53 protein-coding genes (1 of these 53 only partly in view) are annotated in these 56,919 nt (G+C 59.1%); 35 read left to right on the top strand and 18 right to left on the bottom strand.

Annotation, left to right across the window (positions count from 1 at the left end):
* From B5F28_RS14910 to B5F28_RS10465, 7 genes are all read left to right on the top strand, one after another.
* Positions 1 to 431 (top strand): hypothetical protein (locus B5F28_RS14910; RefSeq protein WP_206423077.1); only part of this gene is annotated, 431 nt, incomplete at its 5' end.
* A gap of 25 nt (positions 432 to 456) precedes the next feature.
* Positions 457 to 1,299, top strand: coding sequence for a PHP domain-containing protein (locus B5F28_RS10440; protein WP_087295838.1), 843 nt, complete (start codon positions 457 to 459; stop codon positions 1,297 to 1,299).
* Positions 1,300 to 1,456: 157 nt separating this feature from the next.
* Positions 1,457 to 1,717 carry a TIGR03905 family TSCPD domain-containing protein gene (locus tag B5F28_RS10445; RefSeq protein WP_087185050.1) on the top strand — a complete coding sequence of 87 codons (261 nt, stop codon included), beginning with the start codon at positions 1,457 to 1,459 and terminating at the stop codon, positions 1,715 to 1,717.
* 158 nt (positions 1,718 to 1,875) lie between these two features.
* Entirely contained in the window at positions 1,876 to 2,493 is a 618-nt protein-coding gene (locus B5F28_RS10450; RefSeq protein WP_087295839.1) for a TetR/AcrR family transcriptional regulator, read from the top strand.
* Positions 2,490 to 3,386 (top strand): ABC transporter ATP-binding protein, encoded by an 897-nt coding sequence (locus B5F28_RS10455; RefSeq protein ID WP_087295840.1) that lies wholly within the window; start codon positions 2,490 to 2,492, stop codon positions 3,384 to 3,386. Before B5F28_RS10450 ends, B5F28_RS10455 begins: the two co-directional genes overlap by 4 nt.
* A complete protein-coding gene (locus tag B5F28_RS10460) occupies positions 3,383 to 4,174 on the top strand; it encodes an ABC transporter permease subunit (RefSeq protein WP_143424729.1) in 792 nt (263 codons plus the stop codon). The genes B5F28_RS10455 and B5F28_RS10460 overlap by 4 nt, the downstream gene beginning before the upstream one ends.
* 137 nt (positions 4,175 to 4,311) lie before the next feature.
* On the top strand, positions 4,312 to 6,609 hold the full coding sequence (locus tag B5F28_RS10465) for an ATP-dependent Clp protease ATP-binding subunit (RefSeq protein WP_247643470.1): 2,298 nt from the start codon (positions 4,312 to 4,314) through the stop codon (positions 6,607 to 6,609).
* 49 nt (positions 6,610 to 6,658) lie between these two features.
* On the opposite strand, the gene B5F28_RS10470 is transcribed toward B5F28_RS10465, so the two are convergent.
* The 4 genes from B5F28_RS10470 to B5F28_RS10485 all read right to left on the bottom strand — a co-directional run bounded on the left by B5F28_RS10470 (position 6,659) and on the right by B5F28_RS10485 (position 10,944).
* Entirely contained in the window at positions 6,659 to 7,414 is a 756-nt protein-coding gene (locus B5F28_RS10470) for a GntR family transcriptional regulator (RefSeq protein ID WP_087295843.1), read from the bottom strand.
* 137 nt (positions 7,415 to 7,551) lie between these two features.
* On the bottom strand, positions 7,552 to 8,904 hold the full coding sequence (locus B5F28_RS10475; protein WP_087295844.1) for an MATE family efflux transporter: 1,353 nt from the start codon (positions 8,902 to 8,904) through the stop codon (positions 7,552 to 7,554).
* Between the two features lie 153 nt (positions 8,905 to 9,057).
* Positions 9,058 to 10,032 carry an ATP-binding protein gene (locus B5F28_RS10480; RefSeq protein WP_087295845.1) on the bottom strand — a complete coding sequence of 325 codons (975 nt, stop codon included), beginning with the start codon at positions 10,030 to 10,032 and terminating at the stop codon, positions 9,058 to 9,060.
* Between the two features lie 3 nt (positions 10,033 to 10,035).
* On the bottom strand, positions 10,036 to 10,944 hold the full coding sequence (locus B5F28_RS10485; protein WP_158097579.1) for a DnaD domain-containing protein: 909 nt from the start codon (positions 10,942 to 10,944) through the stop codon (positions 10,036 to 10,038).
* A gap of 246 nt (positions 10,945 to 11,190) precedes the next feature.
* Between B5F28_RS10485 and B5F28_RS10490 the strand changes: the two genes are divergently transcribed.
* Positions 11,191 to 12,042 (top strand): DegV family protein, encoded by an 852-nt coding sequence (locus tag B5F28_RS10490; RefSeq protein WP_087295847.1) that lies wholly within the window; start codon positions 11,191 to 11,193, stop codon positions 12,040 to 12,042.
* 79 nt (positions 12,043 to 12,121) lie between these two features.
* On the opposite strand, the gene sigG is transcribed toward B5F28_RS10490, so the two are convergent.
* Positions 12,122 to 12,898: an RNA polymerase sporulation sigma factor SigG gene (gene sigG / locus B5F28_RS10495; protein ID WP_087295848.1), complete on the bottom strand. Its 777-nt coding sequence runs from the start codon at positions 12,896 to 12,898 to the stop codon at positions 12,122 to 12,124.
* 187 nt (positions 12,899 to 13,085) lie between these two features.
* Here sigG and B5F28_RS10500 point away from each other — a divergent pair, with 187 nt between their 5' ends.
* On the top strand, positions 13,086 to 13,598 hold the full coding sequence (locus tag B5F28_RS10500) for a hypothetical protein (protein WP_087295849.1): 513 nt from the start codon (positions 13,086 to 13,088) through the stop codon (positions 13,596 to 13,598).
* 54 nt (positions 13,599 to 13,652) lie between these two features.
* Here B5F28_RS10500 and sigE read toward each other — a convergent pair whose 3' ends face one another.
* The 3 genes from sigE to B5F28_RS10515 form a co-directional block, all read right to left on the bottom strand.
* Complete coding sequence (gene sigE, locus B5F28_RS10505) at positions 13,653 to 14,363, bottom strand: RNA polymerase sporulation sigma factor SigE (protein ID WP_087295850.1); 711 nt, start codon at positions 14,361 to 14,363, stop codon at positions 13,653 to 13,655.
* Positions 14,360 to 15,289 carry a sigma-E processing peptidase SpoIIGA gene (locus B5F28_RS10510; protein ID WP_158097580.1) on the bottom strand — a complete coding sequence of 310 codons (930 nt, stop codon included), beginning with the start codon at positions 15,287 to 15,289 and terminating at the stop codon, positions 14,360 to 14,362. Before B5F28_RS10510 ends, sigE begins: the two co-directional genes overlap by 4 nt.
* Before the next feature lie 157 nt (positions 15,290 to 15,446).
* A complete protein-coding gene (locus B5F28_RS10515; protein WP_087295852.1) occupies positions 15,447 to 16,073 on the bottom strand; it encodes an HAD family hydrolase in 627 nt (208 codons plus the stop codon).
* Between the two features lie 166 nt (positions 16,074 to 16,239).
* Here B5F28_RS10515 and B5F28_RS10520 point away from each other — a divergent pair, with 166 nt between their 5' ends.
* The 5 genes from B5F28_RS10520 (at position 16,240) to B5F28_RS10540 (ending at position 21,596) form a co-directional block, all read left to right on the top strand.
* Positions 16,240 to 16,539: a YlmC/YmxH family sporulation protein gene (locus B5F28_RS10520; RefSeq protein ID WP_087295853.1), complete on the top strand. Its 300-nt coding sequence runs from the start codon at positions 16,240 to 16,242 to the stop codon at positions 16,537 to 16,539.
* A gap of 212 nt (positions 16,540 to 16,751) precedes the next feature.
* A complete protein-coding gene (locus B5F28_RS10525; RefSeq protein WP_247643471.1) occupies positions 16,752 to 18,662 on the top strand; it encodes an LTA synthase family protein in 1,911 nt (636 codons plus the stop codon).
* A gap of 219 nt (positions 18,663 to 18,881) precedes the next feature.
* A complete protein-coding gene (gene rpsB, locus B5F28_RS10530) occupies positions 18,882 to 19,607 on the top strand; it encodes a 30S ribosomal protein S2 (protein ID WP_058967216.1) in 726 nt (241 codons plus the stop codon).
* 42 nt (positions 19,608 to 19,649) lie between these two features.
* Complete coding sequence (tsf, locus tag B5F28_RS10535; protein WP_087295854.1) at positions 19,650 to 20,564, top strand: translation elongation factor Ts; 915 nt, start codon at positions 19,650 to 19,652, stop codon at positions 20,562 to 20,564.
* 705 nt (positions 20,565 to 21,269) lie between these two features.
* Complete coding sequence (locus B5F28_RS10540) at positions 21,270 to 21,596, top strand: YerC/YecD family TrpR-related protein (RefSeq protein ID WP_087180633.1); 327 nt, start codon at positions 21,270 to 21,272, stop codon at positions 21,594 to 21,596.
* A 108-nt stretch (positions 21,597 to 21,704) separates the two neighbouring features.
* Here the strand turns inward: B5F28_RS10540 and B5F28_RS10545 are convergent, their stop codons facing one another.
* The gene (locus B5F28_RS10545; RefSeq protein WP_087295855.1) at positions 21,705 to 22,289 is read right to left on the bottom strand and encodes a xanthine phosphoribosyltransferase; all 585 of its coding nucleotides are present in this window, start codon (positions 22,287 to 22,289) and stop codon (positions 21,705 to 21,707) included.
* Between the two features lie 377 nt (positions 22,290 to 22,666).
* Here B5F28_RS10545 and B5F28_RS10550 point away from each other — a divergent pair, with 377 nt between their 5' ends.
* The 7 genes from B5F28_RS10550 (at position 22,667) to B5F28_RS10580 (ending at position 29,602) form a co-directional block, all read left to right on the top strand.
* On the top strand, positions 22,667 to 23,824 hold the full coding sequence (locus B5F28_RS10550; RefSeq protein ID WP_087295856.1) for an ABC transporter substrate-binding protein: 1,158 nt from the start codon (positions 22,667 to 22,669) through the stop codon (positions 23,822 to 23,824).
* Positions 23,825 to 24,043: 219 nt separating this feature from the next.
* Positions 24,044 to 24,925, top strand: a complete 882-nt coding sequence (locus B5F28_RS10555) for a branched-chain amino acid ABC transporter permease (RefSeq protein WP_087295857.1) — start codon at positions 24,044 to 24,046, stop codon at positions 24,923 to 24,925.
* Positions 24,926 to 24,935: 10 nt separating this feature from the next.
* Positions 24,936 to 26,030: a branched-chain amino acid ABC transporter permease gene (locus tag B5F28_RS10560; protein WP_087295858.1), complete on the top strand. Its 1,095-nt coding sequence runs from the start codon at positions 24,936 to 24,938 to the stop codon at positions 26,028 to 26,030.
* A gap of 3 nt (positions 26,031 to 26,033) precedes the next feature.
* Positions 26,034 to 26,795, top strand: a complete 762-nt coding sequence (locus B5F28_RS10565; RefSeq protein WP_087295859.1) for an ABC transporter ATP-binding protein — start codon at positions 26,034 to 26,036, stop codon at positions 26,793 to 26,795.
* 2 nt (positions 26,796 to 26,797) lie between these two features.
* Complete coding sequence (locus B5F28_RS10570) at positions 26,798 to 27,514, top strand: ABC transporter ATP-binding protein (RefSeq protein ID WP_087295860.1); 717 nt, start codon at positions 26,798 to 26,800, stop codon at positions 27,512 to 27,514.
* 196 nt (positions 27,515 to 27,710) lie between these two features.
* Complete coding sequence (locus tag B5F28_RS10575; protein ID WP_087295861.1) at positions 27,711 to 29,078, top strand: MATE family efflux transporter; 1,368 nt, start codon at positions 27,711 to 27,713, stop codon at positions 29,076 to 29,078.
* Complete coding sequence (locus B5F28_RS10580) at positions 29,075 to 29,602, top strand: cob(I)yrinic acid a,c-diamide adenosyltransferase (protein WP_087295862.1); 528 nt, start codon at positions 29,075 to 29,077, stop codon at positions 29,600 to 29,602. The genes B5F28_RS10575 and B5F28_RS10580 overlap by 4 nt, the downstream gene beginning before the upstream one ends.
* 103 nt (positions 29,603 to 29,705) lie before the next feature.
* On the opposite strand, the gene B5F28_RS10585 is transcribed toward B5F28_RS10580, so the two are convergent.
* The gene (locus B5F28_RS10585) at positions 29,706 to 31,064 is read right to left on the bottom strand and encodes a hemolysin family protein (protein ID WP_087295863.1); all 1,359 of its coding nucleotides are present in this window, start codon (positions 31,062 to 31,064) and stop codon (positions 29,706 to 29,708) included.
* A gap of 477 nt (positions 31,065 to 31,541) precedes the next feature.
* Here B5F28_RS10585 and guaA point away from each other — a divergent pair, with 477 nt between their 5' ends.
* On the top strand, positions 31,542 to 33,083 hold the full coding sequence (guaA, locus tag B5F28_RS10590) for a glutamine-hydrolyzing GMP synthase (RefSeq protein ID WP_087295864.1): 1,542 nt from the start codon (positions 31,542 to 31,544) through the stop codon (positions 33,081 to 33,083).
* 264 nt (positions 33,084 to 33,347) lie between these two features.
* Here guaA and B5F28_RS10595 read toward each other — a convergent pair whose 3' ends face one another.
* The 5 genes from B5F28_RS10595 to ilvA form a co-directional block, all read right to left on the bottom strand.
* Positions 33,348 to 34,529, bottom strand: coding sequence for an ATP-binding protein (locus B5F28_RS10595; protein ID WP_087295865.1), 1,182 nt, complete (start codon positions 34,527 to 34,529; stop codon positions 33,348 to 33,350).
* Positions 34,530 to 34,664: 135 nt separating this feature from the next.
* Positions 34,665 to 35,681: a ketol-acid reductoisomerase gene (gene ilvC / locus B5F28_RS10600; RefSeq protein WP_087295866.1), complete on the bottom strand. Its 1,017-nt coding sequence runs from the start codon at positions 35,679 to 35,681 to the stop codon at positions 34,665 to 34,667.
* Between the two features lie 91 nt (positions 35,682 to 35,772).
* Positions 35,773 to 36,279 (bottom strand): acetolactate synthase small subunit, encoded by a 507-nt coding sequence (ilvN, locus tag B5F28_RS10605; protein ID WP_087295867.1) that lies wholly within the window; start codon positions 36,277 to 36,279, stop codon positions 35,773 to 35,775.
* 2 nt (positions 36,280 to 36,281) lie between these two features.
* Positions 36,282 to 37,949, bottom strand: a complete 1,668-nt coding sequence (gene ilvB / locus B5F28_RS10610; RefSeq protein ID WP_087295868.1) for a biosynthetic-type acetolactate synthase large subunit — start codon at positions 37,947 to 37,949, stop codon at positions 36,282 to 36,284.
* Positions 37,950 to 37,996: 47 nt separating this feature from the next.
* A complete protein-coding gene (ilvA, locus tag B5F28_RS10615; protein WP_087295869.1) occupies positions 37,997 to 39,187 on the bottom strand; it encodes a threonine ammonia-lyase in 1,191 nt (396 codons plus the stop codon).
* 837 nt (positions 39,188 to 40,024) lie between these two features.
* Here ilvA and B5F28_RS10620 point away from each other — a divergent pair.
* From B5F28_RS10620 to B5F28_RS10650, 7 genes are all read left to right on the top strand, one after another.
* Entirely contained in the window at positions 40,025 to 40,456 is a 432-nt protein-coding gene (locus B5F28_RS10620; protein ID WP_087295870.1) for a hypothetical protein, read from the top strand.
* 26 nt (positions 40,457 to 40,482) lie between these two features.
* The gene (locus tag B5F28_RS10625; protein ID WP_087295871.1) at positions 40,483 to 41,148 is read left to right on the top strand and encodes a hypothetical protein; all 666 of its coding nucleotides are present in this window, start codon (positions 40,483 to 40,485) and stop codon (positions 41,146 to 41,148) included.
* Positions 41,149 to 41,282: 134 nt separating this feature from the next.
* Entirely contained in the window at positions 41,283 to 41,834 is a 552-nt protein-coding gene (locus tag B5F28_RS10630; RefSeq protein WP_087295872.1) for a PadR family transcriptional regulator, read from the top strand.
* Positions 41,831 to 43,189, top strand: coding sequence for an NAD(P)H-dependent oxidoreductase (locus B5F28_RS10635; RefSeq protein WP_087295873.1), 1,359 nt, complete (start codon positions 41,831 to 41,833; stop codon positions 43,187 to 43,189). Before B5F28_RS10630 ends, B5F28_RS10635 begins: the two co-directional genes overlap by 4 nt.
* Complete coding sequence (catA, locus tag B5F28_RS10640) at positions 43,186 to 43,809, top strand: type A chloramphenicol O-acetyltransferase (RefSeq protein ID WP_087295874.1); 624 nt, start codon at positions 43,186 to 43,188, stop codon at positions 43,807 to 43,809. Before B5F28_RS10635 ends, catA begins: the two co-directional genes overlap by 4 nt.
* A 4-nt stretch (positions 43,810 to 43,813) precedes the next feature.
* Positions 43,814 to 44,329, top strand: coding sequence for a P-loop NTPase family protein (locus B5F28_RS10645; protein ID WP_087295875.1), 516 nt, complete (start codon positions 43,814 to 43,816; stop codon positions 44,327 to 44,329).
* A complete protein-coding gene (locus B5F28_RS10650) occupies positions 44,326 to 45,051 on the top strand; it encodes an alpha/beta fold hydrolase (RefSeq protein ID WP_087295876.1) in 726 nt (241 codons plus the stop codon). The genes B5F28_RS10645 and B5F28_RS10650 overlap by 4 nt, the downstream gene beginning before the upstream one ends.
* 125 nt (positions 45,052 to 45,176) lie before the next feature.
* On the opposite strand, the gene nifU is transcribed toward B5F28_RS10650, so the two are convergent.
* The 3 genes from nifU to B5F28_RS10665 all read right to left on the bottom strand — a co-directional run bounded on the left by nifU (position 45,177) and on the right by B5F28_RS10665 (position 47,416).
* Positions 45,177 to 45,632 carry a Fe-S cluster assembly scaffold protein NifU gene (gene nifU, locus B5F28_RS10655; RefSeq protein ID WP_058965252.1) on the bottom strand — a complete coding sequence of 152 codons (456 nt, stop codon included), beginning with the start codon at positions 45,630 to 45,632 and terminating at the stop codon, positions 45,177 to 45,179.
* Positions 45,619 to 46,812, bottom strand: a complete 1,194-nt coding sequence (locus B5F28_RS10660) for a cysteine desulfurase family protein (protein ID WP_087295877.1) — start codon at positions 46,810 to 46,812, stop codon at positions 45,619 to 45,621. The genes nifU and B5F28_RS10660 overlap by 14 nt, the downstream gene beginning before the upstream one ends.
* Positions 46,813 to 46,996: 184 nt before the next feature.
* A complete protein-coding gene (locus tag B5F28_RS10665; protein WP_087295878.1) occupies positions 46,997 to 47,416 on the bottom strand; it encodes an RrF2 family transcriptional regulator in 420 nt (139 codons plus the stop codon).
* 383 nt (positions 47,417 to 47,799) lie between these two features.
* Between B5F28_RS10665 and B5F28_RS10670 the strand changes: the two genes are divergently transcribed.
* The 6 genes from B5F28_RS10670 to B5F28_RS10695 form a co-directional block, all read left to right on the top strand.
* Positions 47,800 to 51,804, top strand: a complete 4,005-nt coding sequence (locus B5F28_RS10670; RefSeq protein WP_087295879.1) for an efflux RND transporter permease subunit — start codon at positions 47,800 to 47,802, stop codon at positions 51,802 to 51,804.
* Positions 51,801 to 52,391, top strand: coding sequence for a TetR/AcrR family transcriptional regulator (locus B5F28_RS10675; RefSeq protein ID WP_087295880.1), 591 nt, complete (start codon positions 51,801 to 51,803; stop codon positions 52,389 to 52,391). Before B5F28_RS10670 ends, B5F28_RS10675 begins: the two co-directional genes overlap by 4 nt.
* Before the next feature lie 189 nt (positions 52,392 to 52,580).
* Positions 52,581 to 53,504 carry a calcium/sodium antiporter gene (locus B5F28_RS10680; RefSeq protein WP_087295881.1) on the top strand — a complete coding sequence of 308 codons (924 nt, stop codon included), beginning with the start codon at positions 52,581 to 52,583 and terminating at the stop codon, positions 53,502 to 53,504.
* Between the two features lie 180 nt (positions 53,505 to 53,684).
* Positions 53,685 to 54,398 carry a LytR/AlgR family response regulator transcription factor gene (locus B5F28_RS10685; protein WP_343212758.1) on the top strand — a complete coding sequence of 238 codons (714 nt, stop codon included), beginning with the start codon at positions 53,685 to 53,687 and terminating at the stop codon, positions 54,396 to 54,398.
* Positions 54,395 to 55,735, top strand: a complete 1,341-nt coding sequence (locus B5F28_RS10690; protein WP_087295882.1) for a sensor histidine kinase — start codon at positions 54,395 to 54,397, stop codon at positions 55,733 to 55,735. Before B5F28_RS10685 ends, B5F28_RS10690 begins: the two co-directional genes overlap by 4 nt.
* Positions 55,736 to 56,156: 421 nt before the next feature.
* Positions 56,157 to 56,919 carry the 5' end (the start) of a beta-glucosidase gene (locus B5F28_RS10695; RefSeq protein ID WP_087295883.1) on the top strand. 2,180 nt of this gene lie beyond the right edge of the window, so the window shows 763 of its 2,943 coding nt (coding positions 1–763); it begins with the start codon at positions 56,157 to 56,159; its stop codon lies off the right edge, out of view.

Here is a 56,919-nt window from a genome sequence, read left to right on the forward strand (position 1 = left end):
CTAAGACGTGGCTTGCCACACCTCTATTTTCCCTGATAAAAGGCCGCTTTCTGGTTCGATTCCCATCATCTGCTCCACGTCGGAATGGACTGCGCTCCATTCAAAAAGTCCGGCCATTTGGCCGGGCTTTTCTCATACCGCTCCGTCATTTCTCCTTTTCCCCACAAAATTTTGCTGTGCAAACTTTTGCGGGGGCCCCGCCCTGCGGGCCAAGAAGGATTTTTACTTATTCACTGTTCACTCTTCACTGGTTCACACAAAAGCCCTGGTCAAACGACCGGGGCTTTCTTCATCTCTGCGGAGCTGCTCCTTTTCCGGGAACCGCAAGAAGTCTTTGCGCAGCGCAAAAAGTGTGCTATAATAAAAAGAAATCGCAAAATAATACTTTTTTCACGGCTCCAGCCTGCTCCGGCATGGCCCGGCCGGTTTGATGATCTGCCAAAGGAGGGAGCTGCCATGCCCGGCGATCTGCATACTCACACCACATTTTCCGACGGTTCGCTGAAGGCGGACTGGCTGCCCCGGCTGGCCGCCCGCGCAGGGCTGAGCCATCTGGCCATTTCGGATCACGATTCCATGCATTCGGTGCGCTACGGCTACGCCAATCCCCTGCGGGAGAACGTGCGGCTGATTCCCGCCACCGAGCTTACCGCCTTCGATTTTGAACGGGGGCGGCGGGTGCATATTCTGTGCTACTGGCCGGACGAGACTTGCCCGGATCTGATCGCCCATTGCCGGCTGATGGCGGACCGGCGCAATGCAGTCTGCCGCCAGAGCGGCCGGGAACTGGAAGAAATTTACCCCCAGTTCCGGCTGGAGGATGCCCTGGCCCTGGCGCAGGACGGTGGGGTACTGTATAAATCCACCCTGATGCAGGTGCTGTGCGACTACGGCCTGGCGGACGGTATTTACAAAGAGACCTACAAACCTCTCTTCGGCAAGGGCGGCAAGGTGCTGCACGACCCGGAATACCAGACCGTGGACCAGGTGCTGGACGTGATCCGCAAGGCACGGGGCGTGGCGGTGTTTGCTCATCCCAGCGTGTACAAGAGCATGGCGCTGGTCACCGAGCTGGCGCTGGCGGGCCGCATCGACGGCATCGAGATCGAGCATCCCCGCAACACCCCCGAGGACAAAGAGGTGCTGTATCAGCTGGCGGCCCAGTGCAACCTACTGGTCACCGGCGGCAGTGACTTCCACGGCCGCAATACCGGCAGCCCCCGGGCGCTGGGCATGTGCCGCACCGGCGACGATGCGCTGGCCCGGTTGGAGCAGCTGGCCCAGAACCGCAAGGGCTGAACCACACAGCGCGCATGAAGCAGGGCAGCGCTGCCCATCATCAATCCAGACCCGGCGGGGCTGCATCTGCGGCTCTTTGCCGGTTGGAACGGGCGGGGAGTTTTCTCCGTGTCCGCTTAATAAAATCAGTGAGCCAAAATCAAAGGAGAAACCCAATATGACCCATACCTACCAGAATAAAGGCGTGTGCTCCCGCAGCACCACCGTGACCCTGAGCGAGAACGGCATCATCCAAGAAGTGAGCGTTGTGGGCGGCTGCAACGGCAACCTGAAGGGCATCTGCCAGCTGCTGCAGGGCATGCCCGCCGCCGAGGCCATCCGCCGCATGGAGGGCACCACCTGCGGTCCCCGTGCCACCTCCTGCCCGGACCAGATCGCCAAGGCCCTGAAGGCCGCTCTGCAGGAAGAGGGCCTGTAACCCGGAAATGTTCCCCAAAAACCGCTTTTCCCCAGGAAGGGAAAGGCGTTTTTTTTTGCGCCATGGGGGGTCTTGTAAAATCGGGTCAATGGGGTACAATGGACCCAGAAACCCTGACCGGCGGGTCAAGGTAAAACAGAGGGAAAGGGGATGGCAGGATGGACCGGCTGCGCCAGCTGTCCAAGGAAAAGCGCAAGGCGGTGATGCACGCCGCCATGGAGGTGTTTGCCCAGAGCGACTACAAGCGGGCCAGCACCGAGGAGATCGCCCGAAAGGCGGGCATTTCCAAAGGGCTGTTGTTTTATTACTTCAAAAACAAACAGACGCTTTATCTGTATCTGGCCCGCTATCTGCAAAGTTTCATCGAGCAGAACATGAAGATGGAGCAGCTGGCGGGCATCACCGACTTTTTCGACCTGCTGGACTACGGCATGGAGGAAAAGCTGGCCATTCTGCGCAAGCTGCCCTGGGCGCTGGAATTTTCGGTGCGGATGTACTACACCGCCGAGCGGGAAATCGGCCCGGCGCTGCAGAAGTATCAGGTGCGGGTGCTGGAGGAGCTGTGGGAGCGGTATTTCACCGGGGTGGATCTGGAAAAATTCCGCCCCGGGGTGCAGCCGCGGCAGGTGCTGGACATGCTGGTCTATCTGACCGACGGTTACATCCACCGCCACCGCATGGAGCAAAAACCCCTGGAGCTGGAAGAGCTGGTGAGGGAATACATGGTGTGGCGGGGCATTTTGCGCAGCTACGCCTATAAGGAGGAGTATCAATGAGAGAAACAGCGATCGAGGTCAGCGGCCTGACCAAGGATTACGGCGGCGGCCGGGGCGTGTTCGGGCTGAGCTTTGCGGTACAGCCGGGCGAGGCCTTTGTTATTCTGGGGCCCAACGGCGCAGGCAAGACCACTACGATTCGCCAGCTGATGGGCTTTGTACGCCCCGGAGCAGGCAGCGCGCGCATCTTCGGGCAGGATTGCTTTGCAGGTGCTGCCCAGGTGCAGAGTCAGGTGGGCTACCTGCCCGGTGAGCTGGCCCTGATGGACGATATGACCGGCGCGGCCTTCATCCGGCTGATGGCCGGGCTGCGGGGCCAGAAGGACCTGAGCTACGCCTGGCAGCTGTGCCAGCGGTTTGGGCTGGACGCAGGGCAGAAGATCCGCAAGATGTCCAAGGGAACCAAGCAGAAGGTGGGTCTGGTGTGCGCGCTGATGCACCGCCCCCGGCTGCTGATTCTGGACGAGCCCACCAGTGGCCTGGACCCGTTGATGCAGAACCAGCTGTGGGAAATTCTGCTGGCGGAAAAGCAGCGGGGCGTGACGATTTTGCTCTCCAGCCATATCTTTGAAGAGGTGGAGCGGCTGTGTGACCGGGCGGCTCTGCTGCGCGGCGGACGCATCGCGGCGGTGGAGCAGCTGGGCGAGCTGCGGGCCAAGGCAAGCCGGGTGTATCAGCTGCGGTTTGCGGGTGAGAAAGAGGCGGCAGCCTTTGCGGCGGCCTGGCCCGGCGCGGCGGCAAAGGGCGATTGGGTGCAGCTGCAGTTGAGCCGGGGCGAGCCGGTGGCCCGCCTGCTGGCGATGGTTGCCCAGAGCGGTGTGCAGGACCTGCAGACCCGGCAGGAATCGCTGGAGGACATGTTTTTGCGGATGTATGGGGGGCGAAACGAATGAGCGGAGCATTGCTGAAAAAGGAGCTGCGGGCCAACGGCCTGTTGGCGGTGATCTTTCTGGGGGTGGTCACCCTGTACGGGTCCATGATCACCAACATGTTCGACCCGAAGCTGGGCGACAGCCTGAACGCCATGATGGAGACCATGCCGGAGCTGTTCGCCGCCTTCGGCATGAGCAATCCGGGGGCCAGCCTGACTCAGTTTCTGGCCAACTATCTTTACGGCTTTCTGCTCATTGCCCTGCCGCTGGTGATGATCCTGCTTCTGGTGCAGCGGCTGTTGATCCGCTACACCGACCGGGGCGCCATGGCCTGGCTGCTGGCCAGCCCCACGCCCCGCTGGAAGCTGGTCCTCACTCAGGCCTTTGTGCTGGTGGCGGCGGTGGTGCTGCTGGTGGGCTACATGACCGGTCTGTGCAGCGTGCTGGCAGAGGTACTGTTCCCCGGCGAGCTGGAGCTGGACCGTTTTGCACTGGTGAACTTGGGTGATCTGGGGCTTTTGCTCTTCTTTGCGGGGCTGTGCTTTTGCTCGGCCTGCCTGTTCCAGAGCAGCGGCCCGGCCCTGTGGGTAGGCGGCGGTCTGAGCGTGGCCTTCCTGCTGCTGGATATGCTGGCCGGTGTGGGCGAGCAGGCGGAGTTCCTGCGCTGGTTCACCCCGGTGACCCTGTACGACCCGGTGGTGCTGGCCAACGGCGAAAACGTTCTGCCGCTGGTGGGGCTGTATCTGGGGGCAGTTGTCCTCTTTGCCGCCGGAATGGTGGTGTTCACCCGGCGGGACATCTGCGTGTAATCCTTTTTCAATAAAAGAAAGCCGCCTTTCGGTATGGAAATGCCGGAGGGCGGTTTTTTGTGCTCTTTCGGTTTAAATGCTGCCCCTGCCGGGCCATACTCTTGCCGGAACCAACAAACGAAGGGGGAACGATGGCAATGAGCTACCGGTTCAAAGGCTTTTCCCGCAGTGCGGCGAAGATGCTGAATCTGGCCCTGTCGCTGGCAGGGCAGCGGGGGCAGCGGCAGGTGAGCACCGGACACATCCTGCTGGCGATCCTGACCCAGGGAGGCAGCCCGGCAGCGAACCTGCTGGAGGCCCGCACCGTGACCCGGGCGAAGATTCTGGGTAAGGTGGAGCAGCAGCCGGGCGGTGCGCCCTGCCGCCCCGGCCCCAAGGATATGGTGGCGGAAAGCTGCAAGGCCCTGGATTTCGCGGTGCTGGGGGCCCACGCCGCCCGCATGAAGGAGGCTCAGTGCGAGCATGTGCTCTGCGCCATTCTGGAAGACCCGGCCTGCACCGCCAGCCGCTGGCTGGCCGAGCTGGGGGTGGATGTGAGCGCCGCCGCCAAGGAGTGCCGTCAGCTTTCCGGCCAGCTGGTGCTGCCGCTGCAGCCCAAATTCAGCGCACCGCCTCCCAGCCGGGGCAGCCGTGCCAGCGACAAATACGGCAAGGACCTGACCCGCATCGCGGCGGAGGGCGGGCTGGACCCGGTGTTCTGCCGGGAGAGTGAGCTGGAGCGAATGATCGAGATTCTGTGCCGCCGTCAGAAGAACAACCCCTGCCTGGTGGGGGAGCCGGGGGTGGGCAAAACCGCCCTGGCCGAGGCACTGGCCCAGCGCATTGCCGCGGGCCGGGTGCCGGGCAGCCTGCAGGGCCGCCGACTGCTCTGCCTGGATATGGCCAGCCTGGTGGCGGGCACCAAATACCGGGGCGATTTTGAGGAGCGGCTGAAAAATTTGCTGGAGGAGATCTGCCGGGAGGGCAATACCATCCTGTTTGTGGATGAATTGCATACCGTGGTGGGCGCGGGCGCGGCGGAGGGTGCCATCGACGCGGCCAATATCTTAAAGCCGCTGCTGGCCCGGGGCGAGCTGCGCATGATCGGCGCCACCACTCAGCAGGAATACCGCCGCTGCATGCAGAAGGACCCGGCGCTGGAACGGCGGTTCGGCCGGGTGCTGGTGGAGGAGCCGGACCCGCAGCAGGCGGTGCGCATCCTTCATGGCCTTGCTCCCCGATATGAGCGTTTCCATCAGGTTACGCTGCCCCCGCGCACGCTGGAGGCGGCGGTGGAGCTTTCGGTTCGGTATCTGCCGGGGCGCTTTCTGCCGGATAAGGCCATTGACCTGATCGACGAGGCCGCCGCTGCGCTGCACATCCAGAGCCAGGACCAGCCGGGTACGCCCACCCTGGAGCCGGAACAGCTGGCCCAGGTGGTGGCGCGGGCCAGCGGTGTGCCCGCTCAGCGTATCACCGAGCACCAGCGCCGCAAGCTGGATCTGCTGGAGCAGCGGTTGGCCGGGGCGGTGGTGGGCCAGCCCCAGGCGGTGGCCGCGGTGGCGGGAGCAATCCGCCGGGCCTGTACCGGCCTGCGGGATTCCACTCGTCCCATGGGGGCGTTTCTCTTCCTGGGGCCCACCGGTGTGGGCAAGACCCATCTGGCCCGGGCGCTGGCCAGCCAGTGGTTCGGCAGCGAAAAGGCACTGCTTCGCTTTGATATGAGCGAGTATATGGAGGCCCACGCCGCCGCCAAGCTCATCGGTGCGCCTCCGGGCTATGTGGGTCATGGCGAGGGCGGTCAGCTCACCGAGGCGGTGCGCCGCCGCCCCTACAGCGTGGTGCTCTTTGACGAGATCGAAAAGGCTCACCCGGACGTGCAGAATCTGCTGCTGCAGATTCTGGAGGAGGGCCAGCTCACCGACAGCGAGGGCCGCAAGACCGGTTTTTCCCACTGCATCGTGCTGCTCACCAGCAATCTGGGGGCGCGGCATCTGTGTGGCCAGTCGGAGGCACTGGGCTTTGCGGCCGGGCAGGCAGCACAGCTGGCCCGCCGAAAGGAACTGGCTCTGGAGGAGGCCAAGCGATTTTTCCGGCCGGAGCTCCTGGGGCGTCTTGATGAGGCAGTGGTTTTCTCGCCGCTGGAGGGACCGGCGCTGGAGCAGATCACCGAGCAGCTGTTGGACGAGCTGGAGCAGCGGGCAAACCGCAGCGGCTACCGGCTTTGCCATACCCATGAGCTGACGCGGGAGCTGGCCCGGCGAGGCAAAAGCGCCTACGGGGCCCGGGAGCTGCGCCGGCAGGTGAGCCGGGCAGTGGAGCAGGCTTTGGCGGACAGCATTGCCAGCGGGCAGGCCCAGCCGGGCCAGAGCTTCACCGCCTGTGTGCAGCAGGGGCAGGTGTGCCTTTTGCCCGGTCAGCCGGAGGCAGGCGCACCTCAGCCGGTGCAGGTATAACAAAAAAGGCAGGTCGCGTTGACCTGCCTTTTTGCGTTGTTTTGTGGTTTTACACCTTCTTGCGCAGCAGCGAGAAGGAGAAGAAGTTGGTGTAGTAGGAAAGGGAATACATCACCGGCCGTGTCAGCTTGGAGAAGCTGATCTCATCCATCAGAAGCAGAGCCTCGTGATCCGGAACCTCCAGCGTTTTGCGAATGGCCGCATCGCCCAGCACGGCACTGGTATGGGTGACAGTGCTGGTCACCGAAACGCCGCACACCTCTTCCAGAATATCGAAGATGGGGCGGGCAAAATCCTGCCGCTGGGCACTCTCGTGGTCCAGCAGCTTGGCGGGCAGATAGTCCACCGAGTAGATCACCGGCATTTCTCCTGCCAGCACCCGCTTGCGCACCATCAGCACCGGGTCGCCCACCTCCAGCTCCAGCTGGTGGGCCAGGTGGCTGTCCGCATTCAGCTGCTGCACCGAGATGCTGTCCGCATGGGGAATGTAACCGGCGGCACGGATCATGGCGCTGTATTCAAATTTCTGGTCCAGGCGGTTGTCCAGCGCCACGATGCGCCGGTTCACCACGGTGCCGATGCCCCGCACACGCTCCACGTAGCCTTCCCGTTCCAGCTCGGCCAGTGCGTCCCGGATCACGGTGCGGCTGACACCCAGGCGGGCCGCAAGCTCCACCTCGGCGGGCAGCCGCTCACAGCTCTCGTAAGGGCCGGTGCGCATCTCGCGCAGCAGCTGGGCCGCGATCTGCTGGCTGATCACCGCGCCGCCCAGCGGTCCCGCTTCACCGGTTTTTGCTCTTGCCATATCCAATTGCCTCCTGCACACGAATAAATCATACTTTAGAAAAAGTATAGCACAGCCCGGGCCATTTGCGCAACAAAAAAGCCCGAAGCGGCTCCAAACAGGAACCGCTTCGGGCAAGGCAGTATGGCGAAACGACGTTAAACGCCGCCCAGATGCTTGATCTTGGTGTTGTAGCTGCGCCGGAACAGGGTGAGCGCAAAGCACAGCGAAACCGCTTCTGCAATCAGGAAGGAGTACCATACCAGATTTACATTGCCGGAAAGCGACAGCAGCCAGGCAATGGGCAGAATCAGCACCAGCTGGCGGAAGGCACTCATCAGAAGGCTGTGCAGGCCCTCGCCCAGCGCCTGGAACAGACTGCTCAGCACGATGGCGATGCCCGCGAACACAAAGCTCAGCGAGATGATGCGCAGGGCAGGCTCGCCGATGCGGGCCAGATCGCCGCCGTCGTTGAACAGGGCCAGCAGCTGACCGGGGAACAGCTGGAACAGCGCGGTGCCGAAGATCATGATCACTGAGATGGAGAGCATGGCGATTTTGGTGCAGGCCAGGATGCGCTGCTTTTTAGCCGCGCCGTAGTTGTAGCCCACAATGGGCACCAGAGCGCTGGTGAGGCCGAAGCCGGGCATGAATACGAAGTTCTGCAGCTTGAAGTAGATGCCCAGCACCGAAACGGCAGTCTCGGAGAAACCGGCCAGAATGAAATTCATGCCGAAGGTCATCACGCTGGAGATACTCTGCATGATGATGCTGGGCAGGCCCACCGAATAGATGCTCTTCACGGTGGGCAAGTCGAAGCGCAGGGCGCTGATGCGCAGCTTGACCTCGTTGTTGTGGCGCAGATTCAGCCACAGGCAGACGCAGCAGCCGATCCACTGGCCGATCACGGTGGCCGCGGCCGCGCCTGCCACGCCCATCTTGGGCAGGCCGAACATGCCGAAAATCAGAATGGGGTCCAGAATAATATTGATCACCGCGCCGGTGAGCTGGCTGGCCATCTGGTAAACGGTCTTGCCGGTCACCTGGATCAGCCGCTCCAGGCAGATCTGCAAAAACATGCCCAGACTGAACACCAGGCAGATGCGCAGGTAGGCGGCACCGCCCTGAGCAACCTCCGGTTTTTTGGTGAAGAAGCTGAAGAACAGCTCCGAGAAGAACAGCCCGAACACCGCGAACACTGCCCAGCTGGCCACCATGAGCAGAAGGCCGTTATGGGCCACCCGGTCGGCGGCCTTGCGGTCGCCCTCGCCCAGGCGTCGGCTGAGCAGGGCGTTCACACCGATGCTGGTACCCACCGATACCGAGATGGTGAGCATCTGCACCGGATAGGCAAAGCTCACGGCGGTGAGAGCCGCGTCACTGAGGCGGGCCACAAAGATGCTGTCCACCACGTTATACAGCGCCTGCACCAGCATGCTGATCATGATGGGGAAGGCCATGCCCAGCAGCAGCGGGGCCATCGGCTTGGTTCCCATGATGTTTTCCTTCATTTACACAATCCTCCATTTTCACACACAGTCAAAAGCCCCGTTTTGGGGCAAAACAAAGGAAACGGGGCGGAGCGCCGGTTCCCCATTTTTGGGGAAAGGCGCTTGTCACGTTTCCTTTTTGACGTTTGTTGGGCGGGGCAGCCCCGCGCTTGGTCACATCCGGTTTTTCAGGCCCCGGATGTCTTTTCCCAGAAAGAGCACCGGCTCGCAGCTGCCGCCCAGGCGGCTGGCAACCTTCTCGGTGTAACGGACCTCAAAGGCCTTACCGTCCACAATGTTGGTGGTGTAGATAGTGGGCCGGTTTTCCAGGATGCGGGTGTTCAGAATATTGTAAAAGCAGCTGGACATATAGGGGTTTACATACTCGGTGCCCAGATCGTCCAGAATGAGCAGATCCGCCTCCATTACTGCCTCCAGCAGAGGGCAGCTGTCCGCAAAGCGCTCCCGCTCCAGCTGGCTGAACAGGTTCTGGGCGCAGATGTACACCACGTTGAAGCCCTTTTCCAGCACCGTTTTGGCAATGGCCAGGGCGGCGTGGGTCTTGCCCAGGCCTGCGTTGCCGTAAATCAGCAGATTGGCGTTGCGCATATCGAATTCCCGGGCATAGGCCTGCAGGTAATTCAGATTGTCCTGCATCAGGGCGCGGATGTTCTCGCCGGTGGCCGGGTCGATAGCGTCCGGGTAAAGCGAAAGGTCCATGCTCTCAAAGCTGCACAGGCTCAGCGGGGTCTCCTCGCTGATCTCCTCCCAGCGCAGCTGCCTTGCCAGCTTGCCCACGCAGGGGCACAGGCGGCCGTTCACCATGCCGGTGTCCTGGCAGTCCGGGCAGGTGTAGCGGGGCTCCAGGCTCTGGGGACCGTAACCGTTTTCGGCCAGCAGTTGCCGGAGCTCCTCCTGGGTCTGGCGGCGCTGCTCGGCCACCGCCTGGCGCTCGGCCTGGGGTGCGCCCTTGGCGGCCAGCTCCATGGTGCGCAGCCCCAGCGACTGCACCTGAGCCTCCAGCTCACCCAGCCAAGGCAAAGTAGCCAGCGCCCGTGCCCGGCGCTCCTGGGCCTGGGTCACCGCCCGCTGGCGGCGGCTGGCCACCTGGCGCAGGGCTTCCCGGTAAAGTTCGTTTTTGGTACGCATGGCTTATTCCTCCTGTTTCAGGCGCAGCGGACGGCGTGCGGGCCGCTGCAGAATGTCGTTGCCGCTGGGGGCCTGCCGGTCCACCCGCGTGTTTGCGCCGGTCAGCGAGCCGCCGCCCCGGGCATCGGCAGGGGTGCGCCAGCCCTTGGCGTACCAGCTTTTCAAGATGCCGTTGATGTATTTGGGGTCCTTACTGCCGTTGCCGTGCAGCACCGCCTCCTCCACCATGGCGTCCGAGTAGCCGAACTCTTCATACCAGCGGCGGATGCACCGCTTGTCCGCCAGAGTGAGCGCGCCCACGGGCATGCCCAGAATGGCGGCAGCCTTTTCCTCCCGCTGGCTGCGTTCCTTCAAGCGCTGCAGATAGGCCTCGGCCTCCTGACCGGTGGTCACACCCTCCTGAGCCCAGCGGTCCAGCTCCCGCTCCAGCTGCGTCACCGAATGACGCCCCTGGCTGGAAATGTGCGCCGCGCACAGCAGGATCAGATCCACCGGAATGCTCTCGTTCACATACAGCGACACCAGCCGCTGGATGTCCTTCTGGCCCAGGCTCTGGCCCAGATAGGCCTGGGCCTCGGTGGCCAGAGTGCTCACCATGGGGTCCCGCATGGCGGCCATGCGCAGCTCCTCGGCGGTGAGGGGCGGCTGTTTGACGGGCAGGGGAGCAGGAGGCGCAGCGTCCCGTTCCAGCTCCAGAAGACCTACCCCGTGCCAGAAATCCAGCGCCTTCTGGGCGGCCTGCACGTTTTTCAGTGCCAGCGCGTGGGCGATGTCCTTGGCATCGGTGCTGTGGGTGGCCAGAATGTAAAGCGCCACCCGCATGTGGTCGCCGGTGGCGCGGGTGAGATTGGTGAAGATCAGCTGAGGCACGGCGATGGAATCGCCGGTCTGGCTGCGCAGGCGGTAGGTCATAGGGCAAGGGCTCCTTTTTCGTTCAAACAGGCATACAATGCAGCGCGGGCCCCGGCAAAACCGCCGGCAGCCCATAAAATTACATCTTAAAGCATACCACAAAATCCCCGGTCTGACCAGTGCCCCGCCGCAAAAAGACCGGGGCGGCTTTGCCGCGAATTGACAAACCTGCATGAGGCGTGTACCATTGATTAAGAGAACAGGAAAACCAGCGCCCGCGCCAGGGCGGAGAGGCGGATTGAGAAGATGAAGATCGCAATTGTGACCGACACCAACAGCGGCATTTCGGAAAAAGAGGCAAAAAAGCTGGGGGTATACTGCCTGCCCATGCCCTTTTCGGTGGACGGAGAGTGGATGCTGGAGGGCGTGGACCTGACGGCGGAGGAGTTCTACCGGCGGCAGGCGGCCGGGGCCAACATCACCAGCAGCCAGCCCAGCCCGGAGACCGTGACCAATTTGTGGGATAAGCTTCTGGCCGAGTATGAGGCGGTGGTGCACATTCCCATGAGCAGCGGCCTGAGCGGAACCACCGCCACCGCGCTGGCTCTGGCGGCGGAATACGGCGGCCGGGTCCAGGTGGTGGACAACAAGCGCATCTCGCTGCCCCAGCGCCAGTCTGTGCTGGATGCACAGGTGCTGGCAAAGCGGGGGCTGACTGCTGCCCAGATCAAGCAGAATCTGGAGGAGAACGCCCTGAAGGCCAGCGTGTATCTGACGGTGGATACTCTGAAATATCTGAAAAAAGGTGGCCGGGTCACCCCGGCGGCAGCTGCCATTGGTACCGTGCTGAACATCAAGCCCCTTTTGCAGATCCAGGGCGGCGGCATCGATGCCTTCGGCAAGGTGCGGGGCCTGGCCCAGGCGCAGGACAAGCTGATGGATGCCATCTGTGCCGATCTGACCGGCCGTTTTGCCGGGATGCCCATGCACATCGGCGTGGCTTACTCCGGTGCGCCGGAGGTGGGCAAAAAATGGCAGAAGTATGTGCAGGAGCGGTTCCCTCGCTGTAAGGTGCAGTGCAGTGCGCTGGGTCTGAGCATCGCCTGCCACACCGGCCCGGGTGCGCTGGGCGTGGGCTGCTATTATTATGAAGAGTAAGAATTAAGAACGAAAAAGAGTGTTCCCCTCAAAAAGGAAGGGAACACTCTTTTTTGCTTGACCGGGCGGAACGGCTGCTTCACAGCTGCTCCCGGATACGCCCCAGGGCGTTTTTCTCCAGGCGGCTCACCTGGGCCTGACTGATGCCGATTTCCCGGGCCACCTCCATCTGGGTTTTGCCCGCCAGATAACGCAGAGCCATGATCTTTTTCTCCCGCTCGCTGAGCTGATGCACCGTATCTTTAAAAAGAATCTCGCTGATCCAGCTGTCCTCTCCGTCGCTTTCGCCCACCTGATCCATCACATACATGGCATCGCCGGCGTCATTGTACACCGGTTCGTACAGACTCACCGGCTCCACCACGCTTTCCAGCGCCAGGGTCACCGCACGCTCCGGCATGTCCAGCCGGGCGGCGATCTCCTTCGCCTTCGGTTCCCGGCCCAGCTCCTTCTGCAGCTGCTCTCGGGCCTGCATGGCCCGGTAGGCGGTGTCTCGCATGGAGCGGCTCACCCGCAGGGGATTGTTATCCCGCAGAAAGCGACGGATCTCCCCCACGATCATGGGCACGCCGTAGGTGGAAAAGCGAACATTCAGCTGGGGATCAAAGTTGTCGATGGCCTTGATCAGCCCGATGCAGCCCACCTGGAACAGGTCGTCCATGCATTCGCCCCGGCCGGAAAAACGCTGCACCACGCTGAGCACCAGCCGCAGGTTGCCCTGGATCATGGTCTGGCGGGCGGCGGCATCGCCCTTATGTGCGGCGATCAGAAGCTGCTTTTTTTCCGCCTCGCTCAGTACCGGCAGGCGTGCAGTGTCCACGCCGCAGAGCTCCACTTTGTTGTAATACAAACGCATTCACACTCCAAACAGGCAAGGGTGCCTGTTCAAAGTATGGCCGCGGTGGGGGCGGGGCAGTCAGCGCCGGAGCTGGCAAAATCAGGGCCCACAGCCGCAAAAAAGCAGGAATAACGCGCCGGGACGCACCAAACTCTCCCGCCCGGCATACTGTGAACACAAACGATGCAAGGGAGTGGATGCGACAATGACCTCAGAACTTTGGCTGCTGTGCTGCATGGGAATGGTGCTCCTGCTCACGGCGGGGCTGGCCTTTTTGTGGGCCATCTTTTATGACCGCTGCGCCCGGGAAAAGCAGCAGCTGCAAACACCGGATTTTACCGCAAAGGCGGGCTTCAAGGTGACCGGGCTGCCCGGCATGCCCTATCTGCGGCTGGACCGGGTGTATCTGCTGGGGCGGCGCGTGGGACAGCTGGAATTTTTTATCCAGCCCAGCTGGACGGCGGTGCTTCGGGTGGCGCCGGAGAGCGAGGAGCTGCGTTTGTGGGAGCTGGGGCTGCCGGAGTACGACCAGCTCACGGTGCGGCCGGTGAGCGGGGTGCGCACCGAGCTGCGCCAGGCTCCCGGCGGCAGTGCGCTGGCCTGCTGGCAGCGGGACGGATTTCACTACGGGTTGTATCTGCCGGCGGGGGAGATGGGGCTTGCGGGTAGTCTGCTGGAGCGGTTTGCGGCGGATTGCCGATGTGCCGTCACCCGATAAAAAAACAGAGCCGGGCAAAAAGTCCTTGCCCGGCTTTGTCTTGCATTTGAAAAATTAAAGTGCTTTTTCCAGCTCCCGGCGCAGCCGCAGGATGATCCGCTTTTCCAGCCGGGAAATATAGCTCTGCGAAATGCCGATGGCGTCCGCCACCTCCTTCTGGGTGCGCTCGATGCCGTCGGTCAGACCGAAGCGCATCTGCATGATCTGCCGCTCCCGAGGGGCCAGCCGGGCCACCGCCTGGAGCAGCATGTCTTTCTCCGCATCCTGCTCCAGCTGGGCACTGATCTGATTCTGGTCGCTGCCCAGTACGTCCGAGAGCAGCAGCTCGTTGCCGTCGCCGTCGGTGTTCAGCGGCTCGTCGATGCTGGCTTCCTGACGGCGATTGCTGCTTTTGCGCAGGTACATGAGAATTTCATTTTCAATACACCGACTGGCGTAGGTGGCCAGCTTGATATTTTTGGAGGGGGCGAAGGTGTTCACCGCCTTGATCAGCCCGATGGTGCCGATGGAGATGATGTCCTCCACCGAGACATTGCTGCCCTCGAATTTTTTCGCGATGTAGACCACCAGCCGCAGATTGTGGGTGATCAGGATGTCCCGGCAGCTCTGGCGGCCCTCCTCCAGCCCGGCAAAGACCAGTTTTTCCTCGGCGGGGGTCAGGGGAGGGGGCAGGGTCTCCGGTCCGTTGATGTAATACACCGCGTCCGGCAGGCAGAGCCAGCAAAGCAGAGCATGCCAGGCGCGTAAAAGCCAATTGCGTTTCATTCCACAGCGCTCCTTTCCTGTCCGGTTTGTGTGAGACGGCGCTGCACAGGCCGGGCGGTATGATAAAATTCTTTGCCGAACAGCGCTTGTACTGAGCCGTCCGCCAGGGTCTGGTCGGTAAAAACCACCAGTACCCGCTCGGCCTGCCGGGCTTTGCCGGGACCGAAAAGCCGGGCGGAAAAGCCGCCCACGGCGGGCAAGGCGCGCATTCCGCCGGCGGTTTTGCAGAGAATCAGCCGTATGGGTACGCCAGGCGGTGGCTGGGGGCAGGTTCCGGTAAAATAGCCCTCCAGAAAGGCAGCAACGGCCTGGGGCAAGGCGCTGCACATGTCGGTATAACTGGCCAGCACCGGCGCCTGGCCGCTCAAGGGGTCCCGCAGCAGGAAGCCGGTATCCAGCAGGGCGGCAAGCGGCGGGCCCTCAGCCTCTCCCAGGGAAAGCCGCAGCTGCCAGCACTCGGTATCCCTGGGCCCGCCGAAGACCAGCAGCACCAGCCGCAGGGCCAGATAGACCAGCACAGCGCAGCCCACCAGTAATGTGGGGGAGACCGCCCAGTAGACCGCAAAGTTGTTGGTCTGGGCTCCCAGCGGCAGATTGCGGCTCAAAGCCAGCAGCACCGCTCCGGCCAGTCCCAGGTTCAAAAGGAAGTACCACACAGTCTGGCGGACAAAGCCTCGCCAGCCCCGGAAGGGAAAGGCGGCGCGGCACACGGCAGCGGCGCTGACAGCCTGGTACAAAAGGCTCAGAGTGGTGGGCAGCGGAGGGGCCAGCAGAATCAGCGCGGACAGGGCAGCCAGCAGTGCCCCGGCACAGCTGCGTCCAAAACCCGGCGGTGCACCGCACACAAAGCCCACCGCGCGCAGTAAAAGATAGGCCACCAGAAAATTCACCAGCAAAAGCACATCCAGATAGATCACGGTCTTCACAGCTGCACCTACACCCCTTTTTTGCCGGGCCTGTTTGCCCGCTCTGGTTTCGATTGTAGCGCAGTGAAGAGGAGAAAGCTGTCAAAAAAATAATGCGCCGCGCACATCTCTCAGTAAGAGACGGTGCACGGCACATTGGTCGTTTTTGAAAAGAAAATCACCAGAGCAGGTGCTCCTTGATGGGGATGCCGCAGGTGTTCAGCGCCCGGATGAAGGAGGCGCTGCCCTTGTAGTGGATGCCTGTAATACCCAGATCGAAAGCGGCGGTGGTATTGGGCTTGTGGTCGTCCACAAAAATGGTCTCGGCAGGGGTCAGATCGTACTGCTCCAGCAGCAGCTTGTAGATGGCCGGGTCCGGCTTGGTAAGCTTGACTTCGCAGGAGGCGATGCCGCCGTCGAACAACGGCCAGAACTCCCGCTGGCGGATCTCGTCGATCACATCCTGAGGGATGTTGGACAGATAGTAGATGGAAAAGCCCATCTTTTTCAGCCGTTTGATCACTTCCACGGTCTTGCGGCGGGTCTTCAGCATGCGGGCCCAGTCATCCAGCACGCTCTGTACCTCGAAGGCGCAGCCGGCAGCCCGGGCCTTTTCCAGCATGAGGGCATTGCCCTCGGACCGGCTCAGCTTTCCGGCGTCCAGCAGCAGCCACTCTTCACTGCCGAAGGTCAGATCGAACACCTTCTGTTCGATTTCCTCGTTATAAAAGCGCTCCAGCAGAAACTCCCGGGGATTGAAGTCCACCACAACGCCCCCCAGATCGAAGATGATGTTTTTATACATAAGGCAAGATTCTCCTTTGCAATCGTTCAAGGGCTGCGCAGCCCGGGGATATTATTTTTATTATACACGATTTTCTTCCCGGGGCAAATGCCCAGGCAAAACTTTGGGCATGAGCTGCCGTGCCAAAGCATATCAATAAAAGAAAAAATAAAGGGGGCGATGGGCTGTGACGTTGCGTCAACTGTGCAAAAAGGATGTGGTGCAGCTGGGCTCCGGTACCAAGCTGGGCCGGGCCGATGACCTGGAGCTGGAGGTAAGCAGCGCCCGGGTGCGGGGACTGATTTTGCGGGGGCGGCCTCGCTGGTTCGGCCTGTTGGGCCACGAGGAAGACCTGATGATCGCCTGGCAGCAGATCGAGACCATTGGTGAGGATGTGATTCTGGTGAACTGTCCGCTGCCGGAGCCTGTGCAGAAACCGGTCGGTGAGGGGATTTGGGCAATCTTTCACAAATTTGTAAGCAGCTGAAAACTTGCGCCGTCTGCAGGATACATCGTATAATAAACAACGTTTCCGTTTTACGTGAGCTTTACAAAAATATCTTTTGGGTAAAAAATTGCCTGGGAAATGAAACAATTGCCGCCGCAGCCTCGTTTTCTTTTCAGCCGAAAAGCGCGGGGCCGGGGCGGGGAAGTCTGCCGTTGCGGACCATGCCGCCCGGTCAAAGGAGGAACAAATCGTTGCAAAGCATCAAGACAAAACCGTCGATTTTTGCCGTCATTACCCGGCGGCTGAGTCCGCTGCGGTATGCCATGGCACCGCTGGTGAGCCTGATCACTCTGGTATGCACCGAGTGGATTCACCGGGGCGAGCTGACCGTGAAGGTCCTCACGGATAATGTGCTGCCCCATCTGCCGGCCTTTCTGCTTACCTGGCTGCTGCTGGGCTGCATTTATCAGGCTCTGGCCCGGGCCACCCGGCTGCATCCGCTGGCGGTGGCTGTGACCGGTCTGCTGGGCTGTATTCCGGCGGCAGTTACATATTTTAAGCTGAAGCTGCGGGGCGAGCCCTTTTTCCCCTGGGATCTGTCCCAGTTTTCCGAAGCCACCGATGTGGCGGGCAAGTCCGGTGTGGAGCTGCAGACCTCCATGTGGGTCAGCGGATTGATCTTCGCTGTGCTGTTCGTGCTGGCCTGCTTTGTACGGGAGCCCAAAACCGGTGTCCGCGCCCGGGCGTTGGCTGCGGGTATTCCTGCCGTCGGTGCGCTGGTGCTGGTGTTCGGGGTGTTCATCAGCCCCACGGTCTCCCAGCTGGTGGGCATCACACCGGATATGTGGATGCAGAATCGCTACTACCGCAACTATGGTGTGATCGCAGGTTTTCTGACCAACATTCAGAATCTGCAGGTGGACAAGCCCGACGGCTACAGCCAGGAGGCGGTGCAGGAAATCATCGATAAGGATGTCTCCCAGGACCTGGCCCCGGAATTTGCGGGCAGCTACAAGAGGGAAGGCGATGGTGCGGTGACCCAGCCCAATATTATCTTCGTGATGAACGAATCCTTCTGGGATGTGGCCGAGCTGGAGGAGTACGGGGTGGAGTTCGATCAGGAGGTCACCCCCAATCTGCACCGGCTGATGGAAAGCGCCGCCTATGGTAAGGCCTACAGCCCCAGCTTCGGCGGCGGCACCTGCGATGTGGAGTTCGAAGCGCTCACCGGCTACTCGGTGGAGTTTCTGCCCAGCGGCTGCAAGCCTTTCCAGCAGCATGTGACCCGGCCCATGTTCTCGGTGGCTTCCTATTTAAAAGAGCAGGGCTACGCCACTCAGGCCATTCACTGCTATTACGCCAAGTTCTGGAGCCGCAACACGGCCTACCCCAACCTGGGCTTTGACGAATTTATTTCGCTGGAGGATTTTGAAAATCCTGAGAAGAAGCGCGACTACTACTGGGGCGGCGGTCTGGTGACCGATGCCGAGATGACCCACCGCATCATCCAGGAATGGGAGGAGCGGGACCAGGACCAGCCCCTGTTCATGCATGCGGTGACCATGCAGAACCACACCAGCTACAACGAGGCCAACTATCCGGAGGAGGAGCTGGTGGATGTTGTGAAGGCTCCCGAAGGCATCAGCGACAAGACCCTGGGCGCTCTGCGGGACTTCGCCACCGGTGTGAAGGAAGCAGATGCCATGCTGGGTGAGCTGACCGATTACTTCTCCCAGGTGGACGAGCCGGTGATCCTGGTGTTCTGGGGCGACCATTACAACCCCATCGGCAGCGGCTATGAGGTTTACACCGCCACCGGTTATTCCTCCTCGCCCAACAGCGAGGCCCCCGAGCTGCACCAGATGCCTTTGATGATCTGGTCCAACTACTGGGATGAGCCGGTGGACATCGGCACCGTGGCGGCCTACGAGATCAGCCCGGTGACCTTCGAGCTGTACGGTCTGGAGCAGCCTGCACTGTTTGACCACCTGGTCGATCAGCTGTCGGCCTACCGCAGCCGTACCCACGGTGTGACCATCCAGCCGGACGGCTCGGCGGACACCGAGGAGCTGACCGAGGAGCAAAGCCAGTGGTTTGACGAGCACTGGATGCTGCAATATGACCTGATGTTCGGCCAGGAATACACCCTGGAAGAACAGTGAGAAGGGGGCGGCGGGGCCTTGCGGGGCTCCGCCGCCCTTATTTGCGGCGTTTCGCGGCTTTTTTCGCGGAGAAATGCGAAAAAATGCTTGTAATCCCGGCACCCTTGTGGTATACTATACCGGCAATACACACGCATTGCTTTGTTCCCCTGTGCCCGCAAGGGTGGGAGAGCATGCATGCAATGCGGAGGTAAAAACAATTATTTGGAGGATTTAAACATGGCAGTAGTATCTATGAAGCAGCTTCTCGAAGCCGGCGTACACTTCGGTCACCAGACCCGTCGCTGGAACCCCAAGATGGCGAAGTACATCTTCACCGAGCGTAACGGCATCTACATCATCGACCTGCAGAAGACCGTTAAGAAGCTGGACGAGGCTTACAACTTTGTTCGCGAGGTTGCTTCCGAGGGCGGCGAGATCCTGTTCGTCGGCACCAAGAAGCAGGCTCAGGAGTCCATTAAGGACGAGGCTACCCGCTGCGGCATGCACTATGTGAACGCTCGTTGGCTGGGCGGCATGCTGACCAACTTCCGCACCATCCGCAAGCGCATCGACCGTCTGGAGCAGCTGCGCCAGATGAGCGAGGACGGCACCTTTGATCTGCTGCCCAAGAAGGAAGTTGCCAAGCTGGAGCTGGAGATCGAGAAGCTGGAGAAGTTCCTGGGCGGTGTGAAGAACATGCACGGCCTGCCCAAGGCGATGTTCATCGTTGACCCCCACAAGGAGCGCATTGCTGTGGCTGAGGCCCGCAAGCTGAACATCCCCATCGTGGCTATCGTCGACACCAACTGCAACCCCGACGAGATCGACTACGTGATCCCCGGCAACGACGACGCCATCCGTGCTGTTAAGCTGATCGCCGGCGCTATGGCCGACGCCGTGATGGAAGGCCGTCAGGGCGAGCAGAACGCCGCCGAGGAGACCGCTGAGGCTGCTGAGGCCTAAGCACCCACCATTTTCCACCGATAACGAAAGGGGATAATAAAAATGGCTTTTACTGCACAAGACGTTAAGAATCTGCGCGAGCAGACCGGCTGCGGCATGATGGATTGCAAGAAGGCTCTGACCGAGTCTAACGGCGATTTCGAGAAGGCTGTTGAGTACCTGCGCGAGAAGGGCCTGGCTGCTGCTCAGAAGAAGGCTGGCCGTATCGCTGCTGAGGGCATGGTTTACGCCACTGTCTGCGGCAAGGTGGGCGTTGTGGTCGAAGTGAATGCTGAGACCGACTTCGTTGCCAAGAACGAGATGTTCCAGAACTTCGTTAAGGACATCGCCACTGTGGTTGCCGAGCAGAACCCCGCTGATGTGGATGCTCTGCTGGCCTGCAAGCTGGGTGAGGACACCGTTGAGGCTGCCCTGAAGGAGAAGATCCTGGTCATCGGCGAGAACATCAAGATCCGCCGCTTCGAGCGTTTCGAGGGTGTTTGCTCCGCTTACATCCATGCCGGCGGCACCCACGCTGTTCTGGTTGACTTCGAGACCAGCGAGGAGATCGCTTCCAAGCCCGAGTTCGAGGCTTACGGCAAAGACATCGCCATGCAGATCGCTGCCGCTAACCCCGGCTACCTGTGCGAGGCTGACGTGCCCGCCGAGGTGATCGAGAAGGAGAAGGAGATCCTGCTGGCTCAGATCGCCAACGATCCCAAGAACGCCAACAAGCCCGACGCCATCAAGGAGAAGATGGTTCTGGGCCGCATCGGCAAGTTCTACAAGGAGAACTGCCTGGTGGATCAGGAGTTCGTTAAGGACAACGAGCTGACCGTTGCCAAGTACACCGATAAGGTGGCCAAGGAGCTGGGCGGCGAGATCAAGATCACCAAGTTCGCTCGTTACGAGAAGGGCGAAGGCCTGGAGAAGAAGACTGACGACTTCGCTGCCGAGGTTGCCAGCATGGTGAAGTAAGTCGAATTCGACTTACCAATGCACCTTTCGGGGTGTGTGATCATTCGCTTTCTTCCTGCCGGAGCAGTACCGGTCCCGTTTTTGTGGGCGAAAGCCTTTGGGAGAACAGGCGGGGCTGAGTGCAGTCCGGTGATTCGATTGTGAATAGAGGCTTCGGCCCGGCGCTCGCGGTGGTTTTTAAGTCGCACACTGCGGAACAAGCGCACAAGGGCTGACAAACAAGCCGTAAAAGGCGGTGCTCAAACGAGCACCGCCTTTTTTCTGTGTTCCATGATGGATTTTAATGGGAAAAAGGGCATAGGAAGGTTGTATGCAACCAGAAAAAATGTCATGTACCGGTGAATCTAAAGTGGGAAAAACTTGGGAATTATTATTTTATGACAATTTTTTCTGCGCGTTTTTGTCCTTTTGGTACATACACATTGTTTCAATGTACTAATTTGCAATAATAAAGTGGTAATTCGACCAAATCGCTTGCAAATGGTCAAAAGTCGTGCTACAATAATCCCTGCTCATGAGAGATAAGAGCCGTCCGCTGAATATCAGGCGGGGCAGGCTCTTTTTTTTGCCCGTTGAAGCTGCGGCAAACCGGGCAAAGCTTTGTGTAAATTACAGTAAAAATTCCATAATGCGGGCTTGCTTTTTGGAATTTTATGTGATACACTTTAGTCAAATAAAACAAGAAAGCAAATTGTGAGGTGCGTAATGGCTGACAAGAATCATCTGAGAAACCCCGCGACCACCGCGTTGTTCGAGGCCATCCTTTCTTTGCAGAGCATGGAAGAGTGCTATACATTCTTTGAGGATCTTTGCACCATGAAGGAGCTGGCCGACATGGCTCAGCGTCTGGAGGCTGCCAAGATGCTGCTGGATGGCAAAACCTACGAGCAGATCGTGAAGAGCGTGGAGATCAGCACGGCGACCATCAGCCGCATCAACCGCTGCATCCAGTACGGCAACGGCGGCTATGAGCTGATCATCGACCGTGTGAAGCAGAATGCTCAGCCCGAGGGCGAGCAGGCTGCGGAATAAGCGGACAAGGTTCCCTTGAGACAAAAAGAACACCCGGATGAGTTCATCCGGGTGTTCTTTTTGTTTGATTTGAGAAGTGGTTTTCTTTGGAAGGATGCTGCGAAAAGCTTAGCCTTCCTGGGGGCGGAAGATGATATTGCCCTCATCGTCCACGCCTTCCACGATGGCCAGGCTGGTGAGCTTGTAGCCTGCAGCACGCAGCGAGTCACCGCCGCTCTGGAAGCCCTTCTCGATGGTGATGCCGATGCCGCATACGGTGGCGCCTGCCTGTTCGCATACATCCAGCAGACCATGCATGGCCTTGCCCACTGCCATGAAGTCATCCAGGATCAGTACCCGATCCTCAGGGCCCAGGAACTTTTTGGCCAGGGTAATGTCGTAGTCCTTGCCGTAAGTAAAGGAATGTACGGCGGAGGTGAAGACCTCGCCGTCCAGATTCTTGCTTTTGGCCTTTTTGGCGAATACCACCGGAACATCAAAGTAACGGGCGGTCATGCAGGCGATGGCAATGCCGGAAGCCTCAATGGTCAGGATCTTGTTGATGCCATCGTCTTTATAAATACGATAGAATTCCTTACCGATTTCGTCCAGCAGGTTTACATCCAGCTGATGGTTCAAGAAGGAATCCACCTTAATGATATTGCCCGGGCGGACTTGACCGTCCTTAACGATTCGCTCTTCCAGCAGTTTCATACCTTTATAACGCTCCCTACACAAAAGTATCCCCACCGCGGGCAAAATGCACACACGGAAAAAGGTAATACACCTATTATACAGAAAAGCGGAGGGTTTGCAATGCTTAAAACGTTCTTTTTTGCTGAAAAAACAGCTTTTTCAGGGATGAATAATAACGAATGCGTTACAAATTGCCAAATGCACAGTTTTGTTTGTCCAAAAAAACAAAGAAGTCTGTGCATTATCACCACCTTTGCGCTTTACAACGATAAAAAGTATGTGAAAATAGCGAATTGCAATTTTGTACTGATGTCCGTATAATTTAGAAAAGCAAAAAATTCCCCCCACAAAAAGCGCATTAGGGGCGTGAGGGGGAAGATCGGAGGAGAATCCACATGAAAAAAGCAATGAGTTTGGTCCTTGCGGCCGCAATGGCATTCAGCTTCGCTGCTTGTGGCGGTGCGTCCGGTACCAGCGGCGCAGCATCCACCGCATCCGGCACCGCGATTAAGATCGGCGGTATTGGTCCCCTGACCGGCGGCGCTGCCATCTACGGAAACGCTGTTAAGAACGGCGCGGCTCTGGCTGTGGAAGAGATCAACGCCCAGGGCGGCCTGCAGTTCGAGCTGAACTTCCAGGACGACGAGAATGACCCGGAAAAGGCTCTGAACGCTTACAACAACCTGAAGGACTGGGGCATGCAGGCTCTGCTGGGCACCGTTACCACACAGCCCTGCCTGACCGTAGCACCTGAGACCGCTGCGGACAACATGTTCCTGCTGACTCCCTCCGCCTCTGCGGTGGATGTCATCAAGGAAGACAATGCCTTCCAGGTCTGCTTCACCGACCCCAACCAGGGCGTTGCTTCCGCGGACTACATCGCTGAGAACGGCCTGGCCACCAAGATCGCCATCATCTACGACAGCTCCGATGCCTATTCTTCCGGCATCCACGACAAGTTCAAGGAAGAGGCTGCCACCAAGGGCCTGGAGATCGTAGCCGACGAGGCATTCACTGCCGACAACAAGACCGACTTCTCCGTACAGGTTCAGAAGGCCAAGAGCTCCGGCGCTGAGCTGGTGTTCCTGCCCATCTACTACAGCGAAGCCAACCTGATCATCCAGGAGATGAACAAGCAGGGCTGCACCGCTTCCATCTTTGGCTGTGACGGTCTGGACGGCCTGCTGACCATCGAAGGCGCCGACACCTCCCTCTTCGAGGGCGTAATGCTGCTGACTCCCTTCGCTGCCGACGCGCAGGACGAGAAGACCCAGAGCTTTGTTTCCAAGTATGAAGAGAAGTACGGCGAGACTCCCAACCAGTTCGCTGCCGACGCTTACGACGGTGTTTACACCATCCTGGCTGCCTGCGAGAAGGGCGGCGTGACCGCGGATATGGATGCTTCCGCTGTTTGCGATGCTCTGAAGACTGCCATGACCCAGATTACTGTGGATGGCCTGACCGGCGAGGGCATGAAGTGGGAAGCCACCGGCGAAGTGAACAAGGCTCCTCGTGCCGTTAAGATTCAGAACGGCGCTTACACCGCAATGTAATTCAAACAGCCCGGCCTGGTCCGGTGCTGAAAGGGCTGCTCGCCGGGGGGCGCAGCAGCCCTTTTTTATTCAAAAAAACAGCAAGATCCGGCAGAAAATGCTGTAGAATTCTTGTGCGCACTTTACAGCAGTGCTATAATAATCCATATATTCTGTGCGGTGGCGGCAGACAGGTGTAGGCATCATCGGTCCGCCGCCGCGAAAAAAGGGGAATCGAGTATGGAATTTTTGTCCTACTTAATCAACGGTATCAGCCTGGGCAGTGTATATGCCATCATCGCCCTGGGCTACACCATGGTGTACGGCATTGCCAAGATGCTGAACTTTGCCCATGGTGATGTGATCATGGTGGGCAGCTACATCGTGTTCATTGCGGTGAACCAGATGGGCATGCCTCCGCTGCTGGCCATTATCATTTCCATGGCTTTGTGCACGCTGCTGGGTATCGTGATCGAGCGGTTTGCCTATAAGCCGCTGCGCAGTGCCTCTTCTCTGGCAGTTCTGATCACCGCCATCGGCGTGAGCTACCTGCTGCAGAACCTGGCGCTGCTCATCTGGGGCGCGGACCCCAAGTCCTTCACCTCCGTGGTGGGGCTGGCTCCGGTGCAGCTGGCCGGTGGCCGTCTGGTCATCTCCGGCGAGACCATTGTGACCATTGTGGTGAGCGCTATCATCATGGCTGGTCTGATCTTCTTCGTGAACAACACCAAAATGGGCCGGGCTATGCTGGCCGTGAGCGAGGATAAGGGCGCTGCTCAGCTGATGGGCATCAATGTGAACTCTACCATCGCCATGACCTTCGCCATCGGTTCTGCCCTGGCTGCAGTGGCCGGCGTGCTGCTGTGCTCCGCCTATCCCACTCTGCAGCCCACCACCGGTGCTATGCCTGGTATCAAGGCCTTCACTGCTGCGGTGTTCGGCGGCATCGGTTCCATTCCCGGCGCCTTTGTGGGCGGCATCCTGCTGGGCGTGATCGAGATCATGAGCAAAGCTTACATTTCCACCCAGCTGGCGGACGCTATCGTGTTCGCAGTGCTGATCATTGTGCTGCTGGTGCGTCCCACCGGCCTGCTGGGCAAGAAAATCAGTGAAAAGGTGTGAGGTGGCGGTTATGAATATGCTGAAAACCATGAAAAAGTCCACCCGCAGCAACCTGATTACCTATGGCATTGTGGTGCTGTTTTATCTGGTGATGCAGCTGCTGGCCAGCGGCGGCGTGCTGAGCAACTCCATGCAGGGCATGCTGGTGCCCATCTGCACCTATGTGGTCCTGGCGGTATCCCTGAACTTGACCGTTGGTATCCTGGGCGAGCTGAGCCTGGGCCATGCGGGCTTTATGAGCGTTGGTGCTTTTTCCGGCGCGGTGTACTGGATGATCGCGGGGCAGAACCTGCCCTCCGTTCTGGGTTTGGCGATTGCCATGCTCATCGGCGGCGTGATGGCCGGTGTGTTCGGCTTTTTGATCGGCATTCCCGTGCTGCGGCTGCGGGGCGACTATCTGGCCATTGTGACCCTGGCCTTTGGTGAGATCATCAAAAATATCCTGAATGCCATCTACCTGGGCTGGGACAGCAACGGCTTCCACTTCTCCATGAAGGATGCCACTGCTCTGAACATGGGCGAGGATGGTAAGGTCATCATCAACGGTGCCATTGGCATCAGCGGCATGACCAAAGCCTCCAGCTTCACTGCGGGCATCATTCTGGTGCTCATCACCCTGTTTGTGGTGCTGAACCTGATCAATTCCCGCGCCGGCCGTGCAATCATGTCCATCCGCGACAATCGCATTGCCGCCGAGGCCACCGGCATCAACGTGACCAAGTACAAGCTGATGGCCTTCATCACCTCCGCCTTCCTGGCTGGCATGGCAGGTGTGCTGTATGCACTGAATATGTCCGCTCTGGCGGCCAAGAAGTTTGACTACAACACCTCCATTCTGGTGCTGGTGTTCGTGGTTCTGGGTGGCATTGGCAACATCCGTGGCTCCGTGATTGCGGCGGCTGTTCTGTATGTGCTGCCCGAGCTGCTGCGTGGTCTGAACGACTACCGCATGCTGATCTATGCGGTGATTCTGATCGTTATGATGATCTTCAACCAGAGCGCCCAGGTGGTCGCCTGGCGTCATCAGGTGTGGGAAAAGCTTTCCACCATCGGTCTGTTCCAGAAGCTGGCGCAGGCGAAAAAACAAAACAAGGGGGAGGCATAATCCATGGCTCTGCTTGAAGTAATGAACGTGGGCATCGCTTTCGGCGGTCTGCAGGCGGTGGCCCAGCTGGATATGAAGATCGAGAAGGGCCATCTGTATGGCCTGATCGGCCCCAACGGTGCCGGTAAAACCACCGTGTTCAATATGCTCACCGGCGTGTATCGTCCCACCGAGGGCGATATCATTCTGGACGGCAAGAACATTACCGGTAAGGCCCCGGCCAAGATCAACCAGGCCGGCATTGCCCGTACCTTCCAGAACATCCGCCTGTTCAGCCAGATGACTGTGCTGGACAACGTGAAGATCGGCCTGCACAACCAGGTCAAGTATCCCATGTGGACCGGCGTGTTCCGTCTGCCCGGCTTCAAGGAAAAGGAGCAGGAGATGGACTACAAGGCCATGAAGCTGCTCAAGATCTTTGATCTGGATAAGGAAGCGGATCTGCCTGCTTCCAGCTTGCCCTACGGCAAGCAGCGCAAGCTGGAGATTGCCCGTGCGCTGGCGACCAATCCCAAGCTGCTGCTGCTGGACGAACCCGCTGCTGGCATGAACCCCAGCGAGAGCGAAGAGCTGATGAACACCATCAAGTTCGTTCAGAAGGAGTTCGATGTGGCCATCCTGCTCATCGAGCACGACATGAACTTTGTAATGGGCATCTGCGAATACATCTATGTGCTGGATTACGGCCGGGTCATCGCCCAGGGCAACGGCGAATCCATCCGCAATAACCCCAAGGTCATTGCGGCATATCTGGGAGGTGACTGACCATGGGTGAGATGCTTCGCGTAAGCGATCTGAATGTGTTCTATGGCTCCATCCATGCCATTAAGGATATCTCGTTCCACGTGAACGAGGGCGAGATCGTGACTCTGATCGGTGCCAACGGCGCCGGCAAGACCACTACCATGCATGCCATTTCCGGCCTGCTGAAGCCCAAGAGCGGCACCATCGACTTTCTGGGCAACCGCATCAGCCAGATGGAAGCCCATAAGATCATCCGGCTTGGTCTGGCCCAGGTGCCGGAAGGCCGCCGGGTGTTCAGCCATCTGACCGTGCAGGAGAACCTGTCCATGGGTGCATTTACCCGCAAGGACGGCGCTTCCGCCATCGCTCAGGATCTGGAGATGGTGTTCGACCGCCTGCCCCGCCTGAAGGAGCGGCGCAAGCAGCAGGCGGGCACTCTGTCCGGCGGCGAGCAGCAGATGCTGGCCATCGGCCGTGCACTGATGTGCAAGCCCAAGATGCTGCTGCTGGACGAGCCTTCTATGGGTTTGTCTCCCCTGCTGGTGAAGGAGATTTTCAAGATCATCGAGGACGTAAACAAGGACGGCGTGACAGTTCTGCTGGTGGAACAGAACGCCAAGATGGCCCTAGAGATTGCCGACCGTGCCTACGTGCTGGAGACCGGCACCGTGAAGATGGAAGGCCCCGCCGACGAGCTGGCCAATAACATCGAAGTGCGCAAAGCCTACCTGGGCTGCTGAGCCAAAACAATCATTCAAACGGCCCTGCCGGCGATTCCCCGGCGGGGCCGTTTTCTCTGGCGACCGGCAGGCAGGACAGAATAAACCCGCTGTATCAACCGGAGAAAATATGCTATAATAAAAAGCACTCAGCCCATCAGGCGGCATTGGCCGCGCAGGGCGGGTGCTTTTTGCTTTGGTATGGAGGCGGTTTTCGTTGACAAAGGATCTGACCCAGGGCGGCATTACCAAGACCCTGGTGCTGTTTTCGCTGCCCATGATCGCGGGCAATCTGCTGCAGCAGCTGTACAACATTGCCGATACCCTGATCGTGGGCCGGTTTCTGGGGGCGAATGCCCTGGCGGCGGTGGGCTCGGCCTACACGCTCATGACCTTCCTCACCTCAATTCTGCTGGGCCTTGCCATGGGCAGCGGAGCGCTGGTATCCATCTGCTGGGGCCAGCGGGACGGGGAGCGGATGCGCTCCTGCGTGGCGGCCTCCTTTACGCTGATCGGCGTGTTGGCTGCCCTGCTCACCGTGGGAGTTTATCTGCTGGTGGACCCTATTTTGGCTCTGCTGCAGGTGCCGGAGCAGGTCTGGAATCTGATGCGGGTGTATCTGCTGGTGATCTTTGCGGGCATTCCCGCCACCTTCCTGTACAACTATTTCGCCTGTATGCTGCGGGCGGTGGGCAACTCGGCGGTGCCGCTGGCCTTTCTGGGTGTTTCCTCGGTGATGAACATCGGCCTGGATCTGCTGTTTGTGCTGCGCTTTGACTGGGGTGTGGCGGGCGCGGCCTTTGCCACCGTGCTCAGCCAGTATCTGTCCGGCATCGGGCTGGCGGTGTACAGCCTGTTCGGCGCCCGGGAGCTGCTGCCCCGGAAAAAGCACTGGCGCTTTGGTCGGGCCCGTCTGGCCGAGGTGGCCAGTTACTCACTGCTCACCTGCATGCAGCAGTCCATTATGAACTTCGGCATCCTGATGGTGCAGGGACGGGTAAACAGCTTCGGCCCGGCGGTGATGTCCGCTTTCGCGGCCGCGGTGAAGATCGACACCTTTGCCTACATGCCCGCTCAGGACCTGGGCAACGCCTTTTCCACCTTCGTGGCCCAGAACTACGGGGCAGGCAAGGCCGACCGCATCCAGAAGGGCATCCGGCGGGCGGTGGCCATCTCGGCCGGGTTTTGTGTGGCAGTGAGTGCCCTGGTATTTGTTTGCGCTCACCCGCTGATGCTCATCTTTGTGGCCCCTGAGGAAACCGAGATCCTGTCCATCGGCGTGCAGTATCTGCGCATTGAGGGAAGTTTTTATTGCGGCATCGGCTGTCTGTTTTTGCTGTACGGCCTCTACCGGGCCATGGAAAAACCGGGCATGTCGGTGGTGCTCACCATTCTTTCACTGGGCACCCGGGTCATCCTGGCCTATGGCCTGTCCGCCATCCCGGCCATCGGAGTCACCGGTATCTGGTGGTCGGTTCCCATCGGCTGGTTCCTGGCGGACCTGGTGGGCTTTGTATATTACTGGAAAAACCGTGCCCGGCAGCAGGCTGTGCTGACCGGGAGCGCAAAAGGAGAAACAGCATGAAAGAACGCTTGACACATCTTTACTTCGGCAACGGCAAGGGCAAAACCACCGCTTCCATGGGCCTGGCGCTGCGGGCGCTGGGCAACGGCTGGCGTGTGGTGGCGGTTCAGTTTCTGAAAAGCCACCCCAGTGGAGAGGTCGCCGGGCTGGAAAAGCTGGGTGCAAAGGTGATCCGCAGCACCGAGACCATGAAGTTCGTGTTTAAAATGACCGAGGAGGAAAAGCAGGCTGCCCGTGCCGTGCAGCAGAAGATGCTGAACGAGGCCATCCGTCTGGTGAACGAAGGGCAGGTGGACCTGCTGGTGCTGGATGAGGCGGGCTCCCTCTGCCAGCTGGATATGCTGGAGGATATGAATACCCTGCGTCAGCTGGTGGAGCACAAGCCCGCCGGACTGGAGCTGGTGATCACCGCCCACGAGCCCACCCAGTGGCTGATGGATGCGGCGGACTACTGTACCGAAATGCGCTGTCACCGCCATCCCTTCGACCGGGGCATCCCGGGCCGCAAGGGCGTGGAGTTCTAAAACGCCTCTGGATAAAAAAACAGAAAACGCCCGTGACCTGGCAAACCGCACAGATCACGGGCGTTTTTTCGTTGTTGTTTATGAAAGAAGAAAAACGGGGAAATTAGCCCTCTTCGGCATTCTCATCCGCTTTGGCAGGCTCCGGCGGAGCCAGAGGGCTTACCACCGCATCCTCCAGTCGGTGGTCCCGCACCCGAGCGGTGTAAATGCACACCGGCGGTAGCTTGGCGGAAAAACGCTCCTGGTCGGCAGGAACCGTGCCCAGCTGACCGAACACAAAGCCGCCGAAGGTGTCGTATGTATCCAGAAGCTCCTCGTCCAGTTCCAGCGACAGGCTGCGGGCGACCTCCTTCAGGGGAGCGGAGCCCTGCACCCGCCAGCGGCCGGGGGTCAGAGGTTCGATCTCCCGGGGTTGAGCGGCCTTTTCCATGTCGTCCTCCAGGTCGCCCACCAGCTGTTCCAGCAGGTCGTTCATGGTCACCACACCGGTCACACCGCCGTATTCGTCCAGCACCACGGCGAAATGGTTGCGGGTGCGTTTCATTTCCCGGAACAGCACATCCGCCCGCAGATGCTGGGGCACAAAATAGGCCGGACGCACCGCCTTTTCCATCACCTGGGTGCGGCTGCGATCCTGCAGACGGAAGTAATCCCGCACGTTCAGCACGCCGACCACATCATCGGCGGTTTCGCCGCATATCGGGTACTTGGCGAAGCGACTCTCCCGGATGGTGGCAGCCCAGACCTCGTCGCTGTCCTCCTGCCAGAGCACGGTCAGCTCGGTGCGGTGGGTGGCAAACTCGGCCACGGTGCGGTCGTCAAACTCGAATACATTCTGGATGAACTCCCGTTCCTCCTGGTCGATCACACCCTTTTTGCTGCCCGCGTCCACCATCATGCGGATCTCTTCCTCGCTCACCTCGTCCTCCTCGGCGTTGGGGTCCAGTCCGCACAGCCGGAGCACAAAGTTGGTGGAGGCGGTGAGCACCCACACGATGGGCGAAGCCACCCGGGCCAGCGCCGAGATCATACCGGACATGGCGAGCGCAAGGCTTTCTGCCTTTTTCATGGCCAGACGCTTGGGCACCAGCTCACCGAACACCAGGGTGAAATAGGAAAGGATCAGAGTGATAAGCACCACCGATACCGCGTTCAGGGTCTGAGCGGGCACCGGCACGCCCAGACTGAGAAGGCCGTCCACCAGGATGCCGGCGAAATTGTCCGCGGCGAAGGCGCTGCCCAGAAAGCCGGACAGGGTAATGGCAACCTGAATGGTGGCCAGAAAACGGGCGGGCTGGCTGGTCAGCCGGGCCAGACGCACAGCGCGCTTGTCGCCCTGGGCGATGAGCTGGGCCAGCTTGGCGTCGCTCACCGAGATTACTGCGATCTCAGCACAGGCAAACACCGCATTCAGTGCGATCAGAATGATTTGCAGAAGAATCTGCCATACAATCGGGTTCATAAAATATAAGCTCCTTTTTCATGTTGGTGAATCAAACAAACAGGCGGGGCGGGCAAGTTGGGGAATGCCCGCAAAGAGGAAAGTGCCGCTAACGCAGCATTCGCAGAAAACGCAAAAAGACACGCCCGTTTTCCGCACAAAGAGAAAACAGGTGTGTCTTGTATCGTCGGTTTGATTCAGTTGCAATGGGGCATCGGGCAGGGTCTCCGTCGTCCATAAATCAAATGCTCTCCTTTTCGGGTTTAGTGGGAATGCCTAGATGATACAGGATATGGGGGCGCTTTGTCAAGCATCGGATGGGGGCGATTTTGGGCGCTTTCACCAGTATCGGCCGGATAATCGCTGTGTACACTGGAAAAACGGAAAAAGCGGCGAAATACCGGCAAATTTTCGGTTTTGCTGTTTTCTTGCCCACGAAGTTGTGCTATAATCATGGGTAAACTGTGAAGCAAACCAGTCGCAAAGGGAGGAAAATCAATGGCAGAAACCATCTTAGTTGTGGACTTTGGCGGCCAGTACAATCAGCTGATCGCCCGCCGTGTGCGTGAGTGCCACGTTTACAGCGAGATCGTGTCCTACACCAAGGCCATGGAGGCCATCCGGGAGAAAAAGCCCGCCGGCATCATCTTTACCGGTGGCCCCAACAGCGTATATCTGGAGGATTCCCCCTCCATCAGCACCGAGGTGTTCGAGCTGGGCATCCCCGTGCTGGGCATCTGCTACGGCTCGCAGCTGATGATGCATCTGCTGGGCGGCCATGTGTGCGTTGCCCCCGAGCGGGAATACGGCAAGACCGAGGTCAACGTGGACACCAAGAGCAAGCTGTTCCAGGGCGTGAGCGAAAAGACCATCTGCTGGATGAGCCATAACGATTACATCGAGAAGGCGGCTCCCGGCTTTACCATCAGCGCCTACACCACCAACTGCCCGGTGGCTGCCATGGAGTGGCCTGAGCGCAACCTGTACGCCGTGCAGTTCCACCCCGAAGTGCTGCACACCCAGGAGGGTACCAAGATGCTCTCCAACTTCGTGTACAATGTCTGCGGCTGCAAGGGCGAGTGGACCATGGACTCTTTCGTGGAGAAGTCCATCGAGGCCATCCGTGCCAAGGTAGGCGACGGCAAGGTGCTGTGCGCTCTGTCCGGTGGTGTGGACAGCTCTGTGGCTGCCGTTATGCTGGCCAAGGCGGTGGGCAAGCAGCTCACCTGCGTGTTCGTAGACCACGGCCTGCTGCGCAAGAACGAGAGCGAAGAGGTTTGCAGCGTGTTCGGACCCGAGGGTCCCTACGACCTGAACTTCATCTGCGTGAACGCCCGTCAGCGCTTCTACGATAAGCTGAAGGGCGTGGAAGAGCCCGAGAAGAAGCGCAAGATCATCGGCGAGGAGTTCATCCGCGTCTTCGAGGAAGAGGCCAAGAAGATCGGTACCGTGGACTTCCTGGTGCAGGGCACCATCTACCCCGACGTGGTGGAGAGCGGCGCCGGCGGTGAGAGCACCGTGATCAAGAGCCACCACAACGTGGGCGGCCTGCCGGATTACGTGGACTTCAAGGAGATCATCGAGCCCCTGCGCGACCTGTTCAAGGATGAGGTGCGCAACGCCGGCCGTCAGCTGGGTATTCCTGAGTACCTGGTAAGCCGTCAGCCCTTCCCGGGCCCCGGTCTGGCCATCCGTATCATCGGTGAGGTGACCGAGGAGAAGATCAAGATGGTGCAGGATGCCGACGCCATTTGGCGTGAGGAGATCGCCGCCGCCGGTGAGGACAAGAACCTGGGCCAGTATTTTGCAGCGCTGACCAACATGCGCAGCGTGGGCGTTATGGGCGACGAGCGCACCTACGACTACGCCGTGGCTCTGCGTGCGGTGACCACCACCGACTTCATGACCGCCGAGCCCGCATATCTGCCCTGGGATCTGATCGCCAAGGTGACCAGCCGTATCGTGAACGAGGTTCCCCATATCAACCGCGTCATGTACGACTGCACCGGTAAGCCCCCGGCAACCATCGAGTTTGAATAAGGTAAAAGTGGATATAAGAGCCCGCAAACCCGCATAAACACTGGGTTTTCGGATTTCAGATTTCCCCTTTGATAGCAGATTGATAGCACCCGTCAATTTCAGAGTTATTCTGGTGATTTGGGTGGCTTGCGAATACGCAGGATTTTTATTCTAAGAGAAAAGGTCTAACTGATTTTTGCTGATCAGTTAGACCTTTTATTTTGCTTCAGTACAAAGAGACCCTCGTTTTTGACAAGACTCTGATTTTTTCTATGGCGAGTTTGGTTATTGTTCACTCAGAAGCCGGTCCACCAGCTGGCGGGCCAGGCGTGCATTCCGGCCACCCCGTTCCAGCGCGTACTGTTCGGCGCGCAGATCCAGCTCTTCCTCCGACAGCTTCAGCCCGGCGGCTCGGGCGAGATGATGCACGATATTCAGGTAGGTGCTCTTGTTGGGCTTGGAGAAGGTGATGTGAATGCCGAACCGGGCCGACAGCGAAACCAGCTCCTGCATGGTGTCGTTGCGGTGCACCTCGTCGCCGTCCCGCTCGGAGAAGGATTCTCGGACGATGTGGCGGCGGTTGCTGGTGGCGTAAATGGCCACATTGCGGGATTTTGCGGTTACCGAGCCCTCCAGCACAGCCTTAAGGGTGCTGAAATTATCATCCTGCTTCACAAAGGAAAGATCATCAATGAAGAGGATGAATTTTAACGGATTGGAGGACAGCTGCTCCAGCACCTGAGGAATGATCCGCAGCTGGTCCTTACGGACCCCCACGATGCGCAGCCCCTGATCGAACAGCTTATTTCCCACCGCCTTCACGGTGGAGGATTTGCCGGTTCCCGCATCGCCGGTGAGCAGAATGTTGGCGGCGGGTTTTCCTTCCAGCAGCGCCTGGGTGTTTTGCAGAATCACCGTGCGCTGTGCTTCGTAGTCCACCAGATCGGACAGGGCCACCGGGTCCGGGTGGGATACCGGCAGGATCTGGCCCGCATCGTCCACGCAGAACATGCCGTGGTTGGCGTAGATGCCGTAGCCATAGCGGTGAATATTTTCCAGCCGGTGCAGAATCAGGGCGGGCAGATCAATGGGACGGCACTGGTACTCCGGCAGAAACTCGGTTTGCTCCATCAGAGCCTGCAGGCAAGGAGAGTCCAGGCAGGCGACCTGCTGCAGGGTAGTCAGCTCAGTTTGCAATGCACGCTGCAGATGGGGCCCGGGCTGCTTACCCGCGCCCAGCATTCGCACGTATACCGTGTCGCTGTTGGCACAGAGCTGTTCAATGTGTCCGGTCAGATCACCGCCATTGGCCTCGTACAGGGCGCAGACAAACACCGCGTAGTGCTCCGGGTCCGGGGTGGCCAGAAAGTCTTCCAGCGCAGCCAGCACCGGGTCAGTACGCAGAGAGCGGAACAGGGCCAGCGCCTGAAGCCGGACGGCCAGCAGCTTCAATTCCTTTGGATTCATATCCTATGGCGCGCCCGGACAAGACGGATAAAGCCTCGCACCGGTTCGCGCCCACCTCCTTTGCAGAAAATAGCAAGCACCGGCCCGGTCTGGAAAACCAGGCGGGCTGGTGCTTGCGGGAAACAGGGGAGGAGATTAGTTGTTGATCAGCTGCTCCTCGTCGCTCCAGCTGTACAGCTTGCGGATCTCCTGGCCGACCACCTCGCTGGGATGCTCGGAAGCCAGCTTGCGCATGGCGTTGAAGTGTACCTGGCTGCCTGCAGAGGACATATCCAGCAGGAAGTCCTTGGCAAAGGTGCCGTCCTGGATGTCCTTCAGGATCTTGCGCATGGCCTTCTTGGTCTCGTCGGTGATGATCTTGGGCCCGGTGATGTAGTCGCCGTACTCCGCGGTGTTGGAGATGGAGTAGCGCATGCCGGAGAAGCCGCTCTGGTAGATCAGGTCCACGATCAGTTTCATCTCGTGGATGCATTCAAAGTAGGCATTGCGGGGATCGTAACCGGCCTCCACCAGAGTTTCGTAGCCGGCCTGCATCAGAGCGCAGACACCGCCGCACAGCACGGCCTGCTCACCGAACAGATCGGTCTCGGTCTCGGTACGGAAGGTGGTTTCCAGCACACCGGCACGGGCGCCGCCGATGCCCAGAGCATAGGCCAGGCCGATCTCCAGTGCATCGCCGGTGGCATCCTGCTCCACGGCTACCAGGCAGGGAACACCCTTGCCGGCCTGGTACTCGCTGCGCACGGTGTGGCCGGGGCCCTTGGGGGCAACCATGATCACGTTGACATTCTTGGGCGGCTTGATGCAGCCGTAGTGGATGTTGAAGCCGTGGGCGAAGGCCAGGGTCTTGCCCTCAGTCAGGTTGGGTTCGATGCTCTTCTTGTACAGAGCGGCCTGCTTTTCGTCGTTGATCAGGATCATGATCACATCGGCAACCTTGGCGGCCTCGTCGCTGTTCATGACCTTCATGCCCTGAGCCTCAGCCTTGGCCCAGCTCTTGGAGCCGGGATACAGGCCGACCACCACGTCCACGCCGCTTTCCTTCAGGTTCAGCGCATGTGCGTGGCCCTGGGAGCCGTAGCCGATGATGGCAACGGTCTTGCCTGCCAGCTTCTGGAGATCACAGTCCTGCTGATAAAAAATTCTTTGCATTGTAATGTACCTCTTTCTTTATAATTTGTATGTTGGAGCGGCACCGACGGAAGAAATACGGTGCCGCCTTAGTAAAAGCGAAGTGAAGTGCTCATTCGTCCACATCTTGGCGAAGCGTGGCGCTGCCCTTTTGCAGGGAAACGCAGCCGGTGCGGCAGATTTCCAGAATGGTATAGTCTCGCATGAAATCCAAAAAATCGTCAATGCGGTGGCTGGTATCGGTCAGGCGGAAGACCATGGAATGCTGGGAATAGTCCACGGTGTCGGCCCCAAAGGCAGAAGCGGCGGCGCGAATCTCTTCCCGGGTGGAGGGCTCATTGGCCATTTTAATGAGCAGCAGCTCACAGCTGATAGAATCCTCGCTGTGCAGCTGGCGAATGGAGCAAACATCCGGCAGCTTCTGCAGCTGACTGATCAGCTGCTGCTCCTTCAGAGCATCGCCGCTGAAGACTACGGTAATGCGGGAATACTGATTGGATTCGGTTTCGCTTACCGTAAGAGCGGTGATGTTGAACTGGCGACGGCGGAACATGCTGGTCACCCGGTTCAGCACGCCAAACTGGTTGCGGACCAGTACGGCGATGGTGTATCGATTCATCTTCAGTCACCTACCTTTGTGATGATTTCCTCCACGCTTCCTCCGGGAGGCAGCATGGGCAGAACAAATTCGTCTTTTTCGATGGCGCAATCGATCAGATAGGGGCCGTCCGAGGCGAAGGCCCGGTCGAGTGCGGCGTTCAGCTCCTCCAGGGTGTCGGCGGTTTCACCGGCCGCGCCAAAGGCTTTGGCCAGGGCGACGAAATCGGTGCTCCGGTTCAGCACCGTGTTGGAGTAGCGCTTGTCAAAGAACAGGGTCTGCCACTGGCGTACCATGCCGAGCACACCGTTGTTCATCAGCAGAATCACCAGGGGAATCCGGTTGCTGACCGCGGTGGCCAGCTCATTCAGGCACATGCCAAAGCTGCCGTCGCCGGTGACCAGCACGCTGCGCTCGCCGGTGGCGAAATAGGCGCCGATGGCAGCGCCCATGCCGTAGCCCATGGTGCCCAGGCCGCCGCTGGAAGCGAAACGGCGGGACTGGCAGAAGCGCAGGGTCTGCGCGGCCCACATCTGGTGCTGGCCCACATCGGTGGCCACCGGGGTGGAGGGGCTGAGCCGCTCGTTCAGCGCCAGGATCGCGTTGCGCGGAGTCAGGCCGGGGCGATGGTCCAGGCTCTCCTCTTCCTCCTGCCGCAGCTGGGCGACCACACTCTGCCATCCCGGCAGCTGGGAGGGGCGGATGAGGGGGAGAAGCGCCTGCAGAGTCTTCTTCACATCGCCCCACAGTCCCACAGTGGCGGGAATATTCTTGGAAAGCTCGGAGCCGTCCACATCCACCTGCACAATGCGCGCGCCCGGGGCAAATTTGGAACGGTTGCCGGTGACCCGGTCGTTGAACCGGACGCCCAGAGAGATGATCAGGTCCGCATTGTGCATTGCCAGCGAGCAGGCGTAGTGGCCGTGCATGCCCTGCATGCCCAGAAAACGGGGATGGTCGGTGGGAATGCCGGAGATGCCCGCCAGCGAACAGCCGATGGGGGCGTCGATGGCGTCGGCCAGCGCCAGCATCTCCTCCTGGGCGGCAGCGGCGATCATGCCGCCGCCAAAATAGATGAAGGGGCGTTTGGCGGCGTTGATGAGAACTGCCGCCTGCTCCACCTGTGCCATAGGGGCGCTCACCGGCTCGTCGGCGGGGACTGGCGGGGCGGGGGTGTACTCACAGGTGGCAATCTGCACGTCCTTGGGAATGTCAATCAGCACCGGGCCGGGACGGCCGGACTGAGCGAGCCGGAACGCCTCACGGATGGTGTCGGCCAGATCCTCCACCGAGCTGACGAAGTAATTGTGCTTGGTGATGGGAAGAGTCACGCCGGTGATGTCGATCTCCTGAAAGCTGTCGGTGCCGATCTGGGTGGTGGGAACGTTGCCGCACAGAGCCACCAGGGGGATGGAATCCAGATAAGCGGTGGCGATGCCGGTCACCAGATTGGTGGCGCCGGGGCCGGAGGTGGAGATCACCACGCCGGGCTTGCCTGTGGTGCGGGCATAACCGTCTGCCGCATGGGTCGCGCCCTGCTCATGGGCGGTCAGTACATGATGAATTTCGTTTTGATACTTGTAAAGACTGTCGTATACATTGATGATCTGGCCGCCCGGATAGCCGAATACGGTATCAACGCCCTGCTCGATCAGGGTGCGGACCAGGATATCTGCGCCGGAAAGGGTCATGGTGGGTTCCTCCTTACGATTGGATTTTCTGAAGTGCGGGGGAAAGATCAGATGATCTTGAAGTTCTCGTTGCGCAGCGACTGGGTGATCAGGCGCACATGCTCGAAGTCACGGGTTTCCATCTCGATGCGCAAAAAGCAGCCGTGAACGCTTTCGGTGTTGCCCTTTTCGTAGTGCACGCCGGTCACGTTGCCGCCGCAGTCCGCGATAATGCGGGAGATGTCCTTCAGCTGGCCGGGCTTGTCGATCAGCTCGATCAGCAGGCTGGACGAGCGGCCGGAATTGCGCAGGCCACGGTCGATCACGCGGGACAGGCTGGTCACATCGATGTTGCCGCCGGAGATCACGCACACGACCCGTTTGCCCTGAATGGGGAATTTGCCGAACATGGCGGCAGCCACCGCCACCGCACCGGCGCCCTCGGCGATCATCTTCTGGTTTTCGATCAGCGCGAGGATGGCGCAGGCCACTTCATCGTCGGTGACCAGGGCGATGTCGTCCACGTAATCGTGGACCAGCTGGAAGGTGTTCTGGCCGGGCTGCTTGACCGCGATGCCGTCGGCAATGGTCTGCACGCTGTCCAGGCATTCGATGGAACCGTTCCGGATGGAGTTGTACATGCTGGGTGCACCACTTGCCTGCACGCCGTATACCTTGATGGAGGGGCGGATCTGCTTGACCGTATAGGCAATGCCGGAAATCAATCCGCCGCCGCCGATGGGAACGATGATCGCGTCAATGTTATCCAGATCCTGTAAGATCTCCAGCGCGATGGTGCCCTGACCGGCGATCACGTTTTCATCATCGAAGGGATGAACGAAGGTATATCCCATTTCCTCCTTCAGCTGCAACGCCTTTTGATAGGCATCGTCATAGCAGCCCTCCACCAGGCAGACCTGAGCGCCGAAGCCCTTGGTGGCCTCCACCTTGGAGATAGGGGCGTTGTCCGGCAGGCAGATGATGGACTGGATACCGTTTTTGGAAGCCGCCAGCGCCACACCCTGGGCGTGATTGCCGGCTGAGCAGGCGATTACGCCCTGCGCTTTTTCCTCCTCCGACAGCATGGCGATTTTATAAGCGGAACCGCGCACCTTGAAGGAGCCGGTGATCTGCAGATTTTCCGGTTTCAGATACAGTTCACATTCCGGCGCAATTCCGTATGCCCGGACCACACCGGTTTCCCGCACGATGTTTTTCAAAACCTGTTGCGCGTCGAATACCTTGTCGAGAGACAGCATAACTTTTTACTCCTTTTCCTGCTCTGAAACGAAAAACACCCGTCTCAAAGCGAATTTTGCTTTGAGACGGGTGTAAAATACACTCGCGGTACCACTCAAATTGCGGATACACAGATCCGCCACCTCTTCGAAGTCGAAACAACTTCTATGCACTGACGCAGCATGCTCGGGAGACGCCTACTGGGAAAACCGTTGGGGCCTCCGGCTCGGAAGGGATGGGAAGCACTGCAGTCCTTTACCGGGATCACACCACCCCCGGCTCTCTGAAAAATTCGTTGCAGGTCCGTCTTCGTCACAGCCTTTGCTCTGGTTCGAAGTCAAACAACTTCTATGCGTTAACGCAGCATACACGGGATATCCTACTGCCCCAAAAGAGGAGGTTCAGTCTCCAGCTCAGAAGGGAGAGGAGTCAGGCAATCTGCACCGGTTCACAGCAACCACCGGCTCTCTGCAGCGGATCATCCTGGTCCATTCTTCGTCACAGCCTTCATTTCGTATTCAATTTTGTTCAATATACCATTCCCGGAAACGAATGTCAATGGATTTTACGAAAAAACTTTATTGCTTTATTAGAATGCATATAAAAATTGAAAAAGAGGTGGACTTCACCGGAGAAAAGTGTATTGTGTGCAGAAAAATCGTAACTTCTCTTGACAAGACAAGCCGTGTCCAGTATAATGAACAATGTTCAGAAAAAGCTTAAACGCTTTTCCTCTTCGACAAAACGGGAGAAGAAAAGATCAAAGAAGTCTGCGTAAAAAGAAACAAGGCCGTGCAGATGCTCTGTATGGCATTTTTGATTCCCAATACTGAACAATGTTCAATAGGAGGTATTCCATGAAGGTAAAACGCAATACGCTGCTGCTTCTGGCTTGTCTGGTCTGGAGCGCGGCAGGGGTCAACATTCTGCGCATCGGCCTGATGAGCTATCCGGCTTATCAGTCTGTGCTGAATTACTTGCTGTCTGTGCTGGTTTTCGCGGTATTTCAGACCTTTGTCTTTGGAAAACTGGTAAAGAAGCACACTGCGCGGATCAGCGGCTACGAAGAGGAACGGCATTTCTTTTTGAAATTCTTCGACAAAAAGGCCTTCGCCATTATGGCCGTAATGATGAGCGGCGGCATCGGGCTGCGGGCCAGCGGCTTTGCGCCGGAGCGATTTATTGCAGTGTTTTATACCGGTCTGGGCGCGTCGCTGCTGCTGGCCGGGCTGCTGTTTGGCTGCAACTGGGGCAAGGCGGTTTTTGCCGCCAGCCGTAGTTCAAAATAATATAGAGGATTAAAGGAGAAAAAACAATGCAGGCAATTGTGGAAACTGCATTTGACGCGGTCTATTTGATTTCGGTTATCACCATCGGTGTTCTGATGATTCGGGGCAGCAAGGGCGACCGCCAGTTCCGGCTGTTCGGCTGGATGGCAGTGGTGCTGGGCGCGGGCGATTCCTTCCATCTGATCCCCCGGGCTTTGGCGCTGTGCACCACCGGCTTGGAAAACTACACCGTCCCTCTGGGCCTGGGCAAGTGGATCACTTCCGTTACCATGACCATGTTCTATGTGCTGCTTTACTACGTATGGCGGCAGCGCTACAAGATCACCGGCCAGAACGGCATCACCGCTGCGGTATATATCCTTTCCGCTGTGCGAGTGGCCTTGTGCATGATGCCGCAGAACCAGTGGCTCAGTGCGGAATCTCCGCTCTCCTGGGGCATCTACCGCAACATTCCTTTCGCACTGCTGGGCCTGTTGATCATCGTGCTGTTTTACCGCAGCGCCAAGGAGCAGAACGACAAGGCTTTTCGCTGGATGTGGCTGACCATCGTGCTGAGCTTTGGTTTCTACATTCCGGTGGTGCTCTGGGCCGATACCATTCCCATGATCGGTATGCTGATGATCCCCAAAACCTGCGCCTATGTGTGGACAGTACTCATCGGCTACTCTGCCATGAAGAAGGAATGCAGGTAACGAGCGTTCAGATCATATTTTAAAATCCCGCCTCGGTAAATAACTGAGGCGGGATTTTTTGAGGAAACCGGCTGCTTGACGGAGCAACCGGTTTCTTCTATAATATCTCTATTCGATATATTTGGAGGGAGCCTATGGAATATCTGATCCTGGGGCTGCTGATGCTTGCGCCCATGACCGGCTATGAGCTGCAGCAGTTTATCAAGCAGAATCTGGCCCTGATCTGCTCCCACAGCGCGGGCAGCGTGCAGACCGCCCTGGCAAAGCTGGAGCGGGAGGGGCGCATCAGCGCCCGGGAGGCAAACGAGGGCAAGCGGCGCAAGCGGATCTTTTCCATCACCGAGAGCGGCCGCGCCGCTTTTGCAAGCTGGGTAAGCCAGCCCATGCAGGCGGATAAGGTCAAGAACATGGAACTGGCCCGGCTGTTTTTCCTGGGACTGGCAGACCCGGCGGAACGCCTGGAAGCCATCCGGGGCTATCTGCGCCAGATGGAGGAGATGGAAGCCACGCTGCAGGCCATCCGCGCCCGGTTCGACGCCATCTGTCAGGGCGAGGTGCCCGGCGGAAAGGATTGGGATTCCATCTTTCGATTTCAGGGCTACACCATCGACTACGGCATCGCCGCCGCCCGTTTTGAGCGTGACTGGTACGCTCGGCTGCTTTGCGAATTGGAGGAACAAGCATGAAAATACTGGTTTTGAACGCAAGCCCCAAAGGGAAAAACTCCGCCACCATCCACACGGCGCTCTATCTGCAGGCGCTGCACCCGGAGCATGAATTTACCTTCCTGCCGGTGGGCCAGCGGATCAAGGCATACGAAAAGGATTTTTCGCCGGTGCGCGCTGCCCTGGAGCAGGCGGAGCTGGTGCTGTTCTGCTACCCGGTTTACACCTTTATCGCGCCCTATCAGCTTCACCGGCTGATCGAGCTGATCAAGGCGGACGGGGTGGACCTGAGCGGAAAATTCGCCAGCCAGATCACCACCTCCAAGCATTTCTACGATGTGACCGCCCACCGTTATGTGGAGGAAAACTGCTGCGATCTGGGCATGAAGGTGATTCGCGGGCTTTCCGCCGATATGGAGGATTTGCTCAACGAGCAGGGCCAGAAGGATGCCCGGAACTTCTTCGATCAGCTGCTGTTTTCCTGTGAGCACGGGCCCTTTGTGGTACCGCCGGTGAAGGCTCCGGCCCGGCAGAAAACCGTTTACCGGCCGGTGCTGCCTCAGGCAGCCAAGGACCGCAGCGGGGATGTGGTCATCGTGACCAACTGCGCTGAAAATGACGAGAATTTGGCCAATATGATCGCGGATTTCCGCGCCGCACTGCCCTGTGAAAGCCGCGTGGTGAACCTGCGCCAGTTCCCCTTTGACGGCGGCTGCCTGGGCTGCTTTGGCTGCGCTGTCACCGGAAAATGTGTGTATAAGGACGGTTTTGACGACTTTTTGCGGAACACCATCCAGACCGCGGATGGCTTTGTGTACGCCTTCACCATCGCGGATCATTACACCCAGTCCAGCTTCAAGTGCTTCGATGACCGGCAGTTCTGCAACGGCCACCGCACTGTGACCCACGGCACGCCCATTGCCTATCTGGTCAGCGGCGATTACCGGTACGAACCCAACCTGCGCATGATTCTGGAGGGCCGTGCCGAGGTGGGCGGCAACTATCTGTGCGGCGTTGCCACCGACGAGGGTGACACCGCCCGGGAGATCCGGCAGCTGGCGGAAAACCTGACCTTTGCCATGGACAAAAAGCTCACCCGCCCGGCCAATTTCTACGGCGTGGGCGGCATGAAGATCTTCCGGGACCTGATCTATGTGATGCAGGGCCTGATGAAGGCGGACCACAAGTTCTATAAGCAGCAGGGAATCTACGACTTCCCCCAGAAGCAGAAAAAGCGCATTTTGCAGATGAAGCTGGTGGGAACGCTGCTGGCGGTGCCTTCCATCCAGAAGCAGGCCAAGGGCAAGATGACCGAGGCCATCGTGGGCCCCTATCGAAAAGTGATCGAGCAGGTACAGGGAGGAAACAAACAATGAGTTTTACCAAAATTGACAGCACCGCCTGGCCGCGGGAGGAATACTTCAACCATTATTTCAGTCAGGTTCCCTGTACCTACAGCGGAACCTTCAAGCTGGACATCACCCGTCTGCGGCAGAGCGGCCAGAAGCTTTACCCGGCCATGCTGTATTATCTGTCCACCGTGGTAAACCGGCATCAGGAGTTCCGCATGGCGTTGAACGAGGCGGGGGAGCCGGGTTATTACGATGTGGTGCACCCCTGCTACACCATCTTCCACAAGGAGAGCGAGACCTTTTCCAACCTGTGGACGGCCTATACAACTGATTATACGGCCTTCTGTGCCGCCTACGAGCAGGACATGGCAAGCTATGGGAACAACCCGGGCATGGTGGCCCGTCCGGACACTCCGGCCAATACCTTCCCGGTTTCCATGATTCCCTGGGCCAGCTTTGAGGGATTCAATCTGAACCTGCAAAACGGCTACGATTATCTGCCGCCCATCTTTACCATGGGCCGGTTTTACGAGGAAAACGGCCGGGTACTGCTGCCGCTGGCGGTGCAGGTGCACCACGCGGTATGCGATGGTTTCCATCTGTGCCGGCTGGTGAACGAACTGCAGGAGCTTTTGAACGGGTGAGAACATGGAACGAGTGATTGTGATCGGCTGCCCCGGTGCGGGCAAAAGCACCTTCGCCCGGGCGCTGCACCAGGCGACCGGTTTGCCGCTTTATTATCTGGACCGGATTTGGCACAAGCCGGACCGAACCGAGGTATCCCCGGAGGAATTCGACGCGGCGCTGGCGAATATCCTGAAGCAGCCCCGCTGGATTATCGACGGAAACTATCTGCGCACCATGGAGATGCGTCTGGAGCAGTGTGATACCGTGTTCTTTCTGGATTATCCGCTGGAGCTCTGTCTGGAGAGTGCAGCCTCCCGCATTGGAACCAAGCGGGAGGATATGCCATGGGTGGAGACCGAGTTTGACCCGGAATTCCGCAGCTGGATCGAGGATTTCCCCAAAACTCAGCTTCCGCAGATGAATGAGCTGATGGAATTCTTCCGGGAGAAAGCAACCATCATCCGCTTTCATTCCCGTCAGGAAGCGGCAGCCTGGCTGGCGGGATGGGAGCAGGCAACAAAAGGAGAAAACGAATGAGCAAACGCAAAATGTCCCTGCGCAAAAAGCTGCTGATCGCCGGGGCTGTGGTCCTGGCAGTGCTGATTCTGCTGGCGGGGGCCTTTTTCTGGTATGTATCCGACTATTACCGGGCTGAGGATGTGGCCTTGGCGGTTCTTTCCGGGGAGGATGGCATCACCGTGCAGGATGATTTGACCATTCTGTCGCCCTCTGCGCCCGCCGATACCGCCATTATCTTTTATCCCGGGGCCAAGGTGGAGGCACAGGCTTATCTGCCGCTGCTGGATCAGATTCGCCAGACCGGCGTCACCTGCATTCTGGTGGAAATGCCCTTCAATATGGCAATTTTTGATTCCAACGCCGCCGAAAAGGTGATGGAGCAGTTCCCGGAGGTAGAGCACTGGTACATTGCCGGGCATTCCATGGGTGGGGCCATGGCCTCTCAGTTCGCTGCAAATCACCCGGATGAGGTGGATGGCCTGATCCTGCTGGGGGCTTATATCTACGGGGACTATGCCCCGGAGGACACCCTCACTGTTTACGGCTCATTGAACCAGAGTGTGGAGGATAAGCTGGACTACACCGAGAACGTGGTGGAGATCGAGGGCGGCAACCATGCCCAGTTCGGCAACTACGGCCCCCAGAAGGGGGATGCCCCCGCGACCATTTCCGCGGAGGAGCAGCAGAAGCAGACCGTGGAGGCCATTGAGGAATTCCTCAGCAGCCGAAACGCCGCCTGATTGACGAAAAAAGAAGACGCACACAACGCAAAGGACCGGCCGCCCAGTGGGCGAGCCGGTCCTTTGCCGCAAAATGCAGATTGGAGGATGTTATGAAAAGAGGGGGAAATCAGAAAAAGCAGTCCTTACTCCTCGTCGTGGCCGTGACCATGGTCATGGCTGTGACAGCCGCCGCAGCAGCCGTTGCAGGAGGGGATATCATCGGTGGGCAGGCCGTTGCGGGTGCGGTAGTCGGCAATAGCCGCCTGCACTGCCTCCTCGGCCAGCACCGAGCAGTGGATCTTGTGGGGCGGCAGGCCATCCAGCGCCTCGGTGACCGCCTTGTTGGTCAGCTTCAGCGCCTCGTCCACCGGCTTGCCCTTGATCATCTCGGTGGCCATGCTGCTGGAAGCGATGGCGCTGCCGCAGCCGAAGGTGTTGAACTTTACATCGGTAATGATATCGTTGTCGATCTTCAGATAGATCTTCATGATATCGCCGCACTTGGCGTTGCCCACCTCGCCAACGCCGTCGGCGTCGTCGATGGTGCCCAGGTTGCGGGGGTTGAGAAAATGGTCCATGACCTTATCACTGTATAACATAGTTCTTGATTCCTTTCTGAAGATCGTTCCAAACGGGGGAGATCGAGCGTAGGTAGGCCACCACATCGGTCACGGCCTGGATGATGTGCTCCATCTCCTCGGGGGTGTTTTCCGGGCTCAGGGTCAGGCGCAGCGAGCCGTGGGCCACCTCATGGGGCAGGCCGATGGCCAGCAGCACGTGACTGGGGTCCAGCGAACCGGAGGTGCAGGCGGAACCGGAAGAAGCGCCGATGCCCTTCTGGTCCAGCAGCAACAGCAGCGACTCGCCCTCAATGCCCTCAAAGCAGAAGCTTGCGCAGCCGGGCAGCCGGTGCTCACGGTCGCCGGTGAGGGTGGAATGGGGAATTGCGGAAAGGCCCTCGATCAGCCGGTCCCGCAGCGCGGAAACCTTGGCGGTATTGGCCTCCATCTCCCGCACGGCGTCCTGCAGAGCAGCCGCCATGCCGGCGATGGCAGGCAGGTCCTCGGTGCCGGCCCGCTTGCCCCGCTCCTGTGCGCCGCCCTCAATCAGGCTGGTGAGTGCCACACCCTTGCGGGCATACAGTGCGCCCACGCCCTTGGGGCCGTGGAATTTGTGGGCGGAAAGGCTGAGCATGTCGATGTTGTCTGCCTGTACGTCGATGGGCAGATGGCCCACCGCCTGCACCGCATCGGTGTGGAACAGCACGCCCTGTTCACGGCAGATGGCGCCGATGGCCCGGATAGGCTGGATGGTACCGATCTCATTGTTGGCGTACATCACGCTCACCAGCACGGTGTCCGGCCGGATGGCGGCCTTCACGTCCTCGGGGCGGACGATGCCGTTTTCGTGAACATCCAGATAGGTCACCTCAAAGCCCTGCTTTTCCAGCTTCTGCAGGGTGTGCAGCACCGCGTGGTGCTCGAACTTGGTGGAGATGATGTGCTTTTTGCCCTTGCGCTGACCAATGGCCGCGGCGGAGAGCAGGGCCTGGTTGTCGGCCTCGCTGCCGCCGCCGGTGAAGATGATCTCCCGGGGCTCGCAGTTCAGAATCTCCGCGATGGCCCGGCGGCTCTCGGCCAGCTGCACGGCGGCCAGCTGGCCGGGGGTGTGCAGGCTGGAGGGGTTTGCGTAGTTGTTTTCAATCACGCCGAGCATGACCTCGGCGGCGTGGCGGCTCATCTTTGTGGTGGCCGCATTATCGGCATAGATATAGCCCATTTGTATTCCTCCTGAATCAAACTGCCGGATGTCCGGCAGGAAACGCTGAAACAGAGTGGGAAAAATTCAATTCCCATCGTTGCAATAGGATAATAACACGAAAAACCAAGAAAGTCAATAGGAAAAAGAAAAATAAAAAAATTCTGCACAGCGTTTTGCGGCTGTGCAGATGCTCCCGTGAAAATCAAACGGGAGGGAGCGTGCCGTCCAGCATGTCCTGCAGGGTCACGCTCTGCAAAAAGTCTTCCACCAGCTGGTCCAGCCGCTGCCACAAAGGCAGGGTGGCACACTGGCTTGCCCGGGGGCAGTCGCCGTCGGAGCATTCCCGGCAGTTTACCGGTGCAAGGCCGCCCTCGGCGGCTTTCAGAATCTCGCCCACGGTGTACTCCGCAGGGGAAAGAACCAGGCGATAGCCGCCGGCCTTGCCGCGCCGGCTCTCCAGAAAACCGGCCTTGTTCAACAGCGCTACAATGGCTTCCAGATACTTCATCGAGATGCCCTGCCGTTCGGCCACGCCGCCCAGAGCGACGTATTCTTCCGGCGGGTTTTGCGCCAGATCCATCATAACGCGCAGAGCATAGCGCCCTTTGGTGGAGATCATCATAAAACACAACACCTCATCACAGATCGGTGCGGCCCGTCCGCAGGCCGCGCACACACTTCAACATGGATATTGTCTGATATTTTCCCACAAAAATCAAGGGGTTACAAACAAAACGGTGAATCGCATGAATTGCGGGCCTGCTTCGGATAAAATTTGTGCAAAAATCGCAGGAAAAGGCATACTTTCTGCATGTGAAAGCAAGTTTATGCAGTGCGCCCGGTATTGAATAAAGGAAAATAAATTTTAAGCACCGTCTTGTCTGGCATGAATCCGGGGTGTATACTAGATCAGGCGAACCGACCGACCGGTCGGTCGGCTTTATGCCGCTGTGTATTTTTGCATGGCGGCTTCATTCTGCAAAATGCATTAAGGAGTAAGCAGCTATGTCCAAATATTGCGTGAAAAAGCCGTTTACCGTGGTGGTGGCGGTGATCATGGTGATCGTGCTGGGCGTGATCAGCTTTACCAGCATGACCACGGATCTCTTGCCCGCCATGGAACTGCCCTATGTGATGGTGGTGACCAGCTATCCCGGCGCCAGCCCGGAGCGGGTGGAGGCGGCAGTAACCGCACCGCTGGAGGCGGGGCTGGGCACCGTGAGCGGTGTGAAAAACGTGACCAGCACCTCCAGCGAGAACGTAAGCATGGTGGCTCTGGAATTTGAGCAGGACACCAACATGGACAGCGCCATGGTGGCGTTGTCCACTGCGCTGGATCAGATCAAGGGCGCACTGCCGGAGACGGCCCAAAATCCCATGCTGATGCAGCTTTCGCCGGATATGCTCCCGGTGATGATCGCCAGCGTGGATATGGAGGATATGGACATCTACGAGCTCACCGAGTTTGTGGATTCCGATGTGATCCCCGGTTTTGAACGGCTGGACGGCGTGGCCAGTGTGAGCGGTACCGGCATGGTGGAAAAGACCCTGCAGGTGACCCTGAACCAGGAAAAGATCGACGAGGTGAACACTCAGGTTCTGGCCAGTGTGGATGACAAGCTGGCCGAGGCGAAGCAGGAGCTGGACGATGCCCGCCAGAAGGTGGAGGATGGTCGTGCCGAGCTGGAAAACGGCAAGACCGCCCTGGAGGATAAACAGGCCGAGACCGCCAGCCAGCTGGCGGAAGGCAGCGCTCAGCTGGATTCCGCAATTGCCCAGGCCCAGGCGCTGGCCAGCCAGGAGACCGCCCTCACCGCCAGCAAGACCGCTCTGGAAGCAGAGAAAAAGGGCTATGAGGACGGCGCAAAGCAGATCGCCGACGGTCTGGCCCAGATGGACGCGGGTCTGGCCCAGATGGACGATGGCATTGCAAAGATCGACGCTGCGGCAGCGGGCATCGACCAGCTGCTGGCCATGGGTCTGCCGGAGGATACCGCACTGAGCGATCTGGCGGCTATGCTGCCCACTCAGGAGCTGAAGGACGCGGTGCAGGCACTGATCGACCAGGGCATGACCACTCTGGCGGATCTGACGGCGGGCAAGGAGCAGCTGCTGGCCCAGAAAGACCAGCTGACCGCCCAGCGCGCCGAGCTGGCTGCCCAGCGACAGGCGCTGGCGGAGCAGCAGACCCAGCTGCAGCAGAAGATGGACGAGCGACTGCCCCAGATCGATACCGAGCTGGCCAACCTGGAAACCGAGCTGATGGCGGCCAAGATGATGAAGGAGGCTGCCCAGGAGGGCTTGGAAAAGGCCCAGGAGGCTTACAAGCAGCTGGAGAGCGGAAAGCTCAGTGCGGCGGCGGGCTTTGGCAGCGGTCAGGCTCAGCTGGCGGCGGCGGAGCAGTCGCTGACCCAGGCCGAGGAGCAGATGGAGCAGGCCCAGGAGCAGTTTGAGGACGCCCGTCAGCAGGCCATGGAGCAGGCGGACCTCTCCAAGCTGCTCACCAAGGACATGGTGAGCGGTCTGGTGATGGCTCAGAACTTCTCCATGCCCGCGGGCTATATCAAGGAAGGAGACGACTCCTACATCCTGCGAGTGGGCGATGCCTTCTCGGATCAGGAGAGCGTGGAGAATGCCCTGCTGATGCACATCGACGGCGTGGGCGATATCCGCCTGCAGGACGTGGCGGATATCGCCATGACCGACAACAGCGCCGAGAGTTATGCCCGGGTGAACGGCAACAGCGCGGTGGTACTGACCATCCAGAAGGGCTCCACTGCCTCCACCAGCGAGGTGTCCAAGGAGGCCAACCAGGCCATTGAGGAATTGCAGGCAAAATACCCCGGCCTGCGCATCACCCCGCTGATGGACCAGGGCGACTACATCCAGATGACGGTGAGCAGCGTGCTGTCCAACCTGGCGTGGGGCGGCGTGCTGGCGGTCATCGTGCTGGCGGTCTTCCTGAAGGACTTCAAGCCCACTCTGGTGGTGGCGCTGAGCATTCCCATCAGCCTGATGTTTGCGGTGGTGCTCATGTACTTCTCCGGCGTAACCCTGAACATGATCTCCCTGAGCGGTCTGGCTCTGGGTGTGGGTATGCTGGTGGATAACTCTATCGTAGTCATCGAAAATATCTACCGAATGCGCAGCGAGGGCACCCCGGCGGCCAAGGCGGCGGTGCAGGGCGCCAAGGAGGTGGCGGGCGCCATTGCAGCCTCCACCCTCACCACCATCTGCGTGTTCCTGCCCATCGTGTTTACCGAGGGAATCACCCGCCAGCTGTTCACCGATATGGGCCTGACCATTGCCTATTCTCTGGTGGCCAGCCTGCTGGTGGCCCTTACGCTGGTGCCCGCCCTCAGCAGCACCCTGCTGAAGACCGCCAGTGAGAAGCGTCATCCCTGGTTCGAGAGCATGGTGAACGGCTATGCCCGGACGCTGCGCCTCTGCCTGCGGCACAAGGTGCTGCCGCTGGGTCTGGCGGCGCTGCTGCTGGTCCTGGCGGTGTGGCAGACGGCCCGCATGGGCATGGAGTTCATGCCCTCCATGGGCGGCGATCAGGTAAGCGCCACCCTCACTCTGCCTCAGGGCACCAAGCGCCAGGAGGCCTATGAAATGGCCGATCAGGCCATGGAGACCATGCTCACAGTTCCCGGTGTGGAAACCGTGGGCGCTATGGACGGCGGCAGCACCGCCAGTCTGCTGGGCATGGGCGGCAGCAGCTCCAGCACGGTGGAGAGCATGAGCTTCTACCTGCTGCTGAGCGAAGAGGGCGCAAAGAACAGCCAGGCACTGGCAGATCAGATGACCCAGGAGATGCAAAAGCAGCTGCCCGGCTGTGAGCTGGCAGTGTCCACCTCCAATATGGATATGTCGGTTCTGGGCGGCAGCGGTATGGAAATCGTTATCCAGGGCCGTGACCTGGATACCCTGCAGTCCATCAGTCAGGACATGATGGACCTGCTGGGCCAGGTGGAGGGATTTACCGAGATCAGCAACGGCCAGGAGGACGGCGCGCCCCAGATCCGGGTGACCGTGGACAAGGACAAGGCCATGCAGTATGGCCTGACCGTGGCGCAGATCTACAGCGAGCTTTCCGCCGCGCTCACCACCGAGACCACCTCCACCACCCTCACGGTGGGGCAGGACGATTACGACGTGGTGATCGTGGATGAACGGGATGCCCTGACCCGGGAGAATTTGCTGGATTATGCCTTCACCGTGCAGGTGCAGGGGGAGAACGGCGAGAGCGAAGAGGAGACCCACACCCTGGGCGAGTTTGCCACGGTTCAGACCGATGCCAGCCTGGCCTCCATCAGCCGCGACAACCAGCAGCGCTATATGACCGTGACCGCCGTCACCGAAGAGGGCTACAATACCACTCTGCTCAGCCGTCAGGTGGAGCAGCTGTTGGCGGACTACCAGGCTCCGGAGGGCTATACCATCCAGATCAGCGGCGAGGTGGAAACCATCCAGAACGCTATGGTGGATCTGGTGAAGATGATCGCCCTTGCGCTGGTGTTCATTTATCTGATTATGGTGGCTCAGTTCCAGAGCCTGCTCAGCCCCTTTATTGTTATGTTCACCATCCCGCTGGCCTTCACCGGCGGCCTGCTGGCTCTGTGGATCAGCGGCCAGCAGCTCTCGGTGATCTCGATGCTGGGCTTCTTGATCCTGGCGGGCGTTGTGGTAAACAACGGCATCGTGTTCGTGGACTACGCCAACCAGCTGCGTCTGGCCGGTATGGAGAAGCGGGACGCACTGGTGCTTACCGGCCGTCGCCGCATCCGTCCCATCCTGATGACCGCCCTGACCACCATTCTGGCCATGAGCACCATGGTGTTCTCTCAGGACATGGGCGCCGAGATGAGCCGCGCCATGGCCATCGTGACCATCGGTGGTCTGGCTTATGCAACGCTGCTCACCCTGTTTGTGGTACCGGTGCTGTATGACCTGCTGTTCCGCAAGGAGCTGAAAAAGGTGGACCTGGGAGAGGAGGATGAGGAATGAGCGAGCAAACGCGGGAAAAGATTTTCCAGGGCGTGCTGACCCTGGCCCAGCAGGGAGTGCCCATGTATGAGGTGAAGGTGCAGGCCATCGCCACCGCTGCGGGGCTGGGCAAGGGAACACTGTATGAATATTTCTCCTCCAAGGAGGAAATACTGGCAGCGACCATGCTCTGGTGTATGGATCGGGAGCTGAATGCGCTGGAGGAGCAGCTGGCGGACTGCACCTGCTTTGAGGATCAGCTGGAAAGCTGCCAGAACTTTGTGGTGAGGATGCTGCTGGAGCGGGGCAGCAGTTACCGGGTAATTGCCTCTGCGCTCACGATTCCCCGGGATGCAAAGGAACTGCCCGACTATGCCCGCCGGCCGCTGGAGGAGCGCAAGGACCGGCTGACTGCCCTTGTGCAGCAGGTGATCGATACCGGCCGCAGGGAAGGCCGGGTGTCGCCCTCCAGCAGTGACGAATACTGTCATTATGTGCTCAAGGCAGCGCTGCTCAGCGTCTTTGCGGCCCAGAGCTGCGAGGGAGAAGAGGGATTGAACCGGAGTGGAGCGCATGTGCGCGCCATGATCTGCAAAGCACTTGCATAATTAACGAGTGAAGAAGGCCGTCGGATCGCTTGAAAGTGGTTCGACGGCCTTTTTGCAGCAATTTGAAACAGCGGGCGGCGATGCGCTTGACAGGGCGGGGAAGAACTCGTATTATGAGAATCGGTTCGTGTCGTTTTGGCACAATTGATTTCGGCTTTGTGGAGAATACAAAGAGAAAGAGGAAACAATATGTTATTCAATATTGTGATCCTGCTGGTGGGCTTTGCCCTGCTGGTCAAAGGCGCGGATGCCTTTGTGGATGGCTCCTCCGGCATTGCCCGCCTGCTGCGGGTGCCGTCGGTGGTGATCGGTCTGACCATCGTGGCCATGGGCACCAGTCTGCCGGAGGCTTCGGTGAGCATTACCGCCGGTCTGGCAGGCAGCAACGGCCTGAGCCTGGGCAATGTGATCGGCTCCAACCTGTTCAATCTGCTGGTGGTGGCCGGCGGCTGCGCACTGATTCTGGCCTTCGGTATCGAGCGGCAGCTTATCGTGAGGGATTTTCCGGTCTGTGTGGGAGCATCGGCTCTGCTGGTGGTTTTCCTGCTGGACGGTGTGCTCCAGCGCTGGGAGGGCCTGATCCTGTTGGCCTGCATGGTGCTGTATATGATCTGGACCGTATATGCAGCCATGAAAGAGCGTACGGAGGAGGAAGCCGGGGAAAAACCCTTGGTGGCAAAATGCCTCCTGTTTGTGGTGGTGGGTATCGTAGCCATCATCTGGGGCGGTGACCTGGTAGTGGACAGCGCCAGCGCCATTGCCGCGGCCCTGGGCCTGAGCGAGACTCTGATCGGTTTGACCATCGTAGCCGTGGGCACCAGCCTGCCGGAGCTGGCCACCAGCATCGTGGCCGCCCGCAAGGGCGAAAGCGGCCTGGCGCTGGGCAACGCCATCGGTTCCAGCACCTTCAATATCCTGTTTATCCTGGGCGCGTCCAGCGCGCTGACCGCCATCGAAAGCTCCGCCGAGGTATTCACCGACGCGGTGGTGCTGCTGGTGGTCACGGCGGTCATGTGCCTGTGGTGCTGGCTGCAGGGCCGGATGAGTCGGCTGATGGGCGGCATCGGTATTCTGGTGTATGTCGGTTATATCATCTATGCGATCCTGCGCTGAGTTGCCGGAAACAAAACGGAAAACAGCGATGCGCGGCAGGTTTTTTGCTTGCCGCGCATTTTTGCGTTTCCGGGAAAGTGAATCGGGGTTGTACTTGTCAAACCTCGGGGCCTTCCTTATAATAAGTAATGAAAAACGGCGAACGTACGGAATTTGATAACGGAAAGGACGGCACGATGAATGATGATCAGCGTTGCGATCGTGGAGGATGAGGCGGCCTATGCGGCACAGCTGCGGGAGTTCCTGGTGCGCTATTCCCAGGAGAGCGGGCAGGAGTTTGAAATCAGCCTCTTTTCCGATGGAGACGAGATCGTGGAGGGCTACAAGGCCCAGTATGATCTGATTTTGCTGGATGTGGAGATGAAATTCATGGATGGCATGACCGCCGCCGAGGAGATTCGGCGGGTGGACCCGGAAGTGGTAATCATCTTCATCACCAACATGGCCCAGTACGCCATCCGGGGCTATGCAGTGGACGCCATGGACTATGTGCTTAAGCCGGTGAGTTATTTTGCCTTTTCCCAGCGGCTGAGTCGGGCCATCCAGCGGATGAAAAAGCGGGCCCGCCGCTACATGACCATCAGCATTAAGGGCGGGGCCCAGAAGCTGGACATCGACAAGATCTATTATGTGGAGAGTCAGGGCCACAACCTGATCTTCCATACGGAGCAGGGCGACCATGTGACCAGCGGAACCATGAAGGATGTGGAGGGCAAGCTGGAACCCCTGAACTTCTTCCGCTGCAACAAGGGCTATCTGGTGAATCTGGAGCATGTGGATAGCGTACAGGGCGGCTGCGCACTGGTGGGCGGTAAGGAGCTGTTGATCAGCCGGGGGCGGAAAAATGATTTTATGGAAGCACTGGCCAACTATGTGGGCGAGGTGATCAAGTGAACACCCTGCTCTTTCCCGACATTCCCCGCATTTATACTGCTATTGCGGAATGGCTGGCCTGCATGGTCTATATCAGCCAGCTGCCGCTGCGGCTTCGGGGCTGGCGGCTGGTCGGTATCAGCGGCGGCATGCTGGCGGTGCAGTGTCTGTTTCTGGAGCTCACCGGCGATGCGCCGCTGTTTTTGTGGATTCCCTGTATGATCGTGGCGATCTGTTTGATGCTGGGGCTGTTCTGCGCCTGCTGTAACCTTCCGGTGCTGGATGCCTGCTACCACTGCATCCGGGCCTTCCTGCTGGCGGAATTTGCGGCGGCTCTGGAATGGCAGCTGTACTTCTATACTCTGTTTCGGCTGGGCTGGCGCAGCAAGGTATGGGAGCTGCTCTGTCTGGCGGTGATCTATGGGGCGGTGTTCGGCTTTATTCTTTTGCTGGAGCGGCACCGGAAGGAGGCTGCCCGGCACTTCAAGGTCACCCCGCGGGAGACGGCCAGCGCCGTGGCCATCGGCCTGGCGGCTTTTCTGATGAGCAACCTCAGCTATGCCTACAGCAATACTCCCTTCAGCAGCGGCTTTGTGACCGATATCTTCAACACCCGCACCCTGGTGGACCTGGGCGGTCTGGCCATTTTGTATGCCTATCATCTGCAGCGTGGCGAGCTGCATATGCGCTATGAGCTGGAATCCATTCAGAATGTGCTGCAGAATCAATATGCGCAGTACCGCCAGTCCCGCGAAAGCATTGATGTGATCAACCGCAAGTATCACGATTTGAAGCATCAGATCGCGGCCCTGCGTGCGGAGAGCGACCCGGAGCGCCGCGCTGCCTGGCTGGACGAGATGGAAGAGGACATCAAGACCTATGAGGCCCAGAACAAGACCGGAAACGCGGTGCTGGATACCGTGCTCACCAGCAAAAGTCTTTACTGCCAGAAGCATGGCATTACCCTCACCTGTGTGGCGGATGGTACCCGGCTGGGCTTTATGAGCGTGATGGACATCTGCACCATCTTCGGCAACGCGCTGGACAACGCCATTGAGTGTGAACTGCGCATCCCGGACAAGTCCAAACGACTGATCCATGTGACCGTTGCGGTGCAGAAAAGCTTTTTGCTGCTGCGGTTTGAAAACTACTATGAAGGCACGCTGAAATTTGAGGGCGGACTTCCGGTGACCACCAAAAAGGAGAAGGCCTACCACGGCTTTGGCATCAAGAGCATCCGCTACACTGCGGAAAAATACGGCGGCAGTGTGACCGTGGCTGCCAAGGACAACTGGTTTGAAATGAAGGTCCTGCTTCCGCTGCCCAAAGAGGAAACGCCCGGCACGAAAACAGAATAAAAACAAGCGGCTCGCGCAGTTTTCACAGTTCAGTGAAGCTGCGCGAGCTCTTTTTGTGTGATTCCACAAAAATGAAACGATTTTGTAACTTGTGGGTGGCATTGGTGAATGTGACGAAAACAAGCGGGGACTATTTGTGCGGAATCAATAAAGTGAAAATCCGTTTGTGCGCAAAAGCTGCGATTTGTGAAGAGACCATGAAATGTGTAAGAAGACCGTGTTAAAATTCATTCAGAAAAACGGGTAGGCCCAAGAGATGGGGGCCGGCTTGTGGAATGACAGCGGCGTGATGAGCCCAATGCGATGCAAACAGGGAATGCACCGCGGCCGGCGCGCCGGAAAGGAAGGTGGCTGCGCGCACAGGGAACAGCCTCTTGCGGAGGCAAGTACGCAAGCATTTACATTTTAAGGAGGAAACGAAATGCTGTCTATCAATATTGATGACGTCATCAAAGTTCTGGATTCAATGAAATCTCAGCTGATTGGCTTTGGCGTCGTTCTGGTGCTGGCGATTCTGGTTATGATCGCCTGCATGAAGCTGCCCAAGGCCAAGAAGGCGATGATCCGCTGCCAGGCTGGTCTGGCGATCCTGCTGGCCCTGGTGATCACTGTTAACCTGATCTGCTTCGGCCCCATGTTCACTGTGATCAACCTGGCCATGGGCGGCGGGTCCATCACTGAGGAAAGCATGGCAGAAGCCTATGAAGTCAACACCGAGCTGGTTGGCGAAGGTGTTACCCTGCTGGAGAACAACGGCGCTCTGCCCCTGGCCAGCGGTTCCAACCTGAATGTGTTCGGCTGGGCTTCCACTGCTCCCGTTTACGGCGGCGTTGGTTCCGGTGCTCTGAACGATCAGTATGAAGTAACCGATCTGATCACCGGCCTGAAGAACGCCGGCCTGAATGTGAACGAGGATCTGGTGAACTTCTACGAGACCTACCAGGCCGAGCGCCCCAGCGTTGGCATGTGGGCTCAGGATTGGACCCTGCCCGAGCCCAACGTGAGTGCTTACACCGATGAGCTGATGAGCGGTGCCAAGGAGTTCTCCGACACTGCTCTGGTTGTGATCTCCCGTCCTGGCGGCGAGAACGCCGATATGCCCACCGATATGGTGTCTGTTGTGGACGGCAGCTGGCTCGAGCGAGATGCCATTACCGGCAACTCCTACTTCAACGGTGTTTATG

It is taken from the genome of Gemmiger sp. An194 (assembly GCF_002160145.1).
GTDB lineage: Bacteria > Bacillota > Clostridia > Oscillospirales > Ruminococcaceae > Allofournierella.

Coding starts and splice junctions, on each gene's coding strand:
- B5F28_RS10625 (WP_087295871.1), top strand. CDS start 40,483: ATGCAGGCAATTGTGGAAACTGCATTTGACGCGGTCTATTTGATTTCG.
- B5F28_RS10675 (WP_087295880.1), top strand. CDS start 51,801: ATGAGCGAGCAAACGCGGGAAAAGATTTTCCAGGGCGTGCTGACCCTG.
- B5F28_RS10470 (WP_087295843.1), bottom strand. CDS start 7,414: ATGGCAAGAGCAAAAACCGGTGAAGCGGGACCGCTGGGCGGCGCGGTG.
- B5F28_RS10555 (WP_087295857.1), top strand. CDS start 24,044: ATGGAATTTTTGTCCTACTTAATCAACGGTATCAGCCTGGGCAGTGTA.
- B5F28_RS10580 (WP_087295862.1), top strand. CDS start 29,075: ATGAAAGAACGCTTGACACATCTTTACTTCGGCAACGGCAAGGGCAAA.
- B5F28_RS10515 (WP_087295852.1), bottom strand. CDS start 16,073: ATGTATAAAAACATCATCTTCGATCTGGGGGGCGTTGTGGTGGACTTC.
- B5F28_RS10595 (WP_087295865.1), bottom strand. CDS start 34,529: ATGAATCCAAAGGAATTGAAGCTGCTGGCCGTCCGGCTTCAGGCGCTG.
- B5F28_RS10665 (WP_087295878.1), bottom strand. CDS start 47,416: ATGATGATCTCCACCAAAGGGCGCTATGCTCTGCGCGTTATGATGGAT.
- B5F28_RS10635 (WP_087295873.1), top strand. CDS start 41,831: ATGAAAATACTGGTTTTGAACGCAAGCCCCAAAGGGAAAAACTCCGCC.
- B5F28_RS10490 (WP_087295847.1), top strand. CDS start 11,191: ATGAAGATCGCAATTGTGACCGACACCAACAGCGGCATTTCGGAAAAA.
- B5F28_RS10630 (WP_087295872.1), top strand. CDS start 41,283: ATGGAATATCTGATCCTGGGGCTGCTGATGCTTGCGCCCATGACCGGC.
- B5F28_RS10445 (WP_087185050.1), top strand. CDS start 1,457: ATGACCCATACCTACCAGAATAAAGGCGTGTGCTCCCGCAGCACCACC.
- B5F28_RS10460 (WP_143424729.1), top strand. CDS start 3,383: ATGAGCGGAGCATTGCTGAAAAAGGAGCTGCGGGCCAACGGCCTGTTG.
- ilvN (WP_087295867.1), bottom strand. CDS start 36,279: ATGAATCGATACACCATCGCCGTACTGGTCCGCAACCAGTTTGGCGTG.
- ilvB (WP_087295868.1), bottom strand. CDS start 37,949: ATGACCCTTTCCGGCGCAGATATCCTGGTCCGCACCCTGATCGAGCAG.
- tsf (WP_087295854.1), top strand. CDS start 19,650: ATGGCTTTTACTGCACAAGACGTTAAGAATCTGCGCGAGCAGACCGGC.
- B5F28_RS10680 (WP_087295881.1), top strand. CDS start 52,581: ATGTTATTCAATATTGTGATCCTGCTGGTGGGCTTTGCCCTGCTGGTC.
- B5F28_RS10540 (WP_087180633.1), top strand. CDS start 21,270: ATGGCTGACAAGAATCATCTGAGAAACCCCGCGACCACCGCGTTGTTC.
- B5F28_RS10550 (WP_087295856.1), top strand. CDS start 22,667: ATGAAAAAAGCAATGAGTTTGGTCCTTGCGGCCGCAATGGCATTCAGC.
- B5F28_RS10570 (WP_087295860.1), top strand. CDS start 26,798: ATGGGTGAGATGCTTCGCGTAAGCGATCTGAATGTGTTCTATGGCTCC.
- guaA (WP_087295864.1), top strand. CDS start 31,542: ATGGCAGAAACCATCTTAGTTGTGGACTTTGGCGGCCAGTACAATCAG.
- B5F28_RS10585 (WP_087295863.1), bottom strand. CDS start 31,064: ATGAACCCGATTGTATGGCAGATTCTTCTGCAAATCATTCTGATCGCA.
- B5F28_RS10475 (WP_087295844.1), bottom strand. CDS start 8,904: ATGAAGGAAAACATCATGGGAACCAAGCCGATGGCCCCGCTGCTGCTG.
- catA (WP_087295874.1), top strand. CDS start 43,186: ATGAGTTTTACCAAAATTGACAGCACCGCCTGGCCGCGGGAGGAATAC.
- B5F28_RS10480 (WP_087295845.1), bottom strand. CDS start 10,032: ATGCGTACCAAAAACGAACTTTACCGGGAAGCCCTGCGCCAGGTGGCC.
- B5F28_RS10450 (WP_087295839.1), top strand. CDS start 1,876: ATGGACCGGCTGCGCCAGCTGTCCAAGGAAAAGCGCAAGGCGGTGATG.
- ilvA (WP_087295869.1), bottom strand. CDS start 39,187: ATGCTGTCTCTCGACAAGGTATTCGACGCGCAACAGGTTTTGAAAAAC.
- B5F28_RS10560 (WP_087295858.1), top strand. CDS start 24,936: ATGAATATGCTGAAAACCATGAAAAAGTCCACCCGCAGCAACCTGATT.
- sigG (WP_087295848.1), bottom strand. CDS start 12,898: ATGCGTTTGTATTACAACAAAGTGGAGCTCTGCGGCGTGGACACTGCA.
- B5F28_RS10440 (WP_087295838.1), top strand. CDS start 457: ATGCCCGGCGATCTGCATACTCACACCACATTTTCCGACGGTTCGCTG.
- B5F28_RS10685 (WP_343212758.1), top strand. CDS start 53,685: ATGATGATCAGCGTTGCGATCGTGGAGGATGAGGCGGCCTATGCGGCA.
- B5F28_RS10465 (WP_247643470.1), top strand. CDS start 4,312: ATGAGCTACCGGTTCAAAGGCTTTTCCCGCAGTGCGGCGAAGATGCTG.
- B5F28_RS10485 (WP_158097579.1), bottom strand. CDS start 10,944: ATGACCTACCGCCTGCGCAGCCAGACCGGCGATTCCATCGCCGTGCCT.
- B5F28_RS10650 (WP_087295876.1), top strand. CDS start 44,326: ATGAGCAAACGCAAAATGTCCCTGCGCAAAAAGCTGCTGATCGCCGGG.
- B5F28_RS10565 (WP_087295859.1), top strand. CDS start 26,034: ATGGCTCTGCTTGAAGTAATGAACGTGGGCATCGCTTTCGGCGGTCTG.
- B5F28_RS10670 (WP_087295879.1), top strand. CDS start 47,800: ATGTCCAAATATTGCGTGAAAAAGCCGTTTACCGTGGTGGTGGCGGTG.
- B5F28_RS10620 (WP_087295870.1), top strand. CDS start 40,025: ATGAAGGTAAAACGCAATACGCTGCTGCTTCTGGCTTGTCTGGTCTGG.
- sigE (WP_087295850.1), bottom strand. CDS start 14,363: ATGAAACGCAATTGGCTTTTACGCGCCTGGCATGCTCTGCTTTGCTGG.
- rpsB (WP_058967216.1), top strand. CDS start 18,882: ATGGCAGTAGTATCTATGAAGCAGCTTCTCGAAGCCGGCGTACACTTC.
- B5F28_RS10455 (WP_087295840.1), top strand. CDS start 2,490: ATGAGAGAAACAGCGATCGAGGTCAGCGGCCTGACCAAGGATTACGGC.
- B5F28_RS10545 (WP_087295855.1), bottom strand. CDS start 22,289: ATGAAACTGCTGGAAGAGCGAATCGTTAAGGACGGTCAAGTCCGCCCG.
- B5F28_RS10500 (WP_087295849.1), top strand. CDS start 13,086: ATGACCTCAGAACTTTGGCTGCTGTGCTGCATGGGAATGGTGCTCCTG.
- ilvC (WP_087295866.1), bottom strand. CDS start 35,681: ATGCAAAGAATTTTTTATCAGCAGGACTGTGATCTCCAGAAGCTGGCA.
- nifU (WP_058965252.1), bottom strand. CDS start 45,632: ATGTTATACAGTGATAAGGTCATGGACCATTTTCTCAACCCCCGCAAC.
- B5F28_RS10660 (WP_087295877.1), bottom strand. CDS start 46,812: ATGGGCTATATCTATGCCGATAATGCGGCCACCACAAAGATGAGCCGC.
- B5F28_RS10645 (WP_087295875.1), top strand. CDS start 43,814: ATGGAACGAGTGATTGTGATCGGCTGCCCCGGTGCGGGCAAAAGCACC.